This is a genomic window from Flavobacterium sp. WC2409 (assembly GCF_041200085.1).
GTDB lineage: Bacteria > Bacteroidota > Bacteroidia > Flavobacteriales > Flavobacteriaceae > Flavobacterium.
Genome location: NZ_CP165625.1, coordinates 627,672 through 685,342, shown reverse-complemented (window position 1 = coordinate 685,342; position 57,671 = coordinate 627,672). Strand labels below are relative to the sequence as shown.

Below are 57,671 nucleotides of genomic sequence, written 5' to 3'. Positions count from 1 at the left end.
AACTGAATCAATATTTTTAGTATTCAGAAACCCTTTTATATATGCCGTTGCCGGATATGGTGTATTCAGTTGGGTAAACGGCGGGGTAATGAGGAAAAGTTTAGTTTTCAAAGGAAATAAGTTTTGTGCAAAAATAAGGGATAATTCTGTTCTTTCCACGAAAAGATGCTACTACTAATTGTATTGGTAATTCAATTCAAAAAATGAAACCCTATCTAAATTAAATAGTTGCAAAATTTGTAGATATTTAATTACATTTACAATTGCCAAATTGTAAAAATGAAACAAAAATTACTCTTTCTTTTTTTATTAATAACTCTAGCTTCTTTTGCCCAAAAGAATAGTCAAACAATTGGTTTTAAAGAAAACAAAGGGCAAATTATTGACCAAAATGGCAAACCAAATAATACAGTTAAATACCTATTAAACACTAGAGGATTAAATGTTCAACTGAGAAAGGATGGATTTTCGTATGACATATATGAAACGAAAAAACATCCTATAAAACAACGTTTAGAAGAAAAAAGAGCATTCCCTTCATTAAAAAATAATGATAAAAAAGTACCTGATTATACTTTAGAATACGTTTTTCATAGAGTAGATATTGATTTTGTAAATTCAAATCCTAATGTTGAATTAGTAACTAACAAAGCATCTACTGATTATGATAATTATTATAATATACCCAATAAACCAGAAGGTGTTATCAATGTACATCAATACCAACAAATCACTTACAAGAATATTTACCCTAATATTGATGTTGTATTCTCCATCCCTAAAGACACGCTTAAAACCGTAGAATATAATTTTGTGGTACATCCAAAAGGGAACATATCAGATATACAATTGAAATTTAATGGTGCTAAAACAGAATTAGTTGACAATAAAATCAAAATGCAAGTTCGTTTTGGTGAAATGGAAGAAACTCTTCCCGCCAGTTGGACCGAAGACGGAATGAGTAAAAAGTCAATAAATGTTGCTTATTCAAAAATTAAAAAAGATGTGTATGGATTTAAAACAGCAAATGCTATCTCGAATAAAACGGTAATTATTGATCCTGTTCCAGTGAGGCTGTGGGGAACTTATTTTGGGGGAGAAAATGGAGAAACTCCTACATCTCTTTTTTGCAAAGACGATTATATCTATTTAACCGGTACAACCACTAGCACCGATAATATTGCTAGTGCTGGAGCAAACACATTCTATTATGCCTCAATTAGCGACTATGACAGCTTCTTAGTGAAATTCAACAGTAATGGAACAAGAGTTTGGAGTACTTATTATGGGGGGAGAAAAGCGGACATTATATTTCAAGTAAAAGTCTCAAACAATCAAAATGTATATATTGTAGGGGAAACACTAAGTGACAATAACATTTCTACACCTAATAGTTCCGAACCTAATTTCGACTCAATTATTCAGGATGGAAGGCAAAAACTGGCAGGCTTTTTTGTGAAATTTGATACTAATGGTGAAAGAAAATGGGGTACATATTATTGGGGTAGCATTAGTAACTTATCTATTGATTCTTCCGAAAAAATATACATATCAGGAGCAACATTTGCTGATAAAAAAATATCTACTCCAAATGCACATCAAATTAATATTGACAACCCTAGTTTAAATCCTATTTACGGCTATTTTAGTGATGGATTCATTGCTAAATTTAATTCAGATGGAGATAAAGAATGGGGAACTTATTATGGAGGACTAGATGACGACTACATTTCTGATTCTCAAATCGATTCCAACGGATTTCTATATTTTTCAGGAATTACCTCAAGTTCAAATAATATCGCTTCAATAAATACAACAAATACTCCTAGTCACTCTAATGCAGATAGTTTTTTAATAAAATTTAGTCCCAATGGAAATAGAATTTGGGGTACTTATTTTGGAGGCGAAAAACACGACTACGCATTCTCTTTGGGAATTGATTCTAATAATTATCTCTACACTTTTGGTTGGACTCAAAGTTTATCAAACATTTCAACCCCAGGTGTTTTTCAAGAAGTATATAATGATTCATTTTGGGCTACGGATAATAATGGTTGTATCTTTAAGTTTAATTCAGACGGCGATAAAATTTGGGGAACTTATTTTTTTTCGGAAACTCTAAAAGGATCTGTTTCAAAAAATGGTGACCTTTATTTTACTGGCACTACTAGTATAAATATTCCTTCAATATCCACTCCAAATGCTTATCAAGAAGATAATAACGGACGGGCTCAAGCTTACTTAGAAAATTTTGATAACAATGGAAAAAGAAAATGGGGCACATTTTATGGTGGAAACTATGGTGGAAGTACGGGAAATGTATCTGCAACCGACAACAATGGCAATATTTATCTAGCTGGGACAACAAGTAGCTCAGATTACATTGCAACACCAAATACTCATCAAACAAATCTTTATAATTCTGGTAATGATGCCTATCTAATAAAGTTTAAAGATTGTGAATCAAGCGCTTTAGTAACTAGTAACTCCCCAATATGTATTGGCAACACTTTAGAACTAAAAGCATCTGGAGGTACAGATTATGTATGGACAGGTCCAAACGGATTTACATCTACCATACAAAACCCTACTATACCTAATGCAACAGCTTCAAATGGTGGGCAATACACTTGTAGTATTACTGGAAGTGGAGGTTGTGATGATACAAAAAAAGTGGATGTAATCATTGGAGATATTGAGGCTCCCATTCCTAATCTTGCACTTCTTCCAACAATAACTGGAGATTGCAAAACTATCATAAATACAATTCCAACTGCTACTGATGTATGTGCAGGTACTATTACAGCGACTACCACCAGTCCGCTATCGTACAGCTTGCCTGGAAACTATACCGTTATTTGGGAATATAATGATGGAAACGGAAACACATCAACACAAAATCAAACTATTACAATAACTGCTCAGCCATTACCAACTGCTCCATCTACACAAACTTTTTGCATCCAACAAAATGCCACAATAAACGAAATAAAAATAACAGGTCAAAACATCAAATGGTATGATGCTTTGACTAATGGTAATTTATTAGCAAATACGACTCCTTTACAAAACGGAATTACCTATTACGCTTCACAAACGATTGATAGTTGTGAAAGTGATAGAATTTCTGTTTTAATAAATATTCAAAATACTCCCACTCCAACAGGAAGTGCAAATCAAACATTTTGTAAAAGTCAAAATCCAACTTTAGATACTATTGTAGCTTCTGGAACTGCTATACAATGGTATGATATTGGTGGAACTCTTTTATCCAATTCAACCGCTTTGCAAGACGGTATAACCTATTATGCTTCGCAAACAGAAAACGGTTGTGAGAGCACAAATAAATTAGCCATTATAATTTCGCTTATCAGTACTTTACCGGCAAATGATTATGCAGAATTGTTTTGTGATGATTTAAATGATGGTTCTGAAAAAGTGGATTTGTCTGATTATAATTCAAAGTTAATATCCAATACTGCTGGATATACTTTTTCGTATTATTCAAATTATTCAGCTGCCGAAAATCAATTGGTAAGTAGTCAAATTACTAATTTTTCTAATTTTAATTTATCTTTAGGAGATAATAAAATCTACGTTCGTATTAATTCTAATACACCTTGTTATGCTATTTCCGAATTAAAACTAACTCTTTTGTCGAAACCTAAAATAACAATCCCAGATGTAGTTCCTATTTGTGAAAACAATACCATTACTATTGACGCAGGCTTGGATTACGATACTTACTTATGGTCAACTGGTGAAACATCATCGAGCATAAATGTGGATAATCCGGGTAATTATTCTGTTACCGTCACTAATAATTACTCTACTATTTCATGTTCAAGTACAAAGAATTTTGAAGTACGACAATCCAATATCGCTACAATAACTTCAATTGACACACAAGACTGGACCGACAATCAAAATACAATAACAGTGTATGCAACTGGTGCTGGTGATTTTGAATATTCCATCGACGGCATTCATTTTCAAGATGAGCCTCAGTTTACAAACATCATCAGTGGACAATATACGGTTCATGTAAGAGATAAAAACGGTTGCGGAACCGTTACTGATGAAGTGTATTTATTGATGTATCCAAAGTTTTTTACTCCAAATGGCGACGGATTTAACGACACATGGAAAATCAAATTTTCAACTGTCGAGATTGGGTTAAGCGTAAAAATATTTGACCGATATGGTAAACTCATCAAAGAATTAACGCATAATAACGATTGGGACGGAAGATTCAATGGACAAGAACTTCCCGCAACCGATTATTGGTTTGTGGTAACTAGAGCAAATGGCACAGAATATCGCGGTCATTTTAGTTTAAAAAGATAATCCCGAAAACAGCATTTTAGTCAACAAAAACAATCCTTTTCCAAATCACTAACCTTAAAATTAATGATAAAAAATATAAAACTCATTGCCCTCTCTCTAATCATTTCAATCTTTTTTTCTATCCGAATGAGTTCCCAAACCATACAATGGGAAAATACAATTGGAGGTAATGATTATGATTGGAGTGATTTTATAGAACTGTCTACTGATGGAAATTATCTTTTGGGTGGATATTCTTATTCTAATATATCTGATGATAAAACTGAAAATTCAAGAGGAGAAGGTGATTATTGGTTAATTAAAATTGATGACACTTCTGGTAATTTATTATGGCAAAAAACTATTGGCGGAAACAGTTTTGATCATTTAACTTCAGCAAAAGAAACAAAGGATGGCGGTTACATCCTTGGCGGCTACAGTTCTTCAGGAATATCAGGAGAAAAAACTCAAAATTCAAGGGGACAAGATGACTATTGGGTTGTAAAATTAGATGAAAACCGGAATATTATTTGGGACAAAACCTATGGTGGAAGTGGTGTAGATCGATTGACATCAATAATTCAAACTGCGGATGGTGGTTATCTTATGGGAGGTTCTTCAGACTCTAACATTTCAGGAGATAAAACTGAAAATTCAAAGGGGAATCTAGATATGTGGATTATTAAAATTGATGCATCCGGGAATATAATGTGGCAAAAAACATTTGGAGGAGACAATTCTGATTGGGTTCAATCTCTACTGAAAACAGCTGATGGAGGTTATCTATTAGCTGGCTCTTCAAACTCAAATATTTCTGGTGATAAAACCCAAAATTCAAGAGGAGGAGGAGATTACTGGGTTTTAAAAATCGATAGTTTAGGTACTATTGTCTGGCAAAAAACTATTGGAGGAAATAATGGAGATTATTTAAAATCTATAATAGCGACCTCAGATGGCAATTACATTTTAGGAGGTGATTCTTTCTCCAACATTTCTGGAGATAAAACAGAAAATACATTGAATAATTCTAATGATGTTTGGATTCTCAAATTAAATGATTTTGGGCAAATTTTATGGCAAAAAAATATTGGAGCAAATGATACTGAAGTATTTGCAGATATCCGAATGACCTCGGATAATGGTTTTATTCTAGGCATCATGTCCTACTCGGGAATTTCAGGCTACAAAACTGAAGCTTCAAGGGGAGACCGTGATTATTGGATTGTAAAACTCGATGCAGCTGGTCAATTTGAATGGGATAAAACTGTAGGCGGTGATAGTCTTGACCAAACACAATCTATAGTACAAGCCAAAGATGGAGGTTATGTTGCGTTAGGCTGGTCACAGTCTAATATATCTGGAGATAAAACAGAAAATAAAAGTGGGCTACAGGATTTTTGGGTGGTTAAACTCCAATTGTGCTCTCAAAACCTTTCTGCTAACAGTAATTCTCCAATTTGTGAGGGCAATTCCATACAGCTATCTGCATCTGGCGGGACTAATTATGCTTGGACTGGACCAAATGGTTTTAATTCATTAGAACAAAATCCATCCATATTAAATGCAAATGCATCACAAAGTGGTCAATACACTTGTAGTATAACAGGAACTGGTGGATGCGATGATAAGAAGTCAGCTACTGTTGTGATAAACATTGAAACAGTACCAACAGCAAATTCTCCACAGGAATTTTGTACACAACAAAATGCAACTTTAAGTAATGTAATTATTAGCGGTGACAATATAAAATGGTATGATTCACAAACTGGAGGCACTGAATTACTTGAAACAACTTTACTAAAAGACGGAATAAATTATTATGCGTCACAAACTATAAATAATTGTGAAAGCAGTCGTATTGTAATAAATACCCGAATTTTAGCAGATGCAAATTGTCAACCAGTAACTGACATTGATTCATCAATAACGTATCCTAAATTCTTCACCCCAAACGAAGATGGATTTAACGATACATGGAAAGTTAAATTTTCAGCAGATGAGATAGGATTAAGCGTAAAAATATTTGACCGTTATGGTAAACTCATCAAAGAATTAACGCACAGCAACGCTTGGGACGGAACATTCAACGGACATGAACTTCCCTCAACCGATTATTGGTTTGTGGTAACTAGAGCAAATGGCATAGAATACCGAGGGCATTTTAGCTTAAAACGCTAATTCAACTAAAACTTATGCTCTTTTTTACTAATCATTAACAACGAAAATAAAGAGATACAAGCGGCTGCACTTAAATAGAAACCAACATAAGTCAAACTATAATGTGTCGCCAGCCAAATCGCAATCATAGGTGCAAAAGCGGCCCCGATAATTCCTGCCATATTAAATGCTAAAGATGTCCCCGAATAACGTACATTGGTTGGAAACAATTCCGATAAAAAAGTTCCCAAAGGGCCATACGTAAATCCCATTAAAGTCATTCCAACACATAAAAATAAAGTCACGAGAACGGGATTTCCTGAATTCATGAAAAAAGAAAATATAAAACCAAAAATTGCAATTGCGATTGTGGAATAAATAAGCATTTTTCTACGCCCAATTCGATCCGCAATTAAAGCCGAAATAGGTATAAAAAGGGCAAAAAACAATACTGAAAACAACTGCATCAATAAAAAATCTCTTTTGGAATAACCCAAATCTGAGGTTGCCCAACTCAAAGTAAATACCGTCATTAAATAAAATACCAAGAAGGTAGTAATAGCCGCAAATGTCCCAAAAATCAATTGGTTTTTATAAAATTTTAATAAAGTAAAAAACGGAATTTTCACTTCCTCTTGTTCTATTTTAGCATTTTCGAAAGCGGGGGTTTCAGTAATTTTTAATCGGATGTAAAAACCAACTACAACCAATAAAGAACTGGCTATAAACGGAATTCTCCATCCATAATCAAGGAAAGATTCGGGACTAAGTATATCTGTCAAAATCAAAAAGGTTCCCCCAGAAAGTAATAAACCTATTGGTGCTCCTAATTGCGGAAACATACCATACCAAGCCCGTTTATTGGGTGGAGCATTTTCGATGGCTAATAACACCGCTCCACCCCATTCGCCACCTAAACCAACACCTTGACCAAAACGACATAACATTAGTAATAAAGGTGCAGCAATTCCAATACTGGCATAACTAGGTAGAAAACCAATACATACTGTTGAAATTCCCATTGTTAACAAAGCGATTACTAAAGTTGTTTTTCTTCCTATCTTATCACCATAATGACCAAAGACTGCCGAACCCAATGGTCGAGAAAGAAAGGCTATTGAAAAAGTAGCCAACGACAGTAAAACCGAATTGGTACTATCAGAAGACGGAAAAAATAATTGTGGAAAAACCAAAACCGCGGCATTGGCATAAATATAGAAATCAAAAAACTCAATTGTTGTACCAATTAAACTGCCAAAAAGAACATGTTTTAATGAGTTTTCTTTCTTAGAACTTAAATTATCTTTCATTTGTATGTTAAAATATTTCGATAAAATTGATACTATTTTTCGAAAGTAACAAATATATTTTGTTTCAAAAATTTTCGGTATTTTTACATCAAATAAATTCTCTTATGCCTACCGACTGTATCAGCTATCAAAGTTCTGGATATTTTTCTCCCTTAATGAATGATTATTTAGACGAAAAATCAAATTTACAACCCTTATACAATCGATTCCCAAAGTTGGAAAACTTTGAATCGCAAATCATTGAGAAACAAGCTAATTTTAATAATGACTCAAGAGCTACATTGGCTTCTGTTATTGAAAAGCAATATGCTTCTATAGCTATATCACATTTGACAAAACAAAATATTGAAGCATTAAAAGTAAATAATACATTTACAGTAACCACTGGACACCAACTCAATTTATTCAGTGGTCCTTTGTATTTTTTATACAAAATTATTTCTACCATCAATCTTACTGAGGAATTAAAAATAAAATATCCAGCCTATAATTTTGTCCCAATTTACTGGATGGCAACCGAAGATCATGATTTTGAAGAAATCAATTATTTTAATTTCAAAGGCAAAAAATTCAGATGGAATACCGAAAGTACGGGACCTGTAGGCCGATTATCTACTGAAGGTCTTGATGCCTTTTTTGAAATCTATGAACAGGAATTAGGAACAAGTACTAATGCAACTGCGATAAAAAAACTATTTAAAGAAGCGTACTTGCAACATGACAATCTAGCCAATGCAACGCGGCATTTAGCAAATGTTCTTTTTGGTACTTATGGTTTAGTAATTCTTGATGCAGATGATAAGGACCTCAAAAGGACTTTTATTCCATATATAAAAGAAGAATTACTTCATCAAAAATCTCATAAATTAGTACTTGAAACAGTCGAAAAACTAAAAGATTATACCGTTCAAGTAAATCCTCGAGAAATCAATTTGTTTTATATCGAAGATCATTTACGCCAACGTATCGTTTTTGAAAATGATATTTACAAAGTAAACCATACCAAAATTGAATTTACTGAAGATGAAATCTTAAAATCACTTGATTCTAATCCAGAAATGTTTAGCCCAAACGTGATCATGAGGCCATTGTATCAGGAAGTTATTTTACCAAACCTTTGCTACATAGGCGGAGGCGGAGAAATAGCCTATTGGTTAGAATTAAAATCATTCTTTAATGCGGTAAACATTACTTTTCCAATACTTTTGGTACGAAATTCAGTTCTATTAGCTACAGAAAAACAAATCAAAAAAATAGATAAATTAAATTTAGAATGGAGTGATTTATTTTCAAAACAATCAGAACTAATAAATACCATTACCTTAAAAAATTCTGAATTTCCTATTGATTTAACTCCTCAAAAAGAACTGCTGCACAAGCAATTTGCTGATTTATTTGAACTAGCAAAACAAACTGATAAATCGTTTACTGGAGCCGTAAAAGCACAGGAGGTAAAACAAATAAAAGGTTTAGAAAATCTAGAAAAACGGTTACTTAAAGCACAAAAAAGAAAATACAGCGAACTTATAGAACGAGCAACCGAATTACAAAACGAATTATTTCCTAACAAAAGTTTACAGGAACGCCAGATTAATTTTTCTGAATTTTACCTCGAGAATGGACCCAATTTAATCCCAAAATTAATTTCACAGTTGCATCCGTTAGATCAAACATTTGAAATTGTTACATTATAGATATAATTAGCGCACTATAATGCGAAAATTGCAACATTATTAAACAAAATAAACTATTTTTGCACAAAATTTAAAAAATAAAAAATGGCTACTAATAGAACATTTACAATGATTAAGCCTGATGCTGTTTCTAACGGACACATCGGAAACATACTTGCAATGATTACTAATGCAGGTTTCAAAATCGTTTCTTTAAAATTAACTCAACTTACGGTTGCTGATGCTCAAGCATTTTATGCTGTTCACGCTGAAAGACCTTTTTATGGTGAATTAGTTGAATTTATGTCAAGAGGACCAATCGTTGCTGCTATTTTAGAAAAAGATAACGCTGTTGAAGATTTCAGAACTCTAATTGGTGCTACTAATCCAGCTGAAGCTGCTGAAGGAACTATCCGTAAAGCATACGCCACTTCAATTGGAGAAAACGCAGTTCACGGTTCTGACAGTGATGAGAATGCAGCTATCGAAGGTGCTTTCCATTTTGCAGGAAGAGAGCAATTCTAGTACTCAGTTTTACGGTTTTTAGAACTCAATCGCTGATTGGATACTAAAAATCATCAAAAAAATATAAAATCCCGTCTCAATAAATCGAGACGGGATTTTTTTATTTACAATCAGAAAAATCTGAAATCTGAAATTGTTAATCAACAATCGCAAATCATTATCTTAAAACAACAGTCGTTACCACTTCTCTCCGAAGCTCTTCATTGATCATTTTCACAATCTTAGCCTTTCCATGACTCAACTCTTCACGCAATACGGATGACGTTAACTCCACATACAAAGTGCTTCCTTTCAAAACTACATTTCGGGTATAGCTATTCACACCATTTCCCATCAAGTTACTCCAAGCGTCTTTAACATCAATTTGGTCCATTCCTGGTTGCAGTTTATTCACTTGGATTATTTGTTTCAAAACATCCCCTACTGTACTCTGATTATTTAGTCTTTTCGCCATCTCCTGTCAAGTTTATCGGTCCCGTTTTTTTATAATGATATTCCTTATTCTCTGTATTTTTCAACACTAATTCTTTATCTGACAATGCGATTAGTTCCTCACTCCATTTTGCATAATCAGTCCCATAATCCAAATATACTTTGTCTTTATCAAAACGCACATTTACCTTTTCATCCGTATCATTAACTAAAAATGTTCCGTTCAACTGTGGCTTTACTTTCTTTCGAATCCCCTTATTATTCGCTATTTCAAAATAGTCGTAGCTTTCATTCATCTTATAGTCCTTGTCTTCCCCTTTGTCAAAAACCACTTTTTCAATTTCCCAATATCCATTGATTTTTACAATATCAGTAGGCTGAATCTTTTGTTGACAACCCACAAAAAAAAGAGATAGTAACAGAATTCTAAACGTGTTTTTCATATAATTATTTTTTAGGAGCTTTTTCCTGCTGTCCGCTGTATCCTCGCAAAAAAGCGAGGGATGCCGCTTCCATCAGGGCTATGGATTTATGGAAATAAATTCTATTTTTTTTTAATACTACAAAGTTAACTTTAAAAAACTCAAACAAAAGAAAAATTGCAAAACACATTAAACTATTTTGCATATTTTTGGTCTTACAAAAAACGTATCCTGCTATGATATCAAAAGCCATTTCTAGTTTGTTTATCCTTTTTTTGTGTATCGGTTGTAGCTCAGAACCTACAACGACTCCTACACCTGCACCAACCGAAACTACTTATTTCCCCCCAACTACTGGAACAACTTGGGAAACAAAATCAATAGCCAGCTTAAACTGGAAACAAACAGCAGTTAAACCATTACTAGACTATTTAGCACTAAAAAACTCAAAATCTTTCATCATCCTTGTCAACGGACGAATTGTAATGGAAAACTATTTCAACGGACATTCAGCAACAACTAATTGGTACTGGGCAAGTGCTGGAAAAACATTAACTTCAACACTCACTGGAATCGCAGAACAAGAAGGCTACTTAAACATTAATAATAAAGTATCTGATTATATTGGCATAGGATGGACTAGTTTGCCTATATCCAAAGAAAACTTGATTACTAATAAACATTTACTAACCATGACTTCTGGAATAGAAGATATTGACAACGGCGACGCAGTAGATCCAGCAAGTCTTACTTACAAAGCAGATGCAGGAAACCGCTGGGCGTATCACAATGTATACGTAAAACTACAAGATGTAATTGCTAAAGCATCAAATCAAACTTGGAACACTTATTTCAATACAAGATTAAGAGATAAAATAGGAATGGATGGCACTTGGTTTCAATCAGGTAATAATTCCGTTTATGCCAGTACAACACGAAGTATGGCTCGTTTCGGACTTTTAATGGCCAATAAAGGAAAATGGGATAATACTACAATCCTAAACGAAAACTATTTTAATGCTGCCACAAACACTTCACAAAATATCAATTTAGGTTACGGCTATTTATGGTGGCTAAATGGAAAAAGTAGCTACCACTTACCGCAATCACAATTACAGTTCTCCGGAAGTATAATTCCTTCTGCACCCAACGATATGTTTATGGCATTAGGTAAAAATGATCAAAAGATATACATCATCCCTAGCAAGAATATGGTAGTCATTAGAATGGGAGATGCTGCTGATAATGTCAATCTCGCTTTATCTGATTTTGACGACGTACTTTGGCAAAAAATTAGTGCTTTATACCAATAAAATTATTTCTTTTTTAACCTCTTGGTAAAACCAATAACAAAAAAACCAACACCTAATACTAGTAAAATATAATACAAAATAATATTATAATCACGGATAACATTAGCTAGCACAAAGCAAACAACACTTATTAAATAAAGATAAATACTGCTTAAATTTTTAATCGAAGAAAAATTCATGGGATTCTTTTATTTGAAAAAACTATCTACAAATTCAAATTTATTAAAGACTTGCAAATCTTCAATTCCTTCACCAACTCCAATATATTTAACAGGAATTTTAAATTGATCCGAGATACCAATAACAACGCCACCTTTGGCCGTTCCGTCAAGTTTAGTAATTGCAAGTGAAGTAACCTCTGTAGCTGCTGTAAACTGTTTTGCTTGTTCAAAAGCATTTTGACCAGTAGAACCATCTAAAACTAATAAAACATCATGAGGAGCATCAGCTACCACTTTTTGCATTACACGTTTTACTTTTGTTAATTCATTCATCAAGTTTATTTTATTATGCAAACGACCAGCAGTATCAATAATAACAATATCTGCTCCTTGAGCAACAGCCGATTGTAAAGTATCAAAAGCTACTGAAGCGGGATCACTTCCCATATTTTGTCTTACAATAGGAACTCCTACTCTATCTGCCCAAATTTGCAACTGATCAATGGCTGCGGCACGAAAAGTATCTGCAGCACCTAGAACAACATTGTAACCTTGTTTTTTGAATTGGTAAGCTAATTTACCTATAGTAGTCGTTTTTCCTACTCCATTTACACCTACTACCATTAAAACATATGGTTTAGTTTGTATAGGAATAACAAATTCAGTTGCTTCACCAGTATTTGTTTCTGATAATAAAGCAGCAATTTCTTCTTGTAAAATTTGATTGAGTTCTTCTATACCAAGGTATTTATCTGAAGCTACACGATTTTCAATACGTGTAATTATTTTTAAGGTAGTATCAACTCCCACATCAGAAGAAACGAGTATTTCTTCCAAATTGTCTAAAACAGCATCATCTACTTTAGATTTCCCTGCAACAGCTTTACTTAATTTACTAAAAAAAGTTGTTTTTGATTTTTCAAGACCTTTATCTAAGGTCTCTTTTTTTTCAGATGAAAAGATTCTTTTAAAAAAACTCATGGTATTATACAGTATTAAATATAAATCATTAGGCTCAATGAACTAATACGATTTCCTAATCGGTAAAGATAGAAAATAAAAAAGCTACTTCCGAATGAAAGTAGCTTTTCTATATAATGCTTTTATGAATTATTTCTTTTTCAAGAATTCATCAACTGCTTCAGGAGCCATAATAGATTCTACGAATGTATATGCACCTGTTTTAGGAGATTTCACCATTTTGATGGCTTTTGATAATCTCTTAGAAGATGTCTGTAACGATGCTACGGTTTTCTTTGCCATGATTCTATGTTATTTGTATTTTAAAAAATCTATAATGATATCATTTTAGATTGTATTCAAAATGCTATTATTATTTAATTTCTTTGTGAACAGTTACTCTTTTCAAAACTGGATTAAATTTTTTAATCTCTAATCTATCTGGAGTGTTTTTTTTGTTCTTAGTTGTAATGTATCTTGAAGTTCCTGCAACACCAGTTGTTTTGTGCTCAGTACATTCTAAAATTACTTGGATTCTATTACCTTTCTTTGCCATCTTGCTATTTTTTTATATTGGAATTTAAAGATTATTTAATAAATCCTTGTGACTGTGCTTTTTTCAAAACAGCTGCAATTCCATTTTTGTTAATTGTTTTTATCGTAGATGCTGCTACTCTAAGAGTAATCCATCTATCTTCTTCTGGAAGATAAAAACGCTTTTTCACTAAGTTAACAGAAAATTTTCTCTTAGTTTTATTCATAGCGTGAGAAACGTTATTTCCTACCATCGCTCTTTTACCTGTAAGGTCACAAACTCTTGACATTATACTTATCTTTTATCGTTATTCAAAATCAGGGTGCAAAGAAAAGAAAAATAAACGGATGAAGCAAAAAATTACAGCACATTTTTTAAAATTTCTTTCCTTAATAATTCTAAACTCTTAAACACTGCTCTATCTATCACTTTTTCACGTGGTTGGCCAAAATTATGTTCTTCAACAATTACTTCGCGTGGAGTTGCCAATGCAATAAAAACCGACCCAATTTCAGCATTTCCGTCTCCTTTTGTTGGTCCAGCGTTTCCAGTTGTCGCTATTGCATAATCTGTTTTCATCAACCTTTTTGCACTCAACGCCATTGCCGAAACCACTTCACTACTCACTACAGAATACTCTTGTATCAGCTCTTCTGGAATACCTAAAACAGCAATTTTAGCTTCTGTCGCATACGAAACTACACTCCCTTTGAAATAATGTGATGCTCCAGGAACAGAAGCTAATAGCGCCGCAATTGAACCACCCGTACAACTTTCTGCTGTAGCTATTGTTTTGCCATATTTCCTCAACATCTGTCCAATTACAACCTCTATCGTTTCTTCATCTTCAAATCCAACAATAATATCATGAATAATTGCATCTAGCGAGACTATATATTCTTCAATTACATTCTCTAACAATTCTTTATTTGTACCTCGTGCCGAAAGTCGTAATCGCACTCTTCCTGGACTTGGCAAATAAGCTAGTTTCAAAAATTCAGGAAGACTGTTTTCCCAGTTTTCTATCCGTTCTGCCACCATACTTTCTCCTTGGCCATAAGTAAGAATTGTTTTGTGAATTATATAAGGACGTTCATATTCTTTTACAACCTTTGGAATGATTTCATTTTCAACCAAGTATTTCATTTCATAAGGAACGCCTGGTAGGGAAATAAAAACAGTATTTTCTTTTTTCATCCACATTCCTGGAGCCGTACCTACTTGATTATGAAGTACAGTACATTTTGACGGAACAAGCGCTTGGTCTTTATTTATTTGTGTTATTTCCCGTTTATAGAAGCCCTCAATTAACTGCGTAACATGAGCTAAAACTTCCTGATTCACAACCAATTCATCTTCAAAATAATCACAAAATGTCTTTTTGGTCACATCATCTTTTGTAGGCCCTAATCCTCCAGTGACAATAACTAAATCTACTGTATTTTGGAGGGTTGAAAAAGTATCTAAAATATGGGTTTTGTCATCACTTATAGAAATCATTTCATTAATTTCTACTCCAATCCTATCTAAGGATTTTGCAATAAAAGCAGAATTAGTATCTACAATCTGCCCAATTAAAATTTCATCACCTATAGTAACTATGGTTGCTTTCATTATCGATATGAATTTAGGATTTGCTCTATAAATAAAATCAACATTCATAAAAATGAATGTTGATTTATATTACTTAAAAACTACAAATGAATTATAGATCGAAATCTTTCTTAATTTCTTTTATAGCATCATTAACTTGATTCTTAATACTCTTAAAAGTATCTTCGATATCTTTCTTTTTTCCTTCGGTTTTAGTCCATGCCTCAAGCTGAAGAATTTCTTCAAAAGCTACATTCAATCCCAAAAGATCTAAAGTTGGTTTTATTTTATGCGCATAAGCATAAGCATGCTTATGATCTTTCTTTTTAATCCCTTCTTTGATTTGTAATAAATCTTCAGGAACTTCGGTTACGAACAATGTCAGAATTTCATTTACAAATTCTGAATCGTTATCTGAAAGTGCGTACACTTTTGAAAGGTTGTAATTTAAAGCCATTATTTTACTTGTATTCTAAATAGTTTATGTCCTTCTAAAAATCCCTCTAAAACATCGTCTGGCTTTACTGCAGCTACTCCTGCAGGTGTTCCTGTAAAAATAATATCTCCTATTTTCAATGTAAAATATTGAGAAACATGAGAAATAAGCTCATCAATATTCCACAACATTAAACTAGAATCTCCTATTTGAACTGCTTTGTCATTATTAGTTAGTTCAAAAGTAATATTTTCTAACGAACTAAATTGCTCTTTTGGTAAAAAATCACCTATAACAGCTGACCCATCAAATGCTTTTGCTTTCTCCCAAGGCAATCCTTTCGCTTTTAATGACTGCTGTAAGTCCCTCGCCGTAAAATCGATTCCAACACTAATTTCATCATAATACTTATGAGCAAACTTTGGTTCAATGTATTTTCCAACCTTATTTATTTTTACAATAATTTCGATTTCGTGATGAATATCCTCCGAAAATTCAGGAATCACAAACGGATGTTGTTTTAATAAAATTGCCGAATCAGGCTTCATAAAAACTACTGGTTCCGCAGGACGCTCATTTCGCAACTCTTCTATATGGTCGACATAATTCCTACCAATGCAGATGATTTTCATATCTTGGTTTTTTATTATTTGTTTCTCGGCTCTCGGTTTTGGGAATACTTTATACCCAACACCAATAACCTAATACCTATTTAGTATTCAATTTTCTAAGCTTGATTGCCGTTAAAACTTTTTTGGTATAAAGTGGGAAATCGGCATTTTGAATCCAACTAAAATAGCCTGGTTCTTTTTCTAAAATAGTATCCACTTTTATCCCTTTATGTTTTCCAAAAGAAAATATTTCATTCCCTTCTTTGTCAAAAGAAATCATTCCAGCAAAATCAGCTATTTTCTTTCTAGTAGAAAATTCAGACAATAATTTCATGTCATTTTCTAAATCTGGATAACGTTCTAATTGTGCTTTAAGAATTTCATAGGTCGCCATAGTATCCGCTTCTGCTGAATGCGCGTTTTCTAAATCTTGTCCACAGTAAAACTTCAAAGCAGCACTTAAAGTACGTTCTTCTTTTTTATGGAAAATAGTTTGAACATCAACCGAAACCCGATTTTTCATATCAAAATCAACTCCTGCTCGCAACATTTCTTCTGCTAATAATGGAATATCAAATCGATCAGAGTTAAACCCTGCCAAATCACTGTCTTTGATCATATTATAAACCGCCGCAGCCAACTCGTTAAATGTGGGTTCATTTGCCACCTTCTCATCAGTGATTCCATGAACCGCAGTAGTTTGTGGAGGAATAGGAATCGTAGGATTCACTAACCAAGTTTTACTTTCTTTATTTCCGTTTGGAAAAACTTTGAATATTGATATTTCTACAATTCTGTCTTTTCCAATATCAATTCCTGTAGTTTCAAGATCGAAAAAGCAAATTGGTTTACTGAGTTTAAGTTCCATTTTTTAATTTTGTGTGTCTACAAATATAGAAAATTGGGTTCAAAATTCGGTATAACATTAAAAAAGAAAACCCGATAAATATAAAATTTATCGGGTTCCTTCTTAATTATTGTGTGAATTAAACATCTCTATTTACATCAAATGCTTCAAGATACTCAGCAACTCTTTTTACAAAACTACCTCCAAGAGCTCCATCTACAACACGATGATCGTAACTGTGTGACAAAAACATCTTTTGACGAATACCTATAAAATCTCCTTCTGGAGTTTCAATAACTGCCGGCATTTTTCGGATAGCACCAAGTGCTAGAATCCCTACTTGTGGTTGATTCAAAATTGGCGTTCCAAAAACACTTCCAAAAGTCCCCACATTCGTCACCGTATAAGTTCCGCCTTGTGTATCGTCTGGTTTTAATTTTCCTGCTTTAGCACGTCCGCCTAAATCATTTACTGCCTTTGCCATTCCTACTAGATTCAGCTGATCTGCATTTTTAATAACAGGAACAATTAAATTCCCGTTTGGCAATGAAGCAGCCATACCAAGGTTAATATTTTTCTTTTTGATTATAAAATCACCATCCACAGAAATATTCATTCCAGGGTAATCTTTTATCGCTTTTGCAACTGCTTCCATAAATATAGGAGTATAAGTCAACTTCTCTCCTTCTCTCTTTTCGAAAGCCAATTTATTTTTCTCTCTCCATTTTACGATGTTTGTCACATCAACTTCAATGAATGATTGTACATGGGCAGACGTTTGCACTGAAGCTACCATATAACCCGCAATCAACTTACGCATCCTGTCCATCTCGACAATTTCATCACCACCACTTAAAGAAACTGGCGCTGCTTTTTGTGCAACAGGAGCTGAGGATTGAACTGCTACAGGAGTTTCAACTGCTTTTACCGGAGCAACTACTGATTGATTTCCTTTATTTTTAACGTATTCTAAAATATCACTTTTAGTTACTCTTCCATCTTTACCTGTTCCCGTAATTAATTCTAATTCTCCTAAAGAAACGCCTTCTTCTTTAGCAATATTCTTGACCAATGGAGAAAAGAATTTATCAGATTCTGAATAATCAGAGGTTGCAACACTTTCTTTAGCTGCGTCCACCGTTTTTTCCACTGCTGCCACCTCAGCCGGAGCTTCAGCTCCACTAACAACAGGAGTTACGTCTCCACCTTCCGTTTCAATGATAGCGATTGTTTGTCCCACTTGAACTAAATCGTCTTTTCCAAACAATTTTTCAACTAGAATTCCAGAAACTTCACTAGGCACTTCGCTGTCTACCTTATCAGTAGCAATTTCGAGCACTGCCTCATCTGCTTCGATTGCATCACCTACTTCTTTCAACCAATTTGTAATGGTTGCTTCTGCTACACTTTCTCCCATTTTAGGAAGTTTTAATTCAAATCTTGCCATATTGTTAACCTAAAAGGTGATTTTGTTTTACAGTTTGCGAAATTACTAAATATTTTATATATAAATTACATTAAGTGTAATTTTTCATTCGATTTTTATAATCTCACCTCTTTCATTACTATTATTGCTTCCTATCAAAAAATTAGCTTTTTTAGGGCGCATTTTAAAGGTAAGCTCCTTACTTTTAGAAGATTCAATAATTGCTATACATTCTTTAAAAGAAATAAATTCATTATCTAGAATAATTTCGACCGCTTTAGCGCTTCTATAAGAAGACGAAATTACCATTTTTTCTGTTTTCAAATTGTGAAACACCACTTTTTTTTGCAAAATTAAAGTCAGCTTATTTGCCAATTCTTCATCTGAAGAATAAAGCAGATACGATTTTGGAGCTTTTTTAATTATAGAATGCCCCTGTATTCTTTTTGCGAAAGAAAAAAAATAACTACCTATGTTCATAAAAAGTGTAAATAGCGGGGCAACTTTGAAATGCTTTTTATAAAAAAACTGCATGGCTTCTTGAAACCGTTTCATGTAGATTTCATCTTTTAAAGTACTCTCTCCTTTATAGTGTATAACGGTAGTTTCATGAAAATAATAATTAAAACTACCTTTTTTCAAAGCTCTATAAGATAAATCAATATCATCTGAATACATAAAACAATCTTCGTCAAATCCACCAAGCTCCTGATAGAATCCTCTTTTCATTACCATAAAAGCACCAACTAAAATATCCACTTTTCCATTTTCATTTTTCGATAGCTGTTGGGCGTAATATTTCCCGAAAATTCTTGATCTAGGAAAAATTTTATACAAACCTGCGATTTTGGTAAAAGCAACCCATGGTGTTGGAACTCCTCGTTTACATTCTGGCAAGAAATTCCCTGAACCATCAATAAATCGACACCCCACAATTCCTAGGTTGTCTTGACCTTTAGCGAAAGCTAAAATTTTAACAAAAGTATCTTCCGCAACTACTGTATCTGGATTAAGAATACATATAAATTCTCCTTTTGCTTCTGCTACTCCAATATTATTTCCTTTAGAAAAACCTACATTCTCTTTATTTTGAACGAGTTTGACATGGGGAAATAGTGCTTTAATCATCTCACAACTACCGTCATCCGAGTTATTGTCAATTACAATAATTTCGCTATCAATATTTGTAAGCGCACTTTGCAAACTTAAAACACAGAGTTCTAAAAAATAGCGGACATTATAATTAAGGATGATTACTGATAATTGCATGAATCAAAGATATATCTAATGAATCAAAGACACAAAGTTTCAAATTAAAAACACTATTTAAATAGTAGCCCTGATAGAACCGATATCCTTTACGAGGAACGAGCAAAGATAAAGGTGAAAGCAGGAACTTTGCCTGCAAATAATGCCTAATGATTCGCTCCAAATTATTAAAATAATCATTTAGAAACCATTACTTTTGAAAATATGAAAACAGTACTCCTATTCTTTTGCCTTTTTATAACGGCAACATATGCCCAAATTTCGGGTTGTACTGATCCACTTTCTAAAAATCACAATCCGTCAGCCACAATAAATGACGGCAGTTGTCGCTATCGTTCTACGAAAATTAAGCCAGTTTATTCTGCTTCTCTTCCTAAAAATTTAAATGAAAGTTCGGGTTTAACCCAAAGTAATTCGCTGTTATGGACTATTAATGACGATACCGATACTGCACTTTATGCGCTAGATACTTCAGGAAATATCAAACAAAAAGTGGTGCTAAAAAACGTATCCAATAAAGACTGGGAAGAAATTTCACAAGACAGTTCTTATTTTTACATTGGTGATTTTGGGAATAATGTATCTGGGAACCGAAAGGACTTACACATTTTAAAAGTAGAAAAAAAGTCGCTAAAATCACTCAACCAAAAAATAGATACTATTTCTTTTTCGTACTCTGACCAAACTGATTTCACTCCCTTACAACCCAATACTACCAATTTTGACTGTGAAGCTTTTATTGTTACAAACGACAGTATTTATTTGTTTACCAAAAAATGGAATAAACAAAACACCAGCGTTTACTCTTTACCAAAAACACCCGGAAATTATATTGCACAATACAAAGAGACCTTTAAAATAAAAGGATTGGTCACAGGAGCAACCTATTTACCTTCACAAAACAGTATTGCTTTATGTGGTTACAGCAAAACTTTACACCCTTTTATTTACCTGCTTTATAATTACACTAAAACCAGTTTTTTTAATGGAAATAAGCGAAAAATAAAACTCCAACTTCCTTTTCATCAAGTTGAAGGAATTGCGACTGCAGACGGGTTGCATTATTATTTAACCAATGAAAATTTTACTAGAAAACCATTTGTAAATTCTCCCCAAAAATTACATCAATTTGACTTAAGTGCTTATTTGTCTTTGTATCTGATAAAATAATTAAGCTCAAAAAACTTAGAATAAGTTAAACAATTCGTAAATCGACATTTAAAAGTTTACTTTTGCAAAAAATTTAGACTTGTGAATTACCTTTCTGTAGAAAATATCTCGAAATCATTTGGTGAAAGAACCTTATTTGACAACATTTCGTTTGGAATAAATAAAGACCAAAAAATCGCTTTTATTGCCAAAAATGGCTCTGGAAAAACTACTATAATGAGTATCATTAACGGCTTAGAAGAGTCGGATACTGGTCAAGTAGTTTTAAGAAAAGGGATCAAAATGGCATTCTTGTCGCAAAACAATAATTTGCAAGAAGAATTGACGATTGAGGAAAGTATTTTCGCATCGGATAATGAGACTTTGAAAGTGATTGAAGCCTATGAAAAAGCATTAGAAAATCCAGAAGATGAAGAAGCGTATCAAAAAGCTTTTGATGGAATGGATCAACACAATGCATGGGATTTTGAAACACAGTACAAACAAATTTTGTTCAAACTGAAGTTAGAAAATTTCAAATTGAAAGTGAAAAATCTTTCTGGTGGACAGAAAAAAAGATTATCACTTGCTATTATTTTGATTAACCGTCCTGATTTATTGATTCTAGATGAACCTACGAATCACTTGGATTTAGAGATGATCGAATGGTTAGAAAGTTATTTTGCCAAAGAAAACATTACGTTGTTTATGGTGACGCACGACCGTTTCTTCTTAGAACGTGTTTGTAATGAAATCATTGAACTAGACAACGGAAAATTATACCAATACAAAGGAAATTACTCTTATTACTTAGAAAAAAAAGAAGAGCGTATTGCCTCAGAAAATTCGAGTGTTGATAAAGCACAGAATTTATTTGTAAAAGAATTAGAATGGATGCGTCGCCAACCAAAAGCGAGAACAACCAAATCTAAATCGCGTCAGGATGATTTTTACGACATCAAAGAAAAAGCACAAAGTCGCCGTCGTGAAAATAAAGTAGAGCTTGAAATTAATATGGAACGCATGGGAAGCAAGATTATTGAGCTTCACAAAATTTCTAAAAAATTCAAGGACCATGTCATCATGGACAACTTTAGTTTTGACTTTCAACGTGGAGAACGCATTGGAATTATTGGTAAAAACGGAACTGGAAAATCGACTTTCTTGAATTTATTAACAGGAACTTTACCGCTTGATGGTGGAAAAGTAATTGTAGGTGAAACTATAAAAGTGGGTTATTACACCCAAAGTGGAATCAACCCAAAACCGGGACAACGTGTTATTGATGTTATTAAAGAATACGGGGAATTCATTCCGTTGATGAAAGGGAAATTGATTTCGGCTTCCCAATTGTTAGAGCGTTTCCTATTTGATGCTAAAAAACAATACGATTTTGTAGACCGTTTGAGTGGAGGAGAATTGAAACGTTTGTACTTGTGTACGGTTTTAATTCAGAATCCTAACTTCCTGATTCTGGATGAACCAACGAATGATTTAGACATTGTGACTTTGAATGTGCTAGAAAGTTTCCTTCTAGATTATCCTGGATGTTTATTAGTGGTTTCTCACGATAGGTATTTCATGGATAAAATTGTAGATCACTTATTTATCTTTAGAGGTGATGGTGTTGTAGAAGATTTTCCTGGAAACTATTCTGATTTTAGAGCCTATGAAGACAGTGCTGATGTGGCACAAAAAGAAGAAAACAAAGCGGAGAAAAAAGACTGGAAACAAAACAATCCAACTGGAAACTTAACTTTCAACGAGCAAAAAGAATTCCAAAAAACAGAACGCGAAATCAAAGATTTAGAAGAACAAAAAGCCAAGATTGAGCTTTTATTTTCTGAAGGAAAAGTAGCTGATACCGATATTGAGAAAAAAGCTAAAGAATTACAAAACCTTATCAATAAAATGGAAGCTAAAGAAGAACGATGGTTTGAATTGAGTGCCAAGATGGAAGGATGATATTAATTATATCAGAAAGAGAAAGAATAGAGCCTCCCAAATTTTTATTCTTGTCCACATATTTGAATAGTAAAAAGCCATAATAGAAATTAATTCTATTGTGGCTTTTTGATTTTATAACTTATAAATGGTATTATGCCATAAATAAAGTCTGCTTATAGTTGTTGTATAAAATCGAATCCGAAGGAATAAAAGTAGGTTCAACTTTTTCTGAAGAAGCTTCTAACTCTATATTGTTGAATTTTCTGAACAGGTACATTTCTTTTAAACAATCAGATAGACTTTTATGATTTAATGTCTTAAACGTGGGTAATTTCTTTTCTCCTACCAATAAATCCATTTGGTATTTAGAACCGTTTTTCAATATATTATTCTTGCTAATTCTTACCGTAAATTTTGTCGGTATTCCTTTTTGTTGTCCTTGATATTGTACTACCATATTTTTAATTTTTAAAATGCAGTTAAACTAAAATTGAAAGTCTTATTATTATATTCTCTTTATTGAGTTGTAAAATTAGTAAAAAAATAAAACAGAAGTAAAAAATTAAGAATAATTTACAAATTTAATAATACTAAATAAACTTTTACTTTACCTAATATTCAAATACACAACTATCCTACAATAAAACGATTCTATTTAGCTACAATTAATGTTATAAAAAACAACCCTGATTTTTCATAATAAATAGTATAAAACCGCATTTTAATGGCTCCAAAAGTAATTCATTGAAATAATCTATTTGGTAGCATTAAAACTTACTATAATTAATAAAAACATAAAACAATTAAATAAGTGGAATTAATAAATTTTAACGATTAGATATTCATTTAAAGCTGTTAATTTTTTTGATTATATCTAAAAAAGCCATTTTATATAGATGAATAGTAAAAAAGTGGCGTTAAATGGAATTGTTTTTTTTTAATAATATTAGTATTTTTATTAAAACTAACTAACCTATTTAAAGAACCGTGAAGAAATACAAAAATCGTGTTGAAGATTTGTTAAGTTATGCCATTTTAGACACAGATCCTGAGGAGGAATTAAATGAAATAACTGAATTAGTTTCCCTGGTGTTTGACATGCCAATTTCTTTAATAACAATGGTTGATAAAGACAGGCAATGGTTTAAAGCCAGGAAGGGAGTCCATCAACAACAAACTAAAAGAGAGTATTCCTTTTGTAAGTACACCTTAACGAAACCAAATGAAGTACTTGTTATTGAAGATACTTATACAGATAAACGATTTGCAAATAATCCTACTGTAACTGGTCCACTTAACATTCGGTTTTATGCAGGAGCCCCATTAGTGACACCAGAAGGAAATGTATTAGGTACTTTATGTGTTCTTGATAGTAAACCAAGGTTTATTACCGAGAATCAAAAAAAAGCATTACAAATATTGGCAAAAAAGACAATGGATTTTTTGAATATTAGAAAGCTAATGCTTGAACAAAGAAATTACATTGCCAAAAGTGCTGAGAACCTAATAAAACTTACAGATAACATTCCTTCTACTATTTTTCAATTAAGAAGAAGATCTAATGGGGAATTTATATACGACTTTCTAAGTTTAGGCGATTTTAAATTACCTAAAAATCTTGATGAAGATAAAAAAGTTTTAGAACCATTTGATGGATTTAATTTAATTCACAAAGATTACCAAACTAAATTCAAAAAAGCCTTAGAGACATCATACAAAACACTTACTACTTGGTATTTTGAATATAAAATTGAAATAGATAATGTAACCAAATGGTATATGGTGAAAGCTGAGCCTGAAAGATTACCTAATAATGAAGTCGTTTGGTATGGTATGTATCATGAAATCAGCAGCCACATTGCCTACGAAAAAACAATGGAACAAATTTCATTTGACATTTCGCACGTGCTTAGAAAACCTGTTGCCAACTTAATGGGTCTATCGGCTTTAATAAAAGAAGAACAAAACTTAAGTGAACTAGATCTAAAAACTTATGCGGAATATATTGAAATCGTTTCAGAAGAATTGAACAGGTTTACAAAAGATCTTAATTCTACTTACCATAACAAATGGGTTAACATTGTTGATTATAACCTAAAAAGACGGAATAATATAAATACAGCTATAATTAATAGTCAAGATTAAACTGCTATTAATTGAAAGTATATTTTAAATTAACTCGACAAAATTATTAATTATAAAATATAAAGAAAAAAAACCACAACAGAATCCTAGATTCCGCTGTGGTTTTATAAAATAACACAATCTCTTTAGTCTTTTTAGACAGATTAAACTAAGTCATAACGCCCTAAATTCATCACTTTATTCCAAACTGCAACAAAGTCATTTAAGAACTTCTCGTGAGAATCTTCACACCCATAAACCTCAGCAATTGCTCTAAGCTCAGAGTTAGATCCAAATATCAAATCGACACGTGTTCCAGTCCATTTTAATTCTCCTGTCTTGCGATCACGACCTTCAAAAACGTCTTGAGAATCAGAAGCTGCTTTCCATGTTGTACCTAAATCCAAAAGATTTAAAAAGTAATCATTAGTTAACACCTCTGGACGACTAGTGAATACCCCTTTTTTTGAATGATCAAAATTAGTATTAAGAACACGCAGTCCACCTACTAATACGGTCATCTCTGGTACTGTTAAAGTCAACAGTTGTGCTTTATCCACTAACATTTCTTCAGCTGATGTGGTGTATTTTGCCTTCATATAATTTCGGAATCCATCTGCTTCTGGCTCTAGAACTGCAAATGATTCAATATCTGTTTGTTCTTGCGAAGCATCTGTTCTTCCTGGAGTAAATGGAACTGTAACATTATGACCTGAATTTGCTCCTGCCTTTTCAACACCTGCACAACCAGCCAAAACAATTAAATCCGCTAGTGAAACTTTTTTTCCTCCTGCTTGTGCATTATTAAACGCTGCTTGAATTCCTTTAAGTGTTTCTAATACTTTCTCTAACTGAGCAGGGTTATTTACTTGCCAATCTTTTTGTGGCGCGAGTTGAATACGCGCTCCGTTAGCCCCACCTCTTTTATCAGAACCACGAAATGTTGATGCCGAAGCCCAAGCAGTAGACACCAATTGAGATACCGAAAGTCCTGAATCCAATATTTTACTTTTAAGAGCAACGATGTCATTTGCATCGATTAGCTCATGGTTAACCGCTGGAACTGGATCTTGCCAGATCAATTCTTCTTGCGGTACTTCTGGTCCAAGGTAACGTTCTATTGGCCCCATATCACGGTGCGTCAATTTAAACCATGCTCGAGAAAATGCATCCGCAAATTCATCCGGGTTTTCAAAGAAATGTCTTGAAATAGTCTCATAAATAGGATCAGCTCTCAAGGCAAGATCAGCAGTAAGCATGGTTGGCGCATGACTTTTTGATGGATTATGAGCATCTGGTACTGTACCTGAACCTGCTCCCGCTTTTGGCTTCCATTGATGAGCGCCGGCTGGACTCTTTGCTAACTCCCATTCAAATCCGAATAAGTTTTCAAAATAGTTGTTACTCCATTTTGTTGGTGTTGTTGTCCAAGCACCCTCTAGACCGCTTCCTATTGTATATTCTCCATTTCCAGTACCAAAAGTGTTTTTCCACCCAAGTCCCTGTTGTTCAATAGGTGCAGCTGCGGGTTCTGGACCTACATATTCGTTTGGATCAGCAGCTCCGTGCGTTTTCCCAAAAGTATGCCCACCTGCAATAAGCGCCACAGTTTCTTCATCATTCATTGCCATACGAGCAAAAGTTTCTCTAATATCACGAGCTGAAGCCAATGGGTCAGGATTTCCATTAGGTCCTTCTGGGTTTACGTAAATAAGTCCCATTTGAACAGCAGCCAATGGATTTTCTAATTCACGATCTCCTGTATAACGCTTGTCATCCAACCATTTCCCTTCAGAACCCCAATAAATATCTTCAGCTGGTTCCCATACATCAGCACGTCCACCGGCAAAACCAAAAGTCTTTAACCCCATTGATTCTAAAGCACAGTTACCAGTAAGCACCATCAAATCGGCCCAAGAAATTTTCTTACCATATTTCTGTTTAATTGGCCATAATAACAAACGTGCTTTATCTAAATTCACATTATCTGGCCAACTGTTCAGCGGTGCAAATCGTTGTGTTCCAAAACCCGCTCCACCACGACCATCAGCGATACGATACGTTCCTGCGCTATGCCATGCCATTCGAATAAAAAATGGGCCATAATGACCATAATCGGCAGGCCACCATTCTTGAGAGTTTGTCATTAATTCAAAAATATCTTCCTTAAGTGCTGCTAAATCAAGACTTTTAAACTCTTCTGCATAGTTGAACGCCTCACCCATTGGGTTAGACAGATCAGCATGCTGACGTAGGATGCTTAATTTTAACTGATTTGGCCACCAATCATTGTTTCTTGTCCCTGAACCTGCACTTTGCTTTGTAGCACTTCCTGAAAACGGACATTTACTTTCACCGTTTGGATTATTGTTGTTTTCCATAATTATATATGATTTTTGTTTTATAAAGTTTCTATGCTAATTTACATAAAATTTATTATCAAAAATATTTTTTCAATAGATAAAAACTATGAATATATTCTATGCACGTAATAAGTAGCAACAAAAAACCACAACAAAATTATATTCTGTTGTGGCTCTATTTTATAAATTATTAGAATTCCCTATTGAAGGGGGACATGCTTTTACCAAGGAATCGGGTTGTAGTCTTTCAAGAACTTCCCACACCAATGTTTTCCAGTATTAATACCATCAAATAACGGATCCATAACCCTAGCCGCACCATCCACAATATCTAAAGGGGGTTGAAAATCTTCGAGTTCTTGTTTCTTCTTGGCTAATTCGGCAGGATCTTCATCAGTCACCCAACCCGTATCTACGGCATTCATAAATATTCCGGCTTTCGCCAATTCTCCTGCAGCGGTATGCGTAAGCATATTCAAAGCAGCTTTAGCCATATTAGTATGTGGATGTCGGGCTTCTTTAAAAAAACGATGGAACTTCCCTTCCATAGCTGAGACATTAATAATATGCTTTTGTCCCGTATTGTCTTTTTTCATTACTTCCGAAAGACGATTACATAATACAAACGGTGCAACTGAATTCACCAATTGTACTTCAATCATTTCGGTAGTTTCTATTTGGCCCAACTTCAAACGCCAACTATTCGTCTTTCTTAAATCTACTTGTTGCAAGTCGGCATCGAGTTCTCCTTCAGGAAAGACCTCGTTAGCGACAAGTGCGTTGTCAAATGAATAAGGGATCTGAGATAATTTGGCGGAAGCCCGCAAACCAATTCCCGGTTCTGGACCATGCCAAGTTACTGGCATATTTTCAGTCGAAGAAGCTCCAGAAGTCAGTACTTTTAATTCATCCAAACAATTAATATGATCTAGTAATAATTCTTGTGCTTGTTTAGGCAAAGTATGAATTGGACGCTCTTCATTCTCCATCATGTGGGTATAAAACCCAGCAGGACGTCGAACAGTTTGCGCCGCATTATTAATCAAAATATCCAATCGCTCGTATTTCTGCTCTATGAAATTGCAAAAAATCTCAACACTAGGAATATGTCTTAAATCCAATCCATGGATTTTTAAACGGTGTCCCCAATCCATAAAATCAGGTTCTTTCCCAAAACGCAAAGCTGAATCAACTGGAAAACGTGTCGTTGCAATAACCGTTGCTCCTCCTCGTAGTAGCATCAATGTAATATGATACCCAATTTTTAATCGAGAACCGGTAATAACAGCTACTTGTCCTTTTACATCAGCACTTTGAAAACGTTTGGCATAATTAAAATCGCCACAATCAGTACACATAGTATCATAAAAGTGATGCATTTTAGTAAACGACGTTTTACATACATAGCAATTCCTAGACGTTTCTAACTCTAACTGCTCTTTGCTTTCTAAATCATTAAAAGCCAGTAATTTTGGCGCAACAAAAACACTTGCTTCACGCGCATATCTAATTCCAGTTTCTTTACGTGCCGTTCTATCTTGCTTTTCTTTTTTACGTTTTGCAACTGCTTTTCCGTCTTTTTTTCTACGAGAAAGCTCGTCTCGATCTGGTCTCGAGAATTGACCTGCCGCTTTTATTAAAGCCGTTCTTTGTTCTTTTGGGATATCAAATATTTGATCAGTATCCATATTTAATTGAGCGAGAATCGCAATACAACGGTTAATTTCTTCCGATGTGATTACTCCTCCATGTATTTGTTCTTCGTTCATCATCTTCTGAAATTGTATGGCTATTGATTTTAAGAGCGCAAATATAGTTTTTTTTGAAATGACTTAATTTTTGAAGTGATAAGTATATTTAAACTTAAAAACCCAACTCAGTATCACTCATAATCTTTGTACCTTTGCTACTTTGAAGCTTATAAAAATATGTTTTTCCAAATAAAATCGTACTTACAATTCCTTTGGCATTCTAAAAATGAGCATGCAGTTCATTCGCCTTTTGTATTTAATTTAATCACCAAATGTTTTTATGATCGAAAACCAAAACCAGAATACACGGTTTTGAATAATTATAGAAAATCACTTTTAGCAAATCCGAATACCATAGAAGTAACCGACTTTGGCGCGGGATCCAAAGTTTTCAAATCGAATACTAGGGCAATAGCCCAAATTGTCAAAACAGCAGGAATTACTTCAAAACGAGCTGAATTATTATTTAGAATTACCAATTATTTTCAGTCAGAATCAATACTAGAAATAGGAACTTCATTAGGTCTCGCTACAGCTGCTATGGCATTGGGAAGTAAAAATGCAAAATTAACCACGCTAGAGGGTTGCCCCGAAACAGCAAATATTGCTCAAAATCAATTTCAAGAATTTGAATTAACCAATATAACTTCTGTTGTGACTCCATTTGAACGTTATTTGGACGACTTGAAAATAGAAACTTTAAACTTTAAACTGATTTTTTTTGACGGGAATCATTCGAAAAAAGCCACCTTAGCTTATTTTGAGCAACTACTTCACACTGTAACTAATGAAACCGTTTGGATTTTTGACGATATTCATTGGTCAGCTGGTATGGATGAAGCTTGGAAAATCATAAAAACACATCCAAAAGTGACCGTAACGATAGATACTTTTCAGTGGGGCTTCATATTCTTTAGAAGAGAACAGCCCAAAGAACATTTTACAATTAGAACATAGATAAATATCTTTAATCCTAAAAAATCAATTTATGGATATAAAACAAATTTTCGAAAACAATAGCAAGTGGATTGCTAAACAACTTCAAACAGACGAAAATTATTTTGACAAACTTGGTGCAGGACAAGCTCCTGAATTCTTATACATTGGCTGCTCAGATAGTCGAGTTTCTGCAGAAGAACTTATGGGACTGCAACCAGGAGATGTCTTTGTACATCGCAACATTGCGAATATGGTTCCCAATACTGATCTCAATTCGATGTCAGTAATTAATTATGCAGTCATGCATCTCAAAGTAAATCATATTGTTGTGTGTGGTCATTACGGTTGCGGAGGAGTACATGCTGCGATGCAACAGTCTGACTTAGGAATTTTAAACCCTTGGCTTCGAAATATTCGTGATGTCTATCGAATACATAGAAAAGAATTAGAAGCTATCACTAATGAAGAAGAAAAATACAAACGTTTAGTGGAGTTAAATGTACAAGAACAATGCATCAACGTCATCAAAACGGCCGAAGTGCAAAAAGCAAACAGAGAACGAAATCTAAAAGTGTATGGTTGGATATTTGATATTCATACTGGAAAATTAATAGATCTTAATATCAATTTTGATGAAATATTAAAAGACATTATGGCAATCTATAAAATAACAAACTAGAGACCTTACTAGAGAAAAAATTAAGAAACAAAAAAGACAGCCATTTCTGACTGTCTTTTTTTAACAAAAATAACCAATTATTATTGTTTAGCTTTTTCCATTTCTTCTGATTTTGCTCCCATCCTATTTAAAGTATACATTGGTGCAAATTTCAATTTTAAACCAGCAATTTTTCTATTATCTTCAGATGAAAGACCTTCTTTTTCTACTGTATTTTTTCTACTGTCTAATGCTTCATACATCAATTTGATTTCATCCCAATCTTCTCGAGAATAGCTATCTTTATTATCTTCAACTGTATGAACAAATTGTTGGTACACACTGTGAATATTTCCTGCATTTACCCAATCAAAATTCATATCTGTTCCTACTTTTCCTTCACCAAACAAAGCATTTCTCATTTGTTGTTTAGGATTTGGCTTTGAAGCTTCCATATCAGCCATCATCATTGCTTTCAATGCTTCATATTTAGCTTTACTAGCTTCTATTTTTTCTTTCGCTTTCATATCTTCTTTAAGATCTGACAACGCAGTTTCTGCTTGACTACTTTTTAATTCATAAGTTGCTTCAATAGCTTGCCAGTTTGCTTTAGCATCTTCTTTTGCAACATTACCTAATGAATCAACATAAACAACATAGGTATCAACTGTTTTTTCTGCTGCTTCTTTCTTCTCATCTTTACAAGATGTAAACCCTAGTGCGATAACCGCCATTCCTAATACTAAATTTCTACTTTTCATAATTTCTGATTTATTAATTATTACTCAACAAATGTACCTACCTTTGAATTATATTCAATACAAATATGTGAATGTTGTAAATAATTAATAAAATTGTGATAAATTTTAAAAAAAGTGTGAATTACATAACAATGACACAAAATTATATAACACTTTTTCCTTAGTGTTTTATGATAGTATTTCTTTCGAAAAACAAAAAACTACTGATTGCAACTTCCTCATATTATATCTAACTTATTTTGTAACAAAAATGTATTTTGGACAACTTATATTTAATTCGAAAGTCTTTTGTACTTTTAAAACCTAGAAACCATAATTCATCAATAGTAGACAGCAATGGCAAACCCATTAATAAAAATAACCAATATCAAAAGAGATTTTGTACTTGGAGAAGAAATTGTAAATGTTTTAAAAGGCATAGATTTACAAATTAATAAAGGAGAATACGTTGCACTTATGGGACCTTCGGGTTCTGGAAAATCGACCTTAATGAATCTTTTAGGCTGCTTAGACACACCAACGTCTGGAAATTATATTCTTAACGGTAAAGATGTTAGTAAAATGAAAGACGATGAATTAGCCGAAATTCGCAATAAAGAGATTGGCTTTGTCTTTCAAACTTTTAACCTTTTGCCTAGAACAACAGCTCTAGACAATGTGGCTTTACCCATGATTTATGCAGGGTTTTCAAAAACAGATAGAAGAGCTAGAGCACAAGAAGTATTGACTCAAGTTGGATTATCAGATAGAATGGATCACCATCCCAACCAACTTTCTGGTGGACAAAGACAGCGTGTAGCGGTTGCTAGAGCATTGGTAAATAGCCCTTCGATAATACTTGCTGATGAACCTACAGGAAACTTAGACAGTAAAACATCATTAGAAATCATGAAGCTTTTTAATGAGATTCATGCTAATGGTAACACTGTCATCTTAGTTACTCACGAAGAGGAAATTGCTGAATATGCTCATCGCATCATTAGGTTGCGAGATGGAATGGTAGAAAGTGACACTACAAAATAAAGTATTTATTAAGTCAGTCGCGCACCACATTCGAATGATATAAAACCCATAAAACAAAATGAAAATTGGCATATTGACTTGTGAAAAACTTCCTGAATTAACCCCCGAAGACCAATTATTATTACCCGAATTAGCCAAACACAACATTACTGCTACCGCTGCTATTTGGGATGATAAAAGCATTCAATGGAGTGATTTTGATTATTTAATTTTCCGTAATACTTGGGATTATTTCGAGAAAGAAACCGCATTCAACAATTGGTTAGACCATATTGAACAATTGGGAATCAAAACCCTCAATTCAATTGATATCATAAAAAACAACAAGCACAAGTTCTATTTGCGTGAAATGGAAAAGAAAGGGATTATAATCCTGCCCACTGTTTTCTTAGAAAAAACAAAGGATTTAAATCTTTCCAAAATAATTCCTACACATTGGAAAAAAATGGTATTGAAACCTGCTTTTTCTGCTGGATCTTATCAAACTGAAGTTTTTGAACTGAAGGATATTGAAAAAATCAATACGCAATACAAAGCCATTGCTTCCGAAAAAGAATTGCTACTGCAAGAATTCATGCCTGAAATCCAAACTTTGGGCGAAACTTCCTTTATCTTTTTCAATAAAAAATTCTCGCATGCAGTTAATAAAAAACCTGTAGATGGTGATTTTAGAATTCAAGTTCAGTTTGGTGGAAAATACAAATTGATTGAACCATCGCAAGAGCTAATCGAAAAAGCGCAAAAAATAGTAAATACTTTTCCTAATAATTTATTGTATGCTCGCGTAGACGGAATTATCATTGAAAACGAATTGCATCTTATGGAAGTAGAATGTATAGAACCTGATTTGTATTTCAATTTATCTCAAGGTGCATTGACCAGATATGTTAATGCAGTACTCGAATTAATACAGTAATTTTGTTTTTTACAAAAAACGAAACAAATCCACGCATAAACAAATATCCTCAAAATGAAAGTATATACTAAAACTGGTGATAAAGGAACTACAGCCCTCTTTGGAGGAACTAGAGTCCCAAAAGATCATATTAGAATTGAAAGTTACGGAACTGTAGACGAATTAAACTCTCATATAGGACTTGTTCGTGACCAAGAAATGAACATTCATTATAAAGAAATATTAGCCGAAATTCAAGATCGTTTGTTTACTGTGGGTGCGATTCTCGCCACACCACAAGAAAAAGAGGTAATGAAAAACGGAGAACTGCGATTACAAAAATTAGGAATCGTGGAGAGTGATATCGAATTATTAGAAAATGAAATTGACAGCATGGAAGAAGCGCTGCCGCAAATGACTCATTTTGTACTGCCTGGAGGACATACTACAGTGTCATATTGTCATATAGCCCGCTGTGTTTGCCGTCGCGCAGAACGCTTGGCAGTGCATTTAAGCCATAATGAGCCTGTCGCTGATATCGCAATTAAGTACCTCAACCGACTTTCTGACTACCTTTTTGTGTTGGCACGAAAGTTGTCTCTAGATTTGAACGCCGAGGAAGTTAAATGGATTCCAAGGAAGTAAATTTCTGGTCAAAAACTTAAAACTTTAAGACTGAAACTTTAAACTAAAAAACACGTTCTTAACTTTTTTATAAAATAAATGATTTTTTACTTGTCTTTTTCAGTAAAAAAATTATTTTTGCACAAAACTAAATCGACAAAAGATGTATTGGACATTAGAATTAGCATCCTATCTTAGTGATGCGCCGTGGCCTGCTAACAAGGATGAACTTATTGATTACGCTATACGTGCTGGTGCTCCTTTAGAAGTAGTAGAAAACCTACAGTCTATTGAAGATGAAGGCGAGATATACGAGTCAATGGAAGAAATTTGGCCTGATTACCCTACTGACGAAGATTATCTTTGGAATGAGGATGAATATTAAAGAATAAACAAAAGAAAAAGTCTCAAAAGAGGCTTTTTTTTTGGTTAAATTTACACGATAAAATAAAATTAGAAATACGATATAATTATGAGTTTCATAAACAGCATTATTAAAGCCTTTGTTGGAGACAAATCTGATAAAGATGTAAAAGCTTTACAACCTTATTTAAATAAAATAAAAACATTCGAAAGCAATTTAATTTCATTATCTCATGATGAATTAAGAGCACGTACCTACTTTTTCAAAGACCAGCTAAAACAAGCTCGTGCAGGTATTGACGGTAAAATTGCTACACTTAAACAAGAAGTTGAAGGCATTGAAGACATTGATAAAAAAGAAGACCTTTATTTAGCTATCGACGCTTTAGAAAAAGAAGCTTACGATTTATCGGAGAAAACATTACTTGAAATTCTTCCTGAAGCTTTTGCAGTAGTAAAAGAAACAGCAAGACGTTTCAAAGACAATTCAGAAATTACAGTTACTGCTACAGCCAAAGACAGAGAATTCTCTGGAGCTAAGCCTTACGTTTCAATTGTTGGAGAAAATGCAGTATGGCAAAATAAATGGAATGCAGCAGGTAAAGAAATTACTTGGGATATGATTCATTATGATGTTCAGCTGATTGGTGGAATGGTATTGCACGAAGGTAAAATTGCCGAAATGCAAACGGGAGAAGGAAAAACATTAGTAGCAACCTTACCTCTTTACTTGAATGCTTTGACTGGTAACGGTGTGCATTTAGTAACGGTAAATGATTACTTAGCAAAACGTGATAGTACTTGGAAAGCCCCTTTATTTGAATTCCATGGTATGACTGTAGATTGTATTGACAATCACCAACCAAGTACAGAAGCTAGAAAAAAAGCATATGATGCTGATATCACTTACGGAACTAATAATGAATTTGGTTTTGATTACCTAAGAGATAACATGACCCATTCTCCAAATGATTTGGTTCAAAGAAAGCACAATTATGCTATTGTCGATGAGGTCGATTCTGTATTAATTGATGATGCAAGAACACCATTAATTATTTCTGGTCCAGTACCACAAGGAGATCGTCATGAGTTCAATGAATTGAAGCCAAAAATTGAAAACTTAGTAAGTTTACAACGTCAATTGGCCAACAACTTTTTATCAGAAGCCAAAAAATTAATCAAAGAAGGAAATACTAAAGAAGGTGGTGTTTTACTTTTAAGAGCCTATAGAAGTTTACCTAAAAACAAAGCTTTGATTAAGTTTTTAAGTGAAGAAGGAATCAGACAACTACTTCAAAAAACGGAGAATCAATACATGCAGGACAACAACCGTGAAATGCACAAGATTGATGAAGCATTGTACTTTGTAATTGAAGAAAAAAATAACCAAGTTGAATTGACTGATAATGGTATCAAATACCTATCAGGAGATACTGATACTGACTTTTTCGTTCTTCCAGATATTGGAACTGAGATTGCAATTATCGAGAAGAAAAAATTAGACAAAGACGCTGAAGCAGAAGAAAAAGAAAAATTATTTCAAGATTTTGCTATTAAAAGCGAGCGTATTCATACGTTGACTCAACTATTAAAAGCGTACTCTTTATTTGAAAAAGATGTAGAATACGTAATCATGGACAACAAAATCATGATTGTAGATGAGCAAACAGGTCGTATTATGGATGGTCGTCGTTACTCTGACGGACTACACCAAGCGATTGAAGCCAAAGAGAATGTGAAAATCGAAGCGGCTACTCAAACTTTTGCAACGGTAACACTACAAAACTATTTCAGAATGTACAGCAAATTAGCGGGTATGACTGGAACAGCGGTTACAGAAGCAGGAGAATTATGGGAAATATATAAATTGGATGTAGTAGAAATTCCTACTAACAGACCAATGGCTAGACATGACAAAGAAGATTTTATCTACAAAACAACTCGTGAAAAATTCAATGCGGTAATCGAAGATGTAACGGCATTATCACAAGCAGGAAGACCAGTTCTTATTGGTACAACATCAGTTGATATTTCTGAATTATTGAGTAGAATGCTAAAAATGAGAGGTGTTGCGCACAATGTATTGAATGCCAAAATGCACAAGCAAGAAGCACAAATCGTTGAAGAAGCTGGAAAACCTGGTATCGTAACTATTGCAACCAATATGGCGGGTCGTGGAACGGATATTAAATTATCTGCCGAAGTGAAAGCTGCTGGTGGATTAGCAATCATCGGTACGGAACGTCATGACTCACGTCGTGTTGACCGTCAGTTAAGAGGTCGTGCTGGTCGTCAAGGAGATGTGGGAAGTTCTCAATTTTATGTTTCTCTTGAAGATAACTTAATGCGTTTATTTGGTTCTGAAAGAGTAGCTAAAGTAATGGACAGAATGGGATTAGAAGAAGGAGAAGTAATCCAACATTCGATGATGACTAAATCAATCGAGCGTGCACAGAAAAAAGTAGAAGAAAACAACTTTGGTGTTCGTAAGCGTTTATTGGAGTATGATGATGTAATGAATGCACAACGTGAAGTAGTGTACAAGCGTCGTCGTCATGCCTTGTTTGGAGAACGTCTAAAACTGGATATTGCTAACATGTTGTATGACACTTGTGAGTTGATCATTCAGGATACAAAACCATCTAATGATTTCAAAAATTTCGAGTTTGATTTAATTCGTTATTTCTCTATAACTTCTCCAGTTAGCGAAAGTGATTTCGTAAAATTAACTGATATTGAGTTAACAGGAAAAGTATACAAAGAAGCTTTAAAATATTACAACGAAAAAACAGACCGTAGCGCAAGAGAAGCCTTCCCTATCATCAAGGAAGTATACGAAGACAAAAACAATCAGTTTGAGCGTATCGTAGTTCCATTTACGGATGGTGTGAAATCACTAAACGTAGTAACTGATTTGAAAAAAGCATATGAAACAGAAGGAAAGCAATTAGTCGCTGATTTCGAGAAAAACATCACCTTATCAATTGTGGATGAAGCTTGGAAAAAACACTTACGTAAAATGGACGAATTGAAACAATCGGTTCAACTAGCCGTTCACGAACAAAAAGATCCATTGCTTATCTATAAATTTGAAGCCTTCAACTTATTTAACGGGATGTTAAATGGGATCAATAAAGAAGTAATTTCGTTCTTGTTCAAAGGTGATTTACCTGCACAACAAAATCAAAAAATTCAAGAAGCAGTAGAAGTACGCCAAAAAGAAGATTACAAATTAAGCAAAGATGAAGTGCCAAATAGCGAATCAGCAAATCGTGAAGCGGGAGAAACTCAGCAACGTCAAGTTACAGAGACTATCGTGAGAGATATGCCAAAAATCAATCGCAATGACAACGTAACCATTCAAAACGTGGCCAACGGACAAACACAAGAAATGAAATACAAAAAAGCCGAAAGCCTAATCGCCTCAGGGCAATGGGTTATTGTAAACGGATAACAACTCCATTTCTTTATAAAATTAAATTCCTCAATTACGAAAGTAGTTGGGGATTTTTTTTAGGAGCTATTCCCGCTATTCGTTGCAATCTCTGGTGTTTGTTAGCACAACACCAGAGGATTTCCACTGCTATCGGGGCTAGGCAAACAACTTATACATAATTTTAGAATAAATAAATAAGTTGTATATATTTGATGATATATATAAATCAACAACAAGCTTAAAAGAAAAATGAGTATAGAAAGAGACAATATTATTCATTCATTAAATAGTGTTTTTATTCCCGAATTAAGAAAGTTGAAATTCAAGGGAAGTTTTCCTCATTTTAGAAGAACCGAAAATGACAAAACGAATTTATTAACTTTTCAATTTGACAGAGATGGTGGAGGTTTTATATTAGAGCTAGCAAATCATATTGGCAATGAATATACAACTCATTGGAATGAAATTATAGAACTAAAACAGTTAAATGCACACGACTTGAATGAACGAAAAAGAATATATCCAAATTCAGAGAATGAAAATAATGGAAAAGCAGATTGGTTTAGATATGACAAAAAATCATTTGTTAGCTTTGGAAACAAATTTGACAAACTTGCCAAAAAAGTAACCGATAGAATTCCTTTAATGGAAAAATATTGGAATGAGATTAAATAAAAAGCCAGTTGCTAAAAGTCACTTTGAGCTAGCAGGAATTTAGTGGAATTCCCAACTAGCCCTCGTTTGCCCATACAATCAGGTCCTTGTTTTCAACGAGTACCTACTTAAATTAGAAAATAAATCGTAGCGTTTGCAACGCGGTTTATGATAAGAAACGTTATTTGCTTACTTTAGCTCATTACCTACTTTGTCGAAAAACGGGATGCGATTGCTTCGTTCCTCGCAATGAATCAGTTAACGGTTAAAAGCTCTTTTAAGTGTTTGTTATACTAGATTGGGTTTTCCTCAAAATACCTAGCTTCAATTCTTTTAATATCTTTAATAGAATTTTTGGCCCAAGCCAAACGTTTTATTAAAATCTCTTCCTCAGATAAATGCCAGTCAATGTTAGAGTTTCTTAATCTATTGGTTAGGTTTTGAATGATAATCGCTGCTGAAACGGAGATATTCAAACTCTCGGTAAAACCCACCATAGGAATTTTAAGAAAACCATCGGCTCGTTTTAAAATTTCTTCGGATAGTCCGTCTCTTTCGGTTCCAAAAAATAAGGCGCTAGGTTTTGTTATATCAAAATCATCCATTAGGCAATCATTGTCATGAGGAGTCGTCGCGATGATTTGGTAGCCTTTATTTTTCAACGTATCCACACAATCTGTTATACTATCATAGGTATTGATATCCACCCATTTTTGAGCTCCCATCGCAATTTCCTTATCGATACTTTTCCCGTACCGTTGCTCAATAACATTGAGTTCTTGAATTCCAAAAACTTCACAACTGCGCATTACTGCACTGGTATTGTGCATTTGAAAAATATCTTCAACAGCTATAGTAAAATGATTGGTTCTGTTTTCTAATACTTTCAGGAATTTCTCTTTGCGGTTATCAGTCAGGATATTTTCTAGGAAATTAAGGTAATCGATATCAATCATGAAGAAGTTTTTTTTGCAAAAATAGTAAAAAGAAAAAATAGCCACGAATTCACAGATTTATATTTAACTAATTCTTTAAAAACTGTGTCGAGAAAACTAACCTCAAATTAAAAAATTTCATTAGTAGAAGAATAATAACCACAGATTCGCAGATTAAAAAAATCCGTCAAAATCCGTACAATCCATGTCCCAATTATTTACAGTTGGTAAAAAAATCAGTACATCAGTGGTTAAACAGAGCCACAATAATTTATTTTTGTACAAGTAATTCATCCGAAGAAGGAAAAAATCTATGAAAAAGAAATTAGTGGTTTTAACAGGAGCAGGAATTAGTGCCGAAAGTGGCATCAAAACTTTCCGTGACAGTGACGGCCTCTGGGAAGGACATAACGTGATGGATGTGGCGACTCCTGAAGGCTGGCATAAAAATCCTGCCTTAGTAATGGATTTCTATAACCAAAGACGAAAACAACTCAAAGAAGTCAAACCCAATTTAGGCCATCAAATTCTGGCTGAATTAGAAAATGAATTTGAGGTATATATTATTACACAAAACGTAGATGATTTACATGAACGCGCTGGAAGCACCAATGTTTTGCATTTACATGGCGAGTTATTAAAAGTACGAAGTACAAAAAACGTAAATTACATCCTAGATTGGACCGAAGATTTGAATTTTGGTGATTTAGATAGCAATCAAAATCAATTGCGACCTCATATTGTTTGGTTTGGGGAAGATGTTCCCGCACTGGAAGAGGCGATACGTATTACTGAAATCGCCGATTATTTTGCTGTTATTGGTACCTCATTACAAGTTTATCCCGCCGCAGGATTAATCGATTTTACACATCCAGAAACGCCTCTTTTTTACATCGATCCAAAACCCATTAAAATCCCGAATTTGAGAAATCCACTGGAAGTGATTCCAGAAGTGGCTTCTGAAGGAATGAAAATATTAAAAAAGAAGCTAATCGACCTTATTTAAAAACCATTCGTTTTCTATTTTGTCACGAAAAGTTTATATTTGTGCCTTTCGAACAAACAACAAAACAATGACTACTTTAAACGAATTGAATGCTATTTCTCCAATCGACGGAAGATATAGAAACAAGACTCTTTCTTTAGCTCCTTTTTTCTCAGAAGAAGCATTAATCAAATACCGCGTATTAGTTGAAATCGAGTATTTCATTGCTTTGTGCGAAATTCCTTTGCCACAACTTAAAGGAGTAAATCCCGATTTATTTGAAAGCTTACGTAACATCTATAAAAACTTTTCTACTGAAGATGCACTTTGGATCAAAGAAACGGAAAAAGTAACCAACCACGATGTTAAAGCGGTAGAGTACTTTATCAAAGATGCTTTTGAAAAATTAGGTTTATCTCAATATAAAGAGTTCATCCACTTTGGGTTGACTTCTCAAGATATCAATAATACTGCTATTCCACTTTCTACAAAAGAAGCGTTTGAAAAAGTGTACATGCCTTCTTTAATTACTTTAACTTCAAAGCTGAAAGATTTAAGTGTAGAATGGAAGGACATTCCTATGCTAGCACGTACACACGGACAACCAGCTTCACCTACTCGTTTAGGTAAAGAAATTGGTGTTTTTGTAGAGCGACTAGAAGAGCAAATGCGTTTGTTATTCAACATTCCTTTTGCAGCTAAATTTGGTGGTGCAACTGGGAATTACAATGCACATCATGTGGCGTATCCACAAATTGACTGGAAACAATTTGGAGGGAAATTTGTGGAGGATATTTTAGGATTACACCACTCTTTTCCAACAACACAAATTGAACATTACGATCATTTTGCAGCCTTTTTTGATGCATTGAAAAGAATCAACACCATCATTATCGATTTGGATAGAGATATTTGGACTTATGTTTCTATGGAATATTTCAAGCAAAAAATCAAAGCTGGAGAAATTGGATCATCGGCAATGCCACATAAAGTAAACCCAATTGATTTTGAAAACTCAGAAGGAAATTTAGGAATAGCGAATGCCATCTTTGAACACCTTTCGGCAAAATTACCATTGTCAAGATTGCAACGTGATTTAACAGACAGTACCGTTTTAAGAAATGTAGGTGTGCCAATAGGACATACTATCATTGCCTTTGAAGCCACATTGAAAGGATTGAATAAATTACTATTGAACGAATCTAAATTCCACGAAGATTTAGAGAAAAACTGGGCTGTAGTTGCGGAGGCAATTCAAACGATTTTGCGTCGTGAGGCCTACCCAAATCCGTATGAAGCATTGAAAGGATTGACAAGAACAAATGAAGCGATTGACAAGAAAGCAATTCATGGGTTTATAGCAACACTTGATGTTTCGGAAGAAATAAAAGCAGAATTAATGCAAATCACGCCTAGTAATTTCTTAGGAATCTAGAACGGAAACAGAAAAATTGTAAATTCTTAGTTTCTATTTTTTTGAATATGATAAAAGTGCTTGTTGCGCTTAAATTTTAAAAATATACACTTTAAAAAAAGCTATCTTTAACGATAGCTTTTTTTTAGTCCATCTATAGAGGTGGCTTTTTTAAAAACGAATTAACAAATATAAAAATCATACTAGCCCAGATTGTAATGGAAAGCCTTGCGGGATAAAAACTATTTTTATGGCAATGGGCAGAGTGACCAAAGGAAACTCCTGCCAACTGCCTAATAAAAAAGTTTTTTGACCAAAATCTTGAAATGGAAAGCTGGATTAGCTACAACCATAAATTATGAGTGCCGCAGCAACAATAGCAGAAACGACAACACATTTAGAACCACTTATTAGCGACTTGGGATTGATCCTGATGACTGCTGGTATTGCCGTTTTGATATTTAAGAAACTCAAACAACCATTAGTTTTAGGATATTTAATTGCAGGATTTCTGGCGGGAACTCATTTTGACTTTTTTCCATCGGTGAAAGATGTGAAGAGTGTCGAAGTTTGGGCAGAGATTGGCGTTATCATTCTACTTTTTAGCCTTGGACTGGAGTTTAGTTTTAAGAAATTAATGAAGGTTGGAGGTACCGCCTCCATCACTGCCGTCACCCAAATTGTGACTATGGTGCTGATTGGTTTTTTGGCTGGAAAATGGATGGGATGGGGTCAAATGGATTCAATTTTCCTGGGTGTTATTCTCTCGATTTCATCTACAACCATTATTCTTAAAACCTTCGACGAACTAGGCGTTAAGGCTAAAAAGTTTGCCGGAATCGTAATTGGATCCTTGATTGTTCAAGATATTGTTGCCATTTTGATGATGGTTTTACTGTCTACAGTTGCGGTAAGCCAGAAATTCTCTGGAACTGAATTGTTAATGTCCATTTTAAAACTCGTTTTTTTCTTGACCGCTTGGTTTATGGGGGGTATCTTTTTTATTCCTTCTTTATTAAAAAAAGCAAAGCATTTACTAACGGATGAAATGTTATTAATCATCTCCCTTGCCCTTTGTTTAATGATGGTTATTCTGGCATCAGATGTTGGTTTTTCTCCAGCCTTAGGAGCATTCATCATGGGATCCATCATTGCCGAAACGACGCAAGCGGAACATATTGAACATTTAGTAAAACCAGTAAAGGATTTATTTGGCGCCATTTTTTTTGTGTCTGTTGGGATGTTAATTGATCCCGTTACCTTGTATGAACATGCAATACCCGTAGTGATTCTTACTTTTGTTACCATCTTTGGACAATCGATTAGTTCTACTATTGGTGCTTTGATATCTGGTCAACCGTTGAAACAAGCAGTGCAAACAGGGATGAGTTTGTCTCAAATAGGTGAATTCTCCTTTATTATTGCCACCTTAGGAATGTCGATGAATGTGACCAGTTCCTTTTTATACCCTATTGTAGTAGCCGTTTCAGCGATTACTACTTTTACGACACCGTTTATGGTGAAAATGGCGGTTCCATTTTCGGAAATATTAGAGCGAAAATTACCTAGAAAATGGGTGAAAAATATCGCTCGTTACAGTACAAATGCACAAGCGATTCGTTCCGTAAGTACGTGGCAAATAGCCATACGTGCTTATTTAATGCAGATTGTCTTAAACACTATAATTATTACCTCAATTATTCTGTTGTCGGCTAATTACGTATTGCCATTGGTTGAAGACTCGAAATTTGGTAATGCTATAGCAGCCTTAATCACTATTATTATTATTTCTCCTTTCTTATGGGCTTTATCGCTTCGCCGTGTGGCAGTAGAACAAGTAGATGCATTGTATAAAGAACGCAAATACAGAGGGCCGATTTTGATGATGATCTTTTTTAGAATGGGATTGGCGTTGTTTTATATCGGGTTTCTATTGAATATCTTTTTCTCCCCTGTGATTGCTTTTTTCGCCTTAGTTGTTTCTATAACTATCTATTTCTTTTTCCCAAAACAGCTGCATGCCCAATATCATAAAATTGAAAATCATTTTCTAAAAAACCTCAACAACAGAGAAACTAAAAAAGTAGATCGTCGCCATGCCAATTTAACGCCTTGGGACGGACATATGTCTACATTTGAAATTGCTCCAGAATCTAACTTAGCCGGAAAAACCCTTCGTGAACTTCATATTAGAGAAGATTTAGGAATTAATATTGCTTTTATAAAGCGTGGGGAATTAACGATTCAAATTCCAAATAAATTAGAACGTTTGTTTCCAGGAGATGAAATTTGCGTGATTGGTACCGATGAACAAGTCGAACAATTTTCAAGCTATCTAAAAGGAAATGAGATTAAAGAACCTGCAAAACAGGACAACAATCTTGTTTTAAAACAAATAGAACTGAACAATGAGGAATTTATTGGGCGAAGCGTAGGTCAATCAAAATTAAGAGAGCGAACGAATGGTTTGCTAGTAGGAATTGAACGTAACGGACAACGAATACTAAACCCAGAATCCAATATAGTTTTACAAAAAGATGATATTCTATGGATTGTAGGAAACAACAAACTGATGAATACTTTATTTAAAGAGTAAGCATAAAAAAAGGCAAAAGTGAAAACACTTTTGCCTTTTTAATTATTTCTATTTGATCCAATTATCTTGAATAATTTGGAGCTTCTTTTGTAATCGTTACATTATGCGGATGACTTTCATTGATTCCACTTGCAGTAATACGAACAAAACGTCCTGTTTCTTGCAGGGTAGGAATGTCTTTTGAACCACAGTATCCCATTCCGGCACGAAGACCTCCAATGAATTGTAACATACTTTCGTTTAGTTCCCCTTTGTAAGGCACACGTCCCACAATTCCTTCTGGAACTAGTTTCTTTACATCATCTTCTACATCTTGGAAATAACGGTCTTTAGAACCGGTTTCCATTGCTTCAACAGAACCCATTCCTCTATATGATTTGAATTTTCTACCTTCAAAAATGATAGTTTCTCCAGGAGACTCTTTCGTTCCTGCAAGAAGTGATCCTAACATCACACAATCAGCACCTGCAGCGATAGCTTTAGGAATATCTCCTGTGTAACGAATCCCTCCATCAGCAATAACGGGCACACCTGTTCCTTTTAATGCAGCAGCTACTTCTAACACTGCAGAAAACTGAGGAAAACCAACACCTGCTACAATACGAGTAGTACAAATTGAACCTGGCCCAATTCCTACTTTTACTCCATCTGCTCCATTTTCTACTAAAAATTTAGCCGCTTCTGGAGTCGCAATATTTCCTACAATCACATCGATTTGAGGAAATTTAGTTTTTACTTGTTTCAACGTGTTTACCACACCTTGAGTATGACCGTGAGCGGTATCAATAATAATAGCATCTACACCTGCGTTTACTAAAGCTTCCGCTCTTTCTACTGCATCACCAGTAACACCAATAGCAGCTGCTACACGCAAACGCCCGTAAACATCTTTATTCGCAATTGGTTTTTGAGTTAATTTAGTGATATCTCTAAAAGTAATTAAACCTACTAATTTATAGTCGTCATTTACAACTGGTAATTTTTCGATTTTATGTCCTTGCAAAACTACTTCTGCTTGTTCTAGGGAAGTCCCTTCGGCAACAGTAATTAAATTTTCGCTTGTCATTACTTCAATGATAGGTCTTGCATTGTTTTTTTCAAAACGTAAATCTCTATTAGTAACAATTCCTTTAAGTATTTGGTTTACCCCTACAATAGGAATTCCACCGATACCGTATTCTTTCATCGCATTTTTAGCATCAGCAACAGTAGAAGTAAGCGGTAAAGTTACTGGATCAATGATCATACCTGATTCAGCACGTTTCACTTTACGAACTTTAGCTGCTTGCTGCTCGATAGTCATGTTTTTATGTAATACACCTATCCCTCCTTCTTGAGCCATAGCAATAGCCATAGCACTTTCAGTAACGGTATCCATAGCTGCGGATACAATAGGAACATTTAGCGTTATATTTCTTGAAAATTTTGATTGGATACTCACTTCGCGAGGAAGCACATTCGAGTAATTAGGAACTAATAATACATCATCGTAAGTTAAACCTTCGCCGATAATCTTGGAGTTGTGTGCTATCATGTTGCAATTTCTAGTTGAATTGCGTGCAAATATAGCAAATTATTTGATTAAATGTTTGAAAAACTAGTGAATAATATTCAAGTTATTTTTAATCATTAAAAATTAGCATAGATCTTTTTCGAAAGAGTATTGCAATTATAAAATCAAATAGTTCCTTGTTACTATACTAATTAGTCATCACTTTCTTTAAAAATAAAATTAAATCCGAATTGAAAAGACAAACTATTGGCTTTAGCCAGATCCCGATATTCCAAGAGATTATCAGCCAAAAAATACATATTAAACTTTCCTAAATTTCCAGAAAGTCCTAAACCAATATTAGTATACGAGAAAGTATCTACAGTATACGTTGCCTTCATTTGTAAATTTTGTAAAACATTTCGTCTGTAATAACCTGTCAAAGCAACTATTGGTGCTCTTGGTGTAGTCATCATAAACAATTGACCACCTACTGCGTTTTTATATTCCGATTCTTCACCACTACAATTACAGTCTCCTCCTCTTGAATCATTAAATGAATATTGATACGATGCGTTGAATTTAACTGGACGCAAAGTTGTATATCCTGCATAAAGTGTATCTCGAGGAATGGCCGCTTGAAATTCTTCAAACACATTTTTAGGATTAGAATTCCCGTCAAACTTTGGATTTATCCCTTCATATTTATAAGAACCTTTATATGTAAATGTTTCAACATCTTTGCTATGTTTTATAAATCCTACATCAATTACACTTGCTGTAACTTGAATGTTTTTTTCTGGATAGTATGTAAATCCTAAATCGAATCCCAATCCCATATCACCACCAAATAATGCTTTCTTTTGCATATCACTACCAATATCTCCTTGATATCCTTTTTCTAAATATTTAGAAATACCAGAAGTATTGAGTTGCAAATCGGAATAAATGACTTGTTCATAAACAGTGGTCGTTGAAGGAATAGTATAAATATATCCCGAGTTATTTGTAGACCTTGCATTAAAAGCACTCGAATACAATTTGGCTCTTCCTCCAATAATAAGATTCTCCTTTATATTTTTATGGAAACCAATATGCAATACTGAAAGCAATTCAGATTTTACACTTAGATCTCCCAAATTAAACACTTTGCCTATATAATCTTTGTTTCCGTACAGGGCAAGTGTAGCCAAATCTTGTGGCAAGTAAGACCAGAAATCGAATTCTTGATACATTCCAAAAGAAACATATCCTTTACTCTCCCAATTACCCACTTGAAAACCTCCAGTAAACAATTCTATTTGTTCATTTAAAGCAATTTTATCATTTCTTGAAGTAGACAATACAACATTTTGCAACTTGGTATTAAAATCGACTCCGTCATTTGCAAATAAATCATAAGCTGAAAATCCTGACGAACCTATATTAGCTGAAATTCCAGATAACAGAGGAACTCCAAAATAATATTTGTACTTAACATCAGCGCCAGGGTTACTCATTAAAGATTGAGGCACCGAAGTAAAATTATATAGAATTTGTTTGTTTTGACTAAAACTACTAATAGAAAGGAATAGTAAGCCTAATAAATATACTTTCCTCATTTTATTTCAAAATAAACAGTTGCACTTGAGCGTAGTTTTAAACTTCCTTGACCACTACCATCCAATGGTGCACCAGGAGCCATAGCAATTACAAAGCCCATTCTTTTAGTGCTCTTAAGTAACTCCAAATTTAAATTTTCAAAAACTTCCGTTTTAGTTATGGTATTAGGAGTACCATTATAGGCTGGTACAGTAAAAGGAATGAAATAAAGTGGCTGGTCATTTCCATCTAAAAGCACAATGTTTATTGTAAACATTCTATTTACAGTGTTATTGATTTCAAAAAAAAAGTCAGCCCTTTTTAAATTATCTCGAAAGAAAGAGTCCCGAAAAACATCAAAATCTTGGGCATCAAAAGCTACTTTTTGCTCAATTCCATTATCAATAAATCCATTTTCAGAAATATCAAAATAAGTTAAATTAGCAACAATAACAGGTTCTAATTTAAGGTTATTCGCTTGATTAAAATCTAAATCACTGGAGCAAGAAACCGAAAAAAAAGTAAATAATACTGTAACTAAAACAGTAAGATTGCAGTATTTTTTTATTCTAAAAATCATAAATATAAAAGTAAATCTATTTAGAATAGTATTAACGCTTTCTATGTATACTTATTATTAACTTTTGTGTCTTTATTTATGAATTAATGGAATTTACCAAATAGCTTGGACGCTTCATTATACGCGCTTTCAAAACTCAACGGATTCAAGTTGGTTTCTACTTTATTAGCAGTAAAATAAGATAATAATTTCTCAGTTGGCATATTACCTGTTAAATCATCTTTGGCCATTGGGCAACCACCAAAACCTTGAATAGCACCATCAAAACGAGTACATCCCGCTTTATAAGCCGCATCAATTTTTTCAAACCATTTATCAGGAGTGGTATGCAAATGAGCACCAAATTCAATCTCAGGATATTTTGGAATTAAATTGGAGAATAAGTAGCTAATCACATCAGGAGTAGAACTACCCACAGTATCAGAAAGGGATAGTATTTTAACTCCCATGTTAGACATTTTTTCCGTCCACTCTCCCACTATATCTACGTTCCATGGATCCCCGTATGGATTACCAAATCCCATTGACAAATAAGCAACCACTTCTTTATTGGTTTGATCCGCAATTTCTAAAATTTCGGTAAGTGTAACTAAAGATTCGGCTATAGTTTTATGTGTATTCCTCATTTGAAAATTCTCGGAAATCGAGAAAGGAAACCCTAAATATTGTATTTCAGCATGCATAGAAGCCATTTCAGCACCTCTTGTATTTGCAATTATGGCTAAGAGTTTACTGGTGGTTTCCGAAAGATCTAGTTGTGCTAAAACTTCGGCAGTGTCTACCATTTGCGGAATCGCTTTTGGAGAAACAAAACTTCCAAAATCAATGGAATCAAAACCAACACGCAATAAAGATTGTAAGTAAGCTACCTTCCTATCTGTAGGAATAAAAGGTTTAATGCCTTGCATAGCATCACGAGGACATTCTATAATTTTCACTTGCTTCATATAGTTTCAAAGATAGAAAAACAATTAGGATTTCTAAATGATGCCTTTTAAATTTTAAGAACTTTAACGTATTCTGTATTTTGGTAATATAAATAAATATTACATAATTTGGTAATATTAAATATTAGGTCACTTATTTATTTTAGCTTTATTATCGCAACCCTTTTTAAGCGATTCCATTTTATTGGCAGCAAAATCTATTTTTCGTTTTGGAGATTTGAAAGAGGCCAAAGACCGAAAATTAACCGAATATGTGTTAATAGGTACTTTATTAAGTTTCGGAATTGCTCTACTTACAGGACTTATTGTACAAATTCTCTCCTAATAGAAAATAAAAAAGTCCGATAGAAACTTTCTAACGGACTTTTATATATATTGAAAAACGAATTATTTCAATCGTTCTAAAATCTTTTTATTTATCGCTTTTACTAATGCTGGTCCTTCATAAATAAAACCGGTATACAACTGTATCAAGCTTGCTCCAGCCTCTAGTTTTTCTATAGCATCATCAGCAGAATGGATTCCTCCTACTCCAATAATAGGGAAAGCTTTATTGCTTTTTTCAGATAAAAATCGGATTACTTCTGTCGAACGTTTTGTTAATGGTTTCCCAGACAATCCCCCCATTTCGGATTTATTGACTGATTGCAATCCCTCACGCGAGATAGTTGTATTGGTTGCAATTACACCCGCAATTTTAGTTTCAGCCACAATATCAATAATATCTAATAACTGTTCATCTGTTAAATCAGGAGCAATTTTTAAAAGGACAGGCTTTTGTTTTGGTTTAGCCAAATTTTTATTTTGAAGTGTTTGCAACAACTGAGTCAATGGCTCTTTATCTTGCAGCGCACGCAAATTTGGTGTGTTTGGCGAACTTACATTCACTACAAAATAATCAACATAATCATACAAAGCATCAAAACATATTTCGTAATCAGATGTCGCTTCTTCATTTGGTGTCAATTTATTTTTACCAATGTTTCCTCCAATTAAAACGCCATTATTTGCTTTCAATCGTTCTACTGCTTCCAGAACTCCTCCATTATTAAAACCCATTCGGTTAATAATTGCCGAATCTTCTTTCAAACGAAATAAACGCTTTTTAGGGTTTCCATCTTGTCCTTTTGGTGTTAAAGTACCAATTTCTATAAATCCAAAACCAAAGTTCGACAACTCTTTATACAGCTTGGCATCCTTATCAAAACCAGCGGCAAGACCTACTGGGTTTTTAAATTTCAATCCAAAAACTTCGGTTTCTAAACGCTTATCATTTACCAGATAAAGCGAACGATAAATTGCCGAAAAACCAGGAATTTTAGAAGTAATGCGAACCAGCGAGAAAGTGAAATAATGTATTTTTTCAGGATCAAATAAGAAAAATAGCGGACGAATAAGAAGTTTGTACATGTATATTTAGTTGTGTTGTGCAAAAATAGAATTATATAGTCGATAAATAAATATTTGTAAACTAAAATTTATTATTCAACTAAAAATTAAAGGGTTCTATAGGCTAGAGTTTTAAATGAAATAAAAAAACCGAAGCCTAATAATAGGCTTCGGTTGTAAAAACTACCACTTTAACTGTTTTTTTTAATCAAAAACTGAACTTCAAAGCGTTTTATTTTTTGTCTTTTTTCATTTCCATTTTCTCCATCATCATACCGTCCATATCCATTTTCTCCCCATTTTTCATCATCATGGTTTTCCCATTTTTCATTTTAACCATTCCGTTTGGAGAGACCATTGCACCGTTAGACATTTTCATTTCTTTATCCATCATCATCATATTGCCCTCTTTCATCATCATCATTTTACCATCTTTCATTTTTACATAATTTTTCATCATCATGCCTTGCATATTCATCATTTCGCCATTTTTCATCATCATAGACTGGCCATTTTTCATTTTCATCATTCCATTTGGAGCAACCACAGTACCGTTAGACAATGTCATCTCTTTATTCATCATCATCATCATCTTACCCTCTTTCATCATCATTACCTTACCGTCCTTCATTTTCAAATACTTTTTCATTTGTGCCATTTTAGCATCATGCATCTTTTCTTTTTGCATTTTATTATCTTGGGCTTCTACTCCTGAACAAAATAACACAGCGATGATAAATAATAATAAATTTTTCATAATGATTTGATTTTTAATATTATACGTTTATTCTAACGACTATTAAATTTACAAAAAAAAGTGGTCAATCCGTTTTTTTTAACGCTTTTTAAGTTTAACGAAACATACTTTAAATAAAATCTAATTTTACTGTATAATTTTATCCTTCTGCTAAAAAACAAAACAATTGTAAATAGGCTTCTCTTTCTTTATTATACCTAATTAACAAAAGACCAAAGCCATCTTACGAATTCAGTTTGTAAATAAACTGTATATTTGTCCCTCATATATAAATATACTTTTATGCAACATATCATTGACCGTTTCATTAGTTATGTAACGATTGACACCGAATCTGACGCAAGTTCAGAAACAACTCCAAGTACTGCAAAACAATGGGACTTAGCCAATAAATTAGTAGAAGAATTAAAAGCAATTGGCATGCAAGAGGTAACCATCGATGATAAAGCCTATATCATGGCTACATTACCCAGCAATGTAGATCACGAAGTACCAACAATTGGGTTTATTTCTCATTTTGACACCACACCTGATTTTACTGGAGCCAATGTAAACCCACAAATCGTAAAAAATTATAACGGAAAAGACATTGTTTTAAATGCAGAACAAAACATCATTTTATCTCCAAGCTATTTCAAGGATTTATTACAATACAAAGGACAAACATTAATTACAACTGACGGAACAACCCTTTTAGGAGCAGATGATAAAGCGGGAATTACTGAAATAGTAACTGCAATGGAATTCCTAATCAAAAATCCAGACATCAATCACGGGAAAATTAGAGTTGGGTTTACACCTGACGAAGAAATTGGTCGCGGAGCACATCATTTTGATGTAGATAAATTTGGTGCTGACTGGGCTTACACAATGGATGGAAGTCAAATAGGTGAATTAGAATATGAGAATTTTAATGCGGCTGGAGCCAAAATTACTTTTAAAGGAAAAAGTGTGCATCCAGGTTATGCCAAAGGAAAAATGATCAACTCCATGTTGATTGCCAATGATTTTATCAATGCTTTGCCTTCTGATGAAACGCCACAAGAGACAAAAGGATATGAGGGTTTTTATCATGTACTCCATTTAACAGGGAGCATTGAGGAAACTGTCTTGGAATTAATCATTAGAGATCATAACAAGATAAAATTCGAAAAACGAAAAGAAAAAATTGAAAAAATAAGTCGCAAAATCAATAAGAAATTTGCGAAACAATTTGGGGAAGACATTGTGATTGCTGAGATCAAAGACCAGTATTACAATATGAAAGAAAAAGTGGTTCCCGTAAAACATATTGTTGACATTGCCGAAAAAGCAATGAAAGAACTAGAAATCAAACCATTGATTAAACCTATTCGTGGGGGAACTGATGGTTGTCAATTATCCTATATGGGATTACCTTGTCCTAATATTTTTGCAGGAGGACACAACTTTCATGGAAAATATGAATATGTTCCTGTTGAAAGCATGCAGAAAGCGGTTGACGTAATTGTAAAAATCGCTGAACTAACTTCAATGCCTAACTTTGGATTAGAACTATCTAAAAAGAGAAAATAATTGGACACATCCACACCAAAAAAACATACTTGGGACAAGAATAATAACTGGACAGAAGAGTTACATCTACTGAAAGAAATTCTTGCCCAAACTGAATTGATTGAAACTACAAAATGGGGTGGTCCTGTTTATGTTTTGAACAATAAAAATGTGATTGGTATTGGTGGATTTAAGAGTTATTTTGGAATTTGGTTCTTTAATGGTGTTTTCCTTAAAGATGAAAAAAAAGTATTAGTAAATGCTCAAGAAGGCATAACAAAATCTTTACGACAATGGCGTTTTAATTCTATCGAAGAAGTTAATGAAAAAGAAGTATTAACTTATATCTTGGAAGCAATTGAAAATGAAAACGCAGGAAAAGTAATTAAAGCTACTGCAAAAGAAACACTTATATCGAAAGAATTACAACTCGCTATAGATACCAATAGTACATTGGCGGAAACCTTTCAAAAATTTTCATTAGCCAAACAACGGGAATTCCACGAATACATTGAAGAAGCAAAACGAGAGCCTACAAAACTTTCGAGAATTGAAAAAATAACACCAATGATTCTAGCCAATATTGGTTTGAATGATAAATACAAATAAGAAAAGCCCCATCATGGGGCTTTTCTTATTTTAATACCCACTTTTACTTTTCTTACCCAGAATAAATTAAACTTGTAGGCAAAAGCTTAACATTATCTTGTTCTTTTATTTAGTATATTTACTAATACCTTGCTAATAAATTCATTACAACCCAATAAAAGCAAAATATTAATAACCTAAATATAGTATTATGGATGAGAAGAAAGAAGAGGTAACCACTCCAGAAACAGCAGTTGCAAATAAAAAAGAAGCACCCGCTAAATCTAGAAAAACCAAAGTTGCCAAACCTGTTGCCGAAGTTATTCCCAAAGCAATTACAGAAAAGAAAACAAGTGAAACGCCAAAAGGAACTACTCTTGACGAAACTAAGGATGAAAAGAAAAAAGAAAAAGACAAACTGAAGAAGGAAAAACAGAAAGAAAAGGGACTAATAAAAAAACTAGTTGTCAAAGAAGTCGCCAAATTAAAAGCGAAAGCGAAAAAAGCAAAGGCCAAGAAAGCGAAAAAAGACAAAGCGAAAAAAGCTAGGGCCAAAGCGAAAATTAAGGATAAAAAAGCAAAGGCGAAAGCTAAAAAAGCAAAGAAAAACAAAAAGAAAAAGAAATAAAACTTTTCATAAAACTAAAAAAGTCCCAAACGAAAATTTCGATTGGGACTTTTTTATAACCTTAAAAATAAAGATTATTTTTTTGCTAAAGCTGCACTCATTTCCATAGAAATTGCAGAACGCTCCATTTTTAATTTTCCAGACATTGTCTCTACAATAACCGTAGTTGTAGCAAGTTCAGAAACTTTACCGTGAAGACCACTTTTTGTAATGATTTTATCACCAACTTTAAGACTGCTTTCAAATTCTTTTTCGTTTTTAGCTCTTTTTTGTTGTGGTCTAATCATAAAGAAATAGATTACGACAAACATTAATAAAAACGGTGCAAATTGAGTTAATTGTTCCATAATTTTGAATTCTTTTTTTATTTATTACTATTACATTAAACCGCGACCGGCTTTAATCATTTTTTTATTGGCTTCTAGTTCTTTAACTAAATTGTCCAAAATTCCGTTGATAAAAATACTACTTTTTGGAGTAGAATACTCTTTCGCCAGTTCTAAATATTCATTTAAAGTTACTTTAACAGGAATGGAAGGGAATTTTAAAAACTCGCAAATCGCCATTTTTAAAATAATTGTATCTACCTCAGCAATTCGATCACTATCCCAGTTGGGTGTTTTATCAACAAATTCTTTAGCTAATTCAACCTCGTTTAAAACTGTTTTTCTAAATAAATCTTTAACAAAAGCTTTATCTTCAGGATCCTTATATACCTTAGGAACAGTAAAATTATCGTCCATAATAGGCTTCATGGATTTCAATTGCTTAATAATATGTGTATTTACTAATGGAATATCATCAATCCAAGTCAATTTATCGTCTTCTAAATATTCGTACAATTTTTCATTAGGTACAATTACATCCATAAACAGATCGACAATAAGCTTTCGATCCTCTTCAAAAGAACTTTCAGGATTATCCATATAAGTTATATAATGATTACTCGCTTTTATAGCATTTAGTAATAACACAATATAATCATCATTAAGAGTCCAAGCATCAATTTTGCGATTTTCTAAAGCAATGCTTAAAGAATTGTTTTCGGCAAGAATTTGGAAAATACTATTCTTAATAAATTTTTCGTTTGGTTTACGCTCTTGGGGAGTTGCAAGATGTTTAAGGCTTGATTTATGCAAGAATTCAGCTTCTTTTTTACCAATTTCCATTAAGGAAGAAATCATGGTAAGGTATAAATCTTGAATATTATCGATACTATAAAAAAGAAATTTTTCTTCCTTCTCTAGATTATCAGAACCGTTTTGATGCATCGCATAAATGGATTGCATTACTTTAACGCGAATGTGTCTTCTGTTTACCACCTTGTAAGAACTTTTATTAATTAGGGTGCAAAAATAAGTATTTCATTGTTTATAATAAAATATATAATTGCTTATTTTAAAAGTATTCCGTGTTCCGTTTTTATATAATTGATAATTAACTATCAAAAAAAAACGCAACACGGAATAATTCACAGTACTAAAAACCTATTTTTTACTGTTTTCTATTTTTCTTTGATCAATGCGGTTTTGAGCAATTCTAAGTGCAGCATGGTGTGTGGTGATATTATTTGCAACAGCATAATCAAAAATCTCCAAAGTAGTATTGTAGATATTTTCTGTTTTACTCATAATTTCAGCTTTACCATAATGAGCAAGTTCAGCATAAACATTGATAATTCCACCTGCATTAATCAAGAAATCTGGTGCATATAAAACACCTCTTTCTTGTAAAATAGCACCATGAATATCTTCATTAGCCAATTGATTATTAGCAGCACCAGCAATTACTTTTGCTTTGATTTTATTAACTGTAGTATCATTAATAGTTGCTCCCATAGCACAAGGTGCGTAGATATCAACATCAGCAGTATATAAATCAGCTCCTGTATAAATAGTTGCATTATATTTTGTCCCTACTTCGTATAGTTTTTCTTCATTGATGTCAGCAATAGTAACAATAGCGCCTTCTTTAGTTAAATAGTCAACTAATGTTTCACCAACATGACCGATCCCTTGAACCAACACTTTTTTTCCTGCAAGTGAATCAGAGCCAAATTTATGTTTTGCAGCTGCTTTCATTCCCATATATACTCCAAAAGCAGTAACTGGCGAAGGATTCCCTGCTCCTCCTCTTTCTTCAGATATTCCGGTAACATAAGGAGTAACGTCTCTTACAATGTCCATATCTCTAGTTTCCATTCCCACATCCTCAGCAGTAATATATCTTCCGCTTAATGAATGTACAAATTCTCCAAATTTACGCATCAATTCAGGCGTTTTCTTGGTTTTAGCATCGCCCATAATAACGGCTTTTCCTCCACCAATATTCAATCCTGTAATAGCCGCTTTATACGTCATACCACGTGACAAACGCAATACATCATTTAAGGCTTCCCACTCGTTTGCATAATCAAACATTCGAGTCCCACCTAAAGCAGGTCCCATTACCGAATTATGAATACCAATAATTGCTTTTAAACCTGTATCTTTGTCATTGCAAAATACAATTTGTTCGTGATCATCAAATGATAATTGTCCAAAAACGGGATCCATTTTTTGAAGTTCCTTTCCTGTTGTGAAAGTTGCATCCATAGCGTTAATTTTTATAGTGATAAAATTATGAATTTGTCAAAAAGACAAATCAAATTTACATAAAAAATGAATAAATTTCATTTTTTTATAAAAAAAATAAGCAATTCACATTTTTATTGCTTTTTATCACTTTTCTAAAATTAACAATACAACAACAATTAATCAAAAAATAAGAGAATCATAATACCGAATATCATAAAAAAATGAAAGAATTAAGTTATTTAAACAAATATTTTATAAAATACAAATACAGTTTTTCACTTGGTATTTTATTCACAATAATCGCACAAATCTTCATGTTATTCACACCTAAACTGATAAGCAAATCATTTAAGGCGATTGAAGAATTTTCAAAAGACAAAACCGTTGCTTCCGAAGTAATACGTCAAGAGTTAATTTCTAATGTTTTATTGATAATTGCCACCACCATAATTGCTGGTTTTCTTACCTTTTTAATGAGGCAAACCTTAATCGTAATGTCAAGACACATTGAATTTGATTTAAAAAATGAAGTTTTTAGACAATATGAAAATTTATCTCAAAATTTCTATAAGCAAAATCGTACAGGTGATTTAATGAATCGCATCAGTGAAGACGTCTCAAAAGTTAGAATGTATGTTGGTCCAGCCGTGATGTACTCCATCAATACTATTATTCGTTTTACAATAGTAATTGTATACATGTACAATGTATCTCCAAGATTAACCTTATACACCTTACTACCACTGCCTTTACTGTCTTATGGTATTTTCAAATTAAGTTCAGAAATCAATAAGAGAAGTACCATTTTCCAACAGTACTTATCAAAAGTATCCAGTTTTTCTCAAGAGATATTCTCTGGAGTACGAGTAATAAAAGCCTATTCATTAGAAGAACAACACCAAAAAAATATGGTTGCTTTAGCAAATGAAAGCAAAAGCAAAAGTTTGAATTTGGCCAAAGTACAATCACTATTTGGACCTTTAATGA

General features: G+C 33.5%; 52 protein-coding genes and 1 pseudogene (2 of these 53 cut by a window edge). 24 read left to right on the top strand and 29 right to left on the bottom strand.

From position 1 onward, the window contains the following. On the bottom strand, positions 1–111 hold the 5' portion of the coding sequence (locus tag AB3G34_RS03095; protein WP_369753418.1) for a radical SAM protein. The gene continues 2,118 nt to the left of window position 1, outside the view; only the first 111 of its 2,229 coding nucleotides appear in the window; it begins with the start codon at positions 109–111; its stop codon lies beyond the left edge, outside the window. 168 nt (positions 112–279) lie between these two features. On the opposite strand from AB3G34_RS03095, the gene AB3G34_RS03090 reads away from it, so the two are divergent. Both AB3G34_RS03090 and AB3G34_RS03085 read left to right on the top strand, forming a co-directional pair. Next, a complete protein-coding gene (locus AB3G34_RS03090) occupies positions 280–4,347 on the top strand; it encodes a T9SS type B sorting domain-containing protein (protein ID WP_369753417.1) in 4,068 nt (1,355 codons plus the stop codon). 63 nt (positions 4,348–4,410) lie between these two features. Beyond that, on the top strand, positions 4,411–6,504 hold the full coding sequence (locus AB3G34_RS03085) for a T9SS type B sorting domain-containing protein (protein ID WP_369753416.1): 2,094 nt from the start codon (positions 4,411–4,413) through the stop codon (positions 6,502–6,504). A 5-nt stretch (positions 6,505–6,509) separates the two neighbouring features. On the opposite strand, the gene AB3G34_RS03080 is transcribed toward AB3G34_RS03085, so the two are convergent. Continuing rightward, positions 6,510–7,793, bottom strand: a complete 1,284-nt coding sequence (locus AB3G34_RS03080) for an MFS transporter (RefSeq protein WP_369753415.1) — start codon at positions 7,791–7,793, stop codon at positions 6,510–6,512. Positions 7,794–7,897: 104 nt separating this feature from the next. On the opposite strand from AB3G34_RS03080, the gene bshC reads away from it, so the two are divergent. Both bshC and AB3G34_RS03070 read left to right on the top strand, forming a co-directional pair. Next, complete coding sequence (gene bshC / locus AB3G34_RS03075) at positions 7,898–9,487, top strand: bacillithiol biosynthesis cysteine-adding enzyme BshC (RefSeq protein ID WP_369753414.1); 1,590 nt, start codon at positions 7,898–7,900, stop codon at positions 9,485–9,487. Positions 9,488–9,571: 84 nt separating this feature from the next. Next, a complete protein-coding gene (locus AB3G34_RS03070) occupies positions 9,572–9,991 on the top strand; it encodes a nucleoside-diphosphate kinase (protein WP_369753413.1) in 420 nt (139 codons plus the stop codon). A gap of 157 nt (positions 9,992–10,148) precedes the next feature. On the opposite strand, the gene AB3G34_RS03065 is transcribed toward AB3G34_RS03070, so the two are convergent. The 3 genes from AB3G34_RS03065 to AB3G34_RS03055 are packed head-to-tail and all read right to left on the bottom strand — an operon-like array spanning position 10,149 to position 11,098. Beyond that, positions 10,149–10,445 (bottom strand): DUF721 domain-containing protein, encoded by a 297-nt coding sequence (locus AB3G34_RS03065; RefSeq protein ID WP_367768404.1) that lies wholly within the window; start codon positions 10,443–10,445, stop codon positions 10,149–10,151. Then, a complete protein-coding gene (locus tag AB3G34_RS03060) occupies positions 10,426–10,866 on the bottom strand; it encodes a lipocalin family protein (RefSeq protein ID WP_369753412.1) in 441 nt (146 codons plus the stop codon). The genes AB3G34_RS03065 and AB3G34_RS03060 overlap by 20 nt, the downstream gene beginning before the upstream one ends. A 4-nt stretch (positions 10,867–10,870) precedes the next feature. Continuing rightward, the gene (locus AB3G34_RS03055) at positions 10,871–11,098 is read right to left on the bottom strand and encodes a hypothetical protein (RefSeq protein ID WP_367768398.1); all 228 of its coding nucleotides are present in this window, start codon (positions 11,096–11,098) and stop codon (positions 10,871–10,873) included. On the opposite strand from AB3G34_RS03055, the gene AB3G34_RS03050 reads away from it, so the two are divergent. Next, positions 11,082–12,158 (top strand): serine hydrolase domain-containing protein, encoded by a 1,077-nt coding sequence (locus AB3G34_RS03050; RefSeq protein ID WP_369753411.1) that lies wholly within the window; start codon positions 11,082–11,084, stop codon positions 12,156–12,158. The two genes, AB3G34_RS03055 and AB3G34_RS03050, sit on opposite strands and share 17 nt — an antisense overlap. A gap of 188 nt (positions 12,159–12,346) precedes the next feature. On the opposite strand, the gene ftsY is transcribed toward AB3G34_RS03050, so the two are convergent. From ftsY to AB3G34_RS03000, 10 genes are all read right to left on the bottom strand, one after another. Beyond that, positions 12,347–13,300, bottom strand: a complete 954-nt coding sequence (gene ftsY / locus AB3G34_RS03045; RefSeq protein WP_369753410.1) for a signal recognition particle-docking protein FtsY — start codon at positions 13,298–13,300, stop codon at positions 12,347–12,349. Positions 13,301–13,429: 129 nt separating this feature from the next. Next, positions 13,430–13,582: a DUF4295 domain-containing protein gene (locus AB3G34_RS03040; RefSeq protein WP_073370281.1), complete on the bottom strand. Its 153-nt coding sequence runs from the start codon at positions 13,580–13,582 to the stop codon at positions 13,430–13,432. A 70-nt stretch (positions 13,583–13,652) separates the two neighbouring features. Further along, positions 13,653–13,835, bottom strand: coding sequence for a 50S ribosomal protein L33 (gene rpmG / locus AB3G34_RS03035; protein WP_108740707.1), 183 nt, complete (start codon positions 13,833–13,835; stop codon positions 13,653–13,655). A gap of 31 nt (positions 13,836–13,866) precedes the next feature. Continuing rightward, complete coding sequence (gene rpmB, locus AB3G34_RS03030; RefSeq protein ID WP_072941276.1) at positions 13,867–14,103, bottom strand: 50S ribosomal protein L28; 237 nt, start codon at positions 14,101–14,103, stop codon at positions 13,867–13,869. A 71-nt stretch (positions 14,104–14,174) separates the two neighbouring features. Next, entirely contained in the window at positions 14,175–15,428 is a 1,254-nt protein-coding gene (locus AB3G34_RS03025; RefSeq protein WP_369753408.1) for a CinA family nicotinamide mononucleotide deamidase-related protein, read from the bottom strand. 91 nt (positions 15,429–15,519) lie between these two features. Continuing rightward, positions 15,520–15,864, bottom strand: coding sequence for an Hpt domain-containing protein (locus AB3G34_RS03020; RefSeq protein ID WP_369753407.1), 345 nt, complete (start codon positions 15,862–15,864; stop codon positions 15,520–15,522). Beyond that, positions 15,864–16,475 (bottom strand): fumarylacetoacetate hydrolase family protein, encoded by a 612-nt coding sequence (locus AB3G34_RS03015; RefSeq protein WP_369753406.1) that lies wholly within the window; start codon positions 16,473–16,475, stop codon positions 15,864–15,866. Before AB3G34_RS03015 ends, AB3G34_RS03020 begins: the two co-directional genes overlap by 1 nt. Before the next feature lie 76 nt (positions 16,476–16,551). Beyond that, a complete protein-coding gene (locus AB3G34_RS03010) occupies positions 16,552–17,322 on the bottom strand; it encodes an exonuclease domain-containing protein (protein WP_367751912.1) in 771 nt (256 codons plus the stop codon). 118 nt (positions 17,323–17,440) lie between these two features. After that, positions 17,441–18,748, bottom strand: a complete 1,308-nt coding sequence (locus AB3G34_RS03005) for a dihydrolipoamide acetyltransferase family protein (RefSeq protein ID WP_369753405.1) — start codon at positions 18,746–18,748, stop codon at positions 17,441–17,443. An 84-nt stretch (positions 18,749–18,832) separates the two neighbouring features. Next, positions 18,833–19,996, bottom strand: a complete 1,164-nt coding sequence (locus AB3G34_RS03000; RefSeq protein WP_369753404.1) for a glycosyltransferase family 2 protein — start codon at positions 19,994–19,996, stop codon at positions 18,833–18,835. 204 nt (positions 19,997–20,200) lie between these two features. Between AB3G34_RS03000 and AB3G34_RS02995 the strand changes: the two genes are divergently transcribed. Together AB3G34_RS02995 and AB3G34_RS02990 are read left to right on the top strand one after the other, a co-directional pair. Further along, entirely contained in the window at positions 20,201–21,166 is a 966-nt protein-coding gene (locus AB3G34_RS02995; RefSeq protein ID WP_369753403.1) for a T9SS C-terminal target domain-containing protein, read from the top strand. 81 nt (positions 21,167–21,247) lie between these two features. Further along, positions 21,248–23,110, top strand: coding sequence for an ABC-F family ATP-binding cassette domain-containing protein (locus AB3G34_RS02990; protein WP_369753402.1), 1,863 nt, complete (start codon positions 21,248–21,250; stop codon positions 23,108–23,110). Positions 23,111–23,243: 133 nt separating this feature from the next. Here AB3G34_RS02990 and AB3G34_RS02985 read toward each other — a convergent pair whose 3' ends face one another. Next, on the bottom strand, positions 23,244–23,549 hold the full coding sequence (locus tag AB3G34_RS02985) for a hypothetical protein (protein WP_369753401.1): 306 nt from the start codon (positions 23,547–23,549) through the stop codon (positions 23,244–23,246). Positions 23,550–24,079: 530 nt separating this feature from the next. Here AB3G34_RS02985 and AB3G34_RS02980 point away from each other — a divergent pair. After that, on the top strand, positions 24,080–25,237 hold the full coding sequence (locus tag AB3G34_RS02980) for a GAF domain-containing protein (RefSeq protein WP_367768358.1): 1,158 nt from the start codon (positions 24,080–24,082) through the stop codon (positions 25,235–25,237). Between the two features lie 143 nt (positions 25,238–25,380). On the opposite strand, the gene katG is transcribed toward AB3G34_RS02980, so the two are convergent. Together katG and AB3G34_RS02970 are read right to left on the bottom strand one after the other, a co-directional pair. Then, positions 25,381–27,597: a catalase/peroxidase HPI gene (gene katG / locus AB3G34_RS02975; RefSeq protein WP_367768355.1), complete on the bottom strand. Its 2,217-nt coding sequence runs from the start codon at positions 27,595–27,597 to the stop codon at positions 25,381–25,383. 203 nt (positions 27,598–27,800) lie between these two features. Next, entirely contained in the window at positions 27,801–29,348 is a 1,548-nt protein-coding gene (locus AB3G34_RS02970; RefSeq protein ID WP_367774131.1) for an SDR family oxidoreductase, read from the bottom strand. A gap of 159 nt (positions 29,349–29,507) precedes the next feature. On the opposite strand from AB3G34_RS02970, the gene AB3G34_RS02965 reads away from it, so the two are divergent. Together AB3G34_RS02965 and AB3G34_RS02960 are read left to right on the top strand one after the other, a co-directional pair. Further along, entirely contained in the window at positions 29,508–30,287 is a 780-nt protein-coding gene (locus tag AB3G34_RS02965) for an O-methyltransferase (protein WP_369753400.1), read from the top strand. 31 nt (positions 30,288–30,318) lie between these two features. Beyond that, on the top strand, positions 30,319–30,948 hold the full coding sequence (locus AB3G34_RS02960) for a carbonic anhydrase (RefSeq protein WP_369753399.1): 630 nt from the start codon (positions 30,319–30,321) through the stop codon (positions 30,946–30,948). 80 nt (positions 30,949–31,028) lie between these two features. Here AB3G34_RS02960 and AB3G34_RS02955 read toward each other — a convergent pair whose 3' ends face one another. Beyond that, on the bottom strand, positions 31,029–31,688 hold the full coding sequence (locus AB3G34_RS02955; protein WP_367751895.1) for a DUF6565 domain-containing protein: 660 nt from the start codon (positions 31,686–31,688) through the stop codon (positions 31,029–31,031). 336 nt (positions 31,689–32,024) lie between these two features. On the opposite strand from AB3G34_RS02955, the gene AB3G34_RS02950 reads away from it, so the two are divergent. The 6 genes from AB3G34_RS02950 (at position 32,025) to AB3G34_RS02925 (ending at position 38,704) form a co-directional block, all read left to right on the top strand. Further along, on the top strand, positions 32,025–32,711 hold the full coding sequence (locus AB3G34_RS02950; protein ID WP_367751893.1) for an ABC transporter ATP-binding protein: 687 nt from the start codon (positions 32,025–32,027) through the stop codon (positions 32,709–32,711). A gap of 58 nt (positions 32,712–32,769) precedes the next feature. Next, positions 32,770–33,627, top strand: a complete 858-nt coding sequence (locus AB3G34_RS02945) for a RimK family alpha-L-glutamate ligase (protein WP_367751891.1) — start codon at positions 32,770–32,772, stop codon at positions 33,625–33,627. Positions 33,628–33,681: 54 nt separating this feature from the next. Continuing rightward, positions 33,682–34,251 (top strand): cob(I)yrinic acid a,c-diamide adenosyltransferase, encoded by a 570-nt coding sequence (locus AB3G34_RS02940; protein WP_367768346.1) that lies wholly within the window; start codon positions 33,682–33,684, stop codon positions 34,249–34,251. A gap of 142 nt (positions 34,252–34,393) precedes the next feature. Beyond that, the gene (locus tag AB3G34_RS02935; protein ID WP_007138072.1) at positions 34,394–34,615 is read left to right on the top strand and encodes a DUF2795 domain-containing protein; all 222 of its coding nucleotides are present in this window, start codon (positions 34,394–34,396) and stop codon (positions 34,613–34,615) included. An 87-nt stretch (positions 34,616–34,702) separates the two neighbouring features. Further along, positions 34,703–38,047, top strand: a complete 3,345-nt coding sequence (gene secA / locus AB3G34_RS02930; RefSeq protein WP_369753398.1) for a preprotein translocase subunit SecA — start codon at positions 34,703–34,705, stop codon at positions 38,045–38,047. Positions 38,048–38,278: 231 nt separating this feature from the next. After that, positions 38,279–38,704 carry a DUF4304 domain-containing protein gene (locus tag AB3G34_RS02925; protein ID WP_369753397.1) on the top strand — a complete coding sequence of 142 codons (426 nt, stop codon included), beginning with the start codon at positions 38,279–38,281 and terminating at the stop codon, positions 38,702–38,704. A 272-nt stretch (positions 38,705–38,976) separates the two neighbouring features. Here the strand turns inward: AB3G34_RS02925 and AB3G34_RS02920 are convergent, their stop codons facing one another. Continuing rightward, the gene (locus tag AB3G34_RS02920; protein WP_369753396.1) at positions 38,977–39,639 is read right to left on the bottom strand and encodes a TrmH family RNA methyltransferase; all 663 of its coding nucleotides are present in this window, start codon (positions 39,637–39,639) and stop codon (positions 38,977–38,979) included. 292 nt (positions 39,640–39,931) lie between these two features. Here AB3G34_RS02920 and AB3G34_RS02915 point away from each other — a divergent pair, with 292 nt between their 5' ends. The 3 genes from AB3G34_RS02915 (at position 39,932) to AB3G34_RS02905 (ending at position 44,613) form a co-directional block, all read left to right on the top strand. Further along, positions 39,932–40,624 (top strand): NAD-dependent deacylase, encoded by a 693-nt coding sequence (locus AB3G34_RS02915; protein WP_369753395.1) that lies wholly within the window; start codon positions 39,932–39,934, stop codon positions 40,622–40,624. Positions 40,625–40,691: 67 nt separating this feature from the next. Further along, positions 40,692–42,038, top strand: coding sequence for an adenylosuccinate lyase (gene purB, locus AB3G34_RS02910; protein WP_367751875.1), 1,347 nt, complete (start codon positions 40,692–40,694; stop codon positions 42,036–42,038). A gap of 337 nt (positions 42,039–42,375) precedes the next feature. Continuing rightward, positions 42,376–44,613, top strand: a complete 2,238-nt coding sequence (locus AB3G34_RS02905; RefSeq protein ID WP_369753394.1) for a cation:proton antiporter — start codon at positions 42,376–42,378, stop codon at positions 44,611–44,613. Between the two features lie 61 nt (positions 44,614–44,674). On the opposite strand, the gene guaB is transcribed toward AB3G34_RS02905, so the two are convergent. From guaB to AB3G34_RS02885, 4 genes are all read right to left on the bottom strand, one after another. Further along, complete coding sequence (guaB, locus tag AB3G34_RS02900; protein ID WP_367751871.1) at positions 44,675–46,147, bottom strand: IMP dehydrogenase; 1,473 nt, start codon at positions 46,145–46,147, stop codon at positions 44,675–44,677. Positions 46,148–46,317: 170 nt separating this feature from the next. After that, the gene (locus AB3G34_RS02895; protein WP_369753392.1) at positions 46,318–47,706 is read right to left on the bottom strand and encodes a DUF5723 family protein; all 1,389 of its coding nucleotides are present in this window, start codon (positions 47,704–47,706) and stop codon (positions 46,318–46,320) included. Continuing rightward, the gene (locus tag AB3G34_RS02890) at positions 47,703–48,266 is read right to left on the bottom strand and encodes a hypothetical protein (protein WP_367768325.1); all 564 of its coding nucleotides are present in this window, start codon (positions 48,264–48,266) and stop codon (positions 47,703–47,705) included. The genes AB3G34_RS02895 and AB3G34_RS02890 overlap by 4 nt, the downstream gene beginning before the upstream one ends. Positions 48,267–48,349: 83 nt before the next feature. Beyond that, positions 48,350–49,213, bottom strand: coding sequence for a hydroxymethylglutaryl-CoA lyase (locus tag AB3G34_RS02885; RefSeq protein WP_369753391.1), 864 nt, complete (start codon positions 49,211–49,213; stop codon positions 48,350–48,352). 178 nt (positions 49,214–49,391) lie between these two features. Here AB3G34_RS02885 and AB3G34_RS02880 point away from each other — a divergent pair. Next, positions 49,392–49,538, top strand: a pseudogene (locus AB3G34_RS02880) (DUF3307 domain-containing protein); the annotation flags it as partial. A gap of 62 nt (positions 49,539–49,600) precedes the next feature. Here the strand turns inward: AB3G34_RS02880 and AB3G34_RS02875 are convergent. Together AB3G34_RS02875 and AB3G34_RS02870 are read right to left on the bottom strand one after the other, a co-directional pair. Further along, positions 49,601–50,623, bottom strand: a complete 1,023-nt coding sequence (locus AB3G34_RS02875; protein WP_369753390.1) for a quinone-dependent dihydroorotate dehydrogenase — start codon at positions 50,621–50,623, stop codon at positions 49,601–49,603. A gap of 211 nt (positions 50,624–50,834) precedes the next feature. Next, on the bottom strand, positions 50,835–51,359 hold the full coding sequence (locus AB3G34_RS02870; RefSeq protein ID WP_369753389.1) for a DUF6799 domain-containing protein: 525 nt from the start codon (positions 51,357–51,359) through the stop codon (positions 50,835–50,837). A gap of 282 nt (positions 51,360–51,641) precedes the next feature. Here AB3G34_RS02870 and pepT point away from each other — a divergent pair, with 282 nt between their 5' ends. The 3 genes from pepT to AB3G34_RS02855 all read left to right on the top strand — a co-directional run bounded on the left by pepT (position 51,642) and on the right by AB3G34_RS02855 (position 54,108). Next, complete coding sequence (gene pepT, locus AB3G34_RS02865) at positions 51,642–52,913, top strand: peptidase T (RefSeq protein ID WP_369753387.1); 1,272 nt, start codon at positions 51,642–51,644, stop codon at positions 52,911–52,913. Continuing rightward, positions 52,914–53,501, top strand: a complete 588-nt coding sequence (locus AB3G34_RS02860; protein ID WP_369753386.1) for a YdeI family protein — start codon at positions 52,914–52,916, stop codon at positions 53,499–53,501. A 190-nt stretch (positions 53,502–53,691) separates the two neighbouring features. Further along, positions 53,692–54,108, top strand: a complete 417-nt coding sequence (locus AB3G34_RS02855; protein WP_369753385.1) for a hypothetical protein — start codon at positions 53,692–53,694, stop codon at positions 54,106–54,108. Between the two features lie 74 nt (positions 54,109–54,182). On the opposite strand, the gene yajC is transcribed toward AB3G34_RS02855, so the two are convergent. From yajC to AB3G34_RS02840, 3 genes are all read right to left on the bottom strand, one after another. Continuing rightward, on the bottom strand, positions 54,183–54,455 hold the full coding sequence (yajC, locus tag AB3G34_RS02850) for a preprotein translocase subunit YajC (RefSeq protein ID WP_367768308.1): 273 nt from the start codon (positions 54,453–54,455) through the stop codon (positions 54,183–54,185). A gap of 30 nt (positions 54,456–54,485) precedes the next feature. Then, positions 54,486–55,397, bottom strand: a complete 912-nt coding sequence (gene nusB, locus AB3G34_RS02845) for a transcription antitermination factor NusB (RefSeq protein ID WP_369754075.1) — start codon at positions 55,395–55,397, stop codon at positions 54,486–54,488. Positions 55,398–55,595: 198 nt separating this feature from the next. Continuing rightward, entirely contained in the window at positions 55,596–56,702 is a 1,107-nt protein-coding gene (locus AB3G34_RS02840; protein ID WP_367768306.1) for a Glu/Leu/Phe/Val dehydrogenase, read from the bottom strand. A 203-nt stretch (positions 56,703–56,905) separates the two neighbouring features. On the opposite strand from AB3G34_RS02840, the gene AB3G34_RS02835 reads away from it, so the two are divergent. Beyond that, positions 56,906–57,671, top strand: partial view of an ABC transporter ATP-binding protein gene (locus AB3G34_RS02835; RefSeq protein WP_369753384.1) — the 5' portion only. 995 nt of this gene lie beyond the right edge of the window; 766 of the gene's 1,761 nt are visible here — the first part of the coding sequence; the start codon lies at positions 56,906–56,908; its stop codon lies beyond the right edge, outside the window.

Coding starts and splice junctions, on each gene's coding strand:
- AB3G34_RS03065 (WP_367768404.1), bottom strand. CDS start 10,445: ATGGCGAAAAGACTAAATAATCAGAGTACAGTAGGGGATGTTTTGAAA.
- purB (WP_367751875.1), top strand. CDS start 40,692: ATGACTACTTTAAACGAATTGAATGCTATTTCTCCAATCGACGGAAGA.
- yajC (WP_367768308.1), bottom strand. CDS start 54,455: ATGGAACAATTAACTCAATTTGCACCGTTTTTATTAATGTTTGTCGTA.
- guaB (WP_367751871.1), bottom strand. CDS start 46,147: ATGATAGCACACAACTCCAAGATTATCGGCGAAGGTTTAACTTACGAT.
- AB3G34_RS03055 (WP_367768398.1), bottom strand. CDS start 11,098: ATGGCTTTTGATATCATAGCAGGATACGTTTTTTGTAAGACCAAAAAT.
- AB3G34_RS02995 (WP_369753403.1), top strand. CDS start 20,201: ATGAAAACAGTACTCCTATTCTTTTGCCTTTTTATAACGGCAACATAT.
- AB3G34_RS02855 (WP_369753385.1), top strand. CDS start 53,692: ATGGATGAGAAGAAAGAAGAGGTAACCACTCCAGAAACAGCAGTTGCA.
- secA (WP_369753398.1), top strand. CDS start 34,703: ATGAGTTTCATAAACAGCATTATTAAAGCCTTTGTTGGAGACAAATCT.
- AB3G34_RS03050 (WP_369753411.1), top strand. CDS start 11,082: ATGATATCAAAAGCCATTTCTAGTTTGTTTATCCTTTTTTTGTGTATC.
- AB3G34_RS02985 (WP_369753401.1), bottom strand. CDS start 23,549: ATGGTAGTACAATATCAAGGACAACAAAAAGGAATACCGACAAAATTT.
- AB3G34_RS03040 (WP_073370281.1), bottom strand. CDS start 13,582: ATGGCAAAGAAAACCGTAGCATCGTTACAGACATCTTCTAAGAGATTA.
- AB3G34_RS02840 (WP_367768306.1), bottom strand. CDS start 56,702: ATGGATGCAACTTTCACAACAGGAAAGGAACTTCAAAAAATGGATCCC.
- AB3G34_RS03000 (WP_369753404.1), bottom strand. CDS start 19,996: ATGCAATTATCAGTAATCATCCTTAATTATAATGTCCGCTATTTTTTA.
- AB3G34_RS02935 (WP_007138072.1), top strand. CDS start 34,394: ATGTATTGGACATTAGAATTAGCATCCTATCTTAGTGATGCGCCGTGG.
- AB3G34_RS03070 (WP_369753413.1), top strand. CDS start 9,572: ATGGCTACTAATAGAACATTTACAATGATTAAGCCTGATGCTGTTTCT.
- nusB (WP_369754075.1), bottom strand. CDS start 55,397: ATGCAATCCATTTATGCGATGCATCAAAACGGTTCTGATAATCTAGAG.
- AB3G34_RS02940 (WP_367768346.1), top strand. CDS start 33,682: ATGAAAGTATATACTAAAACTGGTGATAAAGGAACTACAGCCCTCTTT.
- AB3G34_RS03090 (WP_369753417.1), top strand. CDS start 280: ATGAAACAAAAATTACTCTTTCTTTTTTTATTAATAACTCTAGCTTCT.
- AB3G34_RS02870 (WP_369753389.1), bottom strand. CDS start 51,359: ATGAAAAATTTATTATTATTTATCATCGCTGTGTTATTTTGTTCAGGA.
- AB3G34_RS03005 (WP_369753405.1), bottom strand. CDS start 18,748: ATGGCAAGATTTGAATTAAAACTTCCTAAAATGGGAGAAAGTGTAGCA.
- AB3G34_RS02955 (WP_367751895.1), bottom strand. CDS start 31,688: ATGAAAAGTAGAAATTTAGTATTAGGAATGGCGGTTATCGCACTAGGG.
- AB3G34_RS03015 (WP_369753406.1), bottom strand. CDS start 16,475: ATGAAAATCATCTGCATTGGTAGGAATTATGTCGACCATATAGAAGAG.
- rpmG (WP_108740707.1), bottom strand. CDS start 13,835: ATGGCAAAGAAAGGTAATAGAATCCAAGTAATTTTAGAATGTACTGAG.
- AB3G34_RS02920 (WP_369753396.1), bottom strand. CDS start 39,639: ATGATTGATATCGATTACCTTAATTTCCTAGAAAATATCCTGACTGAT.
- bshC (WP_369753414.1), top strand. CDS start 7,898: ATGCCTACCGACTGTATCAGCTATCAAAGTTCTGGATATTTTTCTCCC.
- AB3G34_RS03080 (WP_369753415.1), bottom strand. CDS start 7,793: ATGAAAGATAATTTAAGTTCTAAGAAAGAAAACTCATTAAAACATGTT.
- AB3G34_RS02905 (WP_369753394.1), top strand. CDS start 42,376: ATGAGTGCCGCAGCAACAATAGCAGAAACGACAACACATTTAGAACCA.
- AB3G34_RS03010 (WP_367751912.1), bottom strand. CDS start 17,322: ATGGAACTTAAACTCAGTAAACCAATTTGCTTTTTCGATCTTGAAACT.
- AB3G34_RS02895 (WP_369753392.1), bottom strand. CDS start 47,706: ATGAGGAAAGTATATTTATTAGGCTTACTATTCCTTTCTATTAGTAGT.
- katG (WP_367768355.1), bottom strand. CDS start 27,597: ATGGAAAACAACAATAATCCAAACGGTGAAAGTAAATGTCCGTTTTCA.
- AB3G34_RS02945 (WP_367751891.1), top strand. CDS start 32,770: ATGAAAATTGGCATATTGACTTGTGAAAAACTTCCTGAATTAACCCCC.
- AB3G34_RS02915 (WP_369753395.1), top strand. CDS start 39,932: ATGAAAAAGAAATTAGTGGTTTTAACAGGAGCAGGAATTAGTGCCGAA.
- AB3G34_RS02965 (WP_369753400.1), top strand. CDS start 29,508: ATGTTTTTCCAAATAAAATCGTACTTACAATTCCTTTGGCATTCTAAA.
- AB3G34_RS03025 (WP_369753408.1), bottom strand. CDS start 15,428: ATGAAAGCAACCATAGTTACTATAGGTGATGAAATTTTAATTGGGCAG.
- AB3G34_RS02885 (WP_369753391.1), bottom strand. CDS start 49,213: ATGAAGCAAGTGAAAATTATAGAATGTCCTCGTGATGCTATGCAAGGC.
- AB3G34_RS02950 (WP_367751893.1), top strand. CDS start 32,025: ATGGCAAACCCATTAATAAAAATAACCAATATCAAAAGAGATTTTGTA.
- ftsY (WP_369753410.1), bottom strand. CDS start 13,300: ATGAGTTTTTTTAAAAGAATCTTTTCATCTGAAAAAAAAGAGACCTTA.
- AB3G34_RS02890 (WP_367768325.1), bottom strand. CDS start 48,266: ATGATTTTTAGAATAAAAAAATACTGCAATCTTACTGTTTTAGTTACA.
- AB3G34_RS03085 (WP_369753416.1), top strand. CDS start 4,411: ATGATAAAAAATATAAAACTCATTGCCCTCTCTCTAATCATTTCAATC.
- pepT (WP_369753387.1), top strand. CDS start 51,642: ATGCAACATATCATTGACCGTTTCATTAGTTATGTAACGATTGACACC.
- AB3G34_RS02960 (WP_369753399.1), top strand. CDS start 30,319: ATGGATATAAAACAAATTTTCGAAAACAATAGCAAGTGGATTGCTAAA.
- rpmB (WP_072941276.1), bottom strand. CDS start 14,103: ATGTCAAGAGTTTGTGACCTTACAGGTAAAAGAGCGATGGTAGGAAAT.
- AB3G34_RS02970 (WP_367774131.1), bottom strand. CDS start 29,348: ATGAACGAAGAACAAATACATGGAGGAGTAATCACATCGGAAGAAATT.
- AB3G34_RS02925 (WP_369753397.1), top strand. CDS start 38,279: ATGAGTATAGAAAGAGACAATATTATTCATTCATTAAATAGTGTTTTT.
- AB3G34_RS03020 (WP_369753407.1), bottom strand. CDS start 15,864: ATGGCTTTAAATTACAACCTTTCAAAAGTGTACGCACTTTCAGATAAC.
- AB3G34_RS03060 (WP_369753412.1), bottom strand. CDS start 10,866: ATGAAAAACACGTTTAGAATTCTGTTACTATCTCTTTTTTTTGTGGGT.
- AB3G34_RS02875 (WP_369753390.1), bottom strand. CDS start 50,623: ATGTACAAACTTCTTATTCGTCCGCTATTTTTCTTATTTGATCCTGAA.